Here is a 56675-nt window from a genome sequence, read left to right as displayed (position 1 = left end):
CGAATCTGGACTTTAGCGATATGAATCGGGTGGTGGAAGTGGTGGAAACCTGCAATCAGCTGCCGGTCCACCCGCGCCATCCGTGGGCAGGACGGCTGGCCTATACCGCCTTCTCCGGCTCGCACCAGGACGCGATTAAAAAAGGCTTTGATGCCCGCAGGCCAGGCGATCGCTGGGAGATGCCTTACCTGCCTGTCGATCCCCAGGATATTGGCTGCACCTACGAAGCGGTGATCCGCGTAAACAGCCAGTCAGGAAAAAGCGGCAGCGCGTGGCTGATTGAGCAAAACCATGGTCTGAAACTGCCCCGCGCCCTGCAGCAGGATTTCAGCCAGCACGTGCAGCAGGAAACCGATCGTCACGGAAAAGAGATGACGCAAAATGCACTGTGGCAGCTGTTCCGCACCCGCTACGGACTGGTGGCAACGCCACACTATGCGCTGCAATCCTACCGCAGCGATAGCCAGCAGGACGGCCAGCTGCGTTTGACGGCCAGCGTCGTCACACAGGGAGGAACGCGCCAGCTGGAAGGTCAGGGAAACGGTCTGCTCTCCGCCGCCGCTCACGGCCTGAGCCGCTGGGTCAACGCCCCGTTCGTGATAAAGGATTATCACGAGCATACGTTAGGCGAACGCAGCGACAGCCGCTCGGTGGCCTACATCCGCTGCCTGTTCCAGGACGGCAGCAGCCGCTGGGGCGTGGGCATTGATAGCGACGTGGCACGCGCGTCGCTTCAGGCGCTCTTTAACGCCGTCAGTCGTTCTTAAAGTAATCGCTGGGGGAGACGCCCATCACCCGACGGAACATGGCCGTAAAGGCGCTGTGACTGCCGTACCCCAGATCCAGCGCCACGCGTAATACCGGCTGGCCCTGCGCCAGCCGCACTAAGGCTTCCAGCAGGCGCGCCCTTCTCAACCACTCTCCGTAGCTTAATCCCGTCTGCTGCTGAAAATGGCGGTTCAGCGTGCGCTCGCTCATGTTCATCATGCTCGCAGCCTGCGCGCTGCTCCAGCTTTCACCCGGGTGTTGCCGGGTTTGCAGACACAGGCGACGTAGCGCCTCACTTTCCGGCTCCGGCAGGTGAAACGGCAGCACCGGCATAGTGCGGATTTCATCGAGAATGAGCTCATAGACGCGCTCATCCCGGCTTCCGGGTGAGTACGATTCAGGTAAAGCAAGGCAGACGAGGATCAGCTCGCGCAGCAGCGGCGTGATCTGCACGATCTGGCAGGTGGCCGGGAGATCGGCCCGCGCCAGCGGATCGATAAACAGCGTTCGCGCCGCCACGTTGCCGGTAATGCGCAAGGAATGCTGCGTGCCCGCAGGCAGCCAGACGCCGCGACCGGGAGGAACAACCCAACATCCTGATGCGGTATCCACCCGTACCACGCCGCTCAGGGTGTGCAGCAGCTGCGCGCAGTCGTGCTTGTGCCAGGGTTCGCTGTCACCATGAACGTAATCATGGGCAAACGGAACGAGGGGACGGTGGGTAAAGGAGAAGGTTAAGGTTGTGGTCAAAGGAGGCACCAACACAATGTAGGCCCGGTAAGCGAAGCGCCACCGGGCATCCACAGGCACAATACTAGATGTGCAGTTCCTGCAGTTTTTCTTTCGGCAGGGCCAGCTCTTCGTTGCTGTTCACGCGAACGTCGCGTTCGATGATGTGGCGCGCGATCTCCTGCGCTTCTTCCAGAGAGTGCATCTGGTAGGTACCGCACTGGTAAACGTTCAGCTCAGGGATCTGGTTCTGCTCTTTCACCTTCAGCACGTCCTGCATGGCCGCTTTCCAGGCATCTGCCACACGTTTCTCTTCAGGCTGACCAATCAGGCTCATGTAGAAACCGGTACGGCAGCCCATCGGAGAGATATCGATGATCTCAACGCCGTTGCCGTTCAGGTGGTCACGCATGAAGCCAGCGAACAGGTGTTCCAGCGTATGAATGCCTTTCTCCGGCATCACTTCTTTGTTTGGCACGCAGAAACGCAGATCGAAGACGGTGATCGTGTCGCCGTGCGGGGTGTGCATGGTCTTCGCCACGCGGACTGCAGGTGCTTCCATACGGGTATGGTCGACAGTAAAGCTATCTAATAACGGCATACGTCACCTCCGATAGTGATTTTTTTTAAAATAAACTGAACTCTTCTACAGAATGCGCGTCTGAGTATATGAAAGACGCGCATTTGTTATCATCATCCCTGAATTCAGAGATGTATATTTTGGCCACAGCGATGTGGCCTTTTTCTTTTCTGCTTAAGCCTCCTTCGCCAGAAACGCCTCAAACGACTCGGTATCCGCCGCTTCAACCTCTTTCTGACGCACAACGGACGCTTCGCGTTCCGCGACAAAATCTGCTTCGCTCAGGATTTCTAACGGCTCCTGGATCAGCATCTCACGGTACTCCGCCGAGAGTGAACGCCCCGTACCACCAATGCCCTGATCAATCATAGAACGCAGAATGCGTGCTGAGAACGTCAGTTCCGGGTTATCAAAGCATTCCACCAGCTGGTCGCAAATCTGTTGATACGCATCCCCGCCGTCGATGCTGTCCATCGTCCGGGCAACACGCTTCAGATCGCGGAACAGATCTTTGCCGACTTTCGTCAGCGGGAACTGTGCCGTTTCGCAGCCGATACCCAGCGTCAGACCCGGCTTACGCCCTTCCAGAATCACGCGGTTCCAGTTTGTACGGGTACAGAGCAGTTCGTCTGAACTCATTTCCGGCGCATCCGCCAGCACGCACCAGACCATAAACAGATCCAGGAAGCGAATCTGCTGTTCATCAACGCCAATCGGTGAAAACGGGTTGATATCCAGCGAGCGCACTTCAATGTATTCGATCCCGCCGCGCTGCAGCGCATCCGACGGGGTTTCGCCGCTGCGCGTCACGCGCTTAGGACGAATAGGCGCATACAGCTCGTTTTCAATCTGCAGCACATTGCTGTTGATCTGCAGACGCTTGCCGTCTTTTTCGAGGCCGATTTTCTCGTACTCTTCCGACGGGGTTTTGATCGCCCGCTTCAATCCTGCCACATATTCGTGCAATTCGTTAAACGTAATACCGAGATTGCTTTGCGATTTATTGGTATAGCCGAGATCGCTCAGGCGCAGAGAGGTGGCGTACGGGAGATAGTACATTCCGCAGTCGGTCTTCTCGAACGGTAGCGTCGTCGGTTTTCCCTGCAGGAAGGATGAGCAAATAGCAGGCGATGCGCCGAACAGATACGGGATCACCCAGCCGAAACGGTAATAGTTTCGGATCAGGCGGAAGTAGCCTGCTGAGATGGCGTCTTTATCCGTTTCACCGCATTTTGCTTCCCAGAAAGCCATCGGCAACGAGAAGTTGTAGTGCACGCCAGAGATGGTCTGCATCAACGCGCCGTAGCGGTTTTTCAGCCCCTCACGGTAAAGCGTTTTCAGCCGGCCGATATTTGACGTGCCGTACTGTGCTAGCTCAATCTCCTGGCCCTGCTCGATATAGCACGGCATGCTGAGGGGCCACATGCGCTCGTCGCCCAGGTTGCGCGCGGTGTAGCGATGGATATCGCGCATGATCGTCAGCATATGATCAATATCACCCTCTACTGGGGTGATGAACTCCAGCAGCGCTTCAGCGAAATCGGTTGTGATCCATTTATGTGTCAGCGCCGAGCCTAACGCCTTCGGGTGACCCGTTGTCGCTAAACTGCCGTCCGCGTTAACGCGCAGCGTTTCACGCTCGAGACCACGCTGAATACCCTTCAATGCCTGAGGGTGGTTTTCCAGCCAGGCCAGCGCCTGAGATACGTCCGGGATCAAATTGACCTCCCGCCTGTCAAAGTAATGTTACTCAGCATAATTGTAATGGTTGACGATTGAAGGTCGCGTATTCATTCCACCAATTAGTGCCACCACGTCATACCCTGCAGCGTTGCCCATGCCACGAGGACATAACGCAACGCCTTGCCAAGGCACAAAAAAAAGAGCACCGGTCCCCAGGAGATGCGCATCCATCCCGCCAGCAGACACAGTAAATCGCCTATTACAGGCATCCAGCTTAATAACAGCGTGGCAGCGCCATAGCGTTTTAGCCAGCCGACTGCCTTTTCCTGCCAGCGCGATTTTTCACGCAGCGGAAAGAAACGCCCAAGAATAACGTTAGTCAGCCCCCCAAGGCTATTACCCATTGTTGCTATTACTACAAGCAGCCAGGGCTGACTCACGCCGGACAACAGCATCACCACCAGCACCACTTCCGAATTGCCCGGTAACAGCGTGGCGCTGAGAAAACTGCTGGCGAATAATGAGGCAAGTGACAGCGCGTCACTCACAGTAAGCGCACATCCACCGCATCCATTCCAGCATCACGCGCGGCCTGGATGCCGAAATCGGCATCTTCAAACACGACGCATTTTGCCGCCGGGACGCCCATTAATTCTGCGCAGAGCAGGAAGGTGTCCGGTGCGGGCTTGTGATGTTTAACATGATCGGCGGCAACCACGGCAGAGAAATAGTGGCGCAGGCCAAGATGATTGAGTAATGCCTCTGCAATCGCGCTTTCGCTGCCCGTCCCCACCGACATCGGGCGACGCCCGTGCCACTCTTTTACCACATCAATTAGCGGCAAAGGACGTACGGTATCTAAAAGCATGGCTTTTACCGCATCGGTTTTTTCGCGTGCGAGCAGGTGCGGGTCGAGATCGGCCTGATTCAATTCAATCACGGCCTGTGCAATACGCCAGGTTGGGGAGCCGTTGAGGGCGATCATCGCCTGAAGGTCGAAACGCATACCGTAGCGGCCCAGGACGTCGGTCCAGGCTTGACGATGCGTGGGTTCGGTATCCAGAAGGGTACCATCCATATCGAAAATCAAACCGTCATACTGTGCGTACATCGTGCTCTCGCTAACCGATTAACAAAGCATTACTTTATCGTAAATGGTGGTTTTTGTCGCTGACAGAGAGTGTGATTGCTGACGGAACGTCGAAGGAATAAACAAAGAAGGAGAAGATGGTGCATCCGGGAGGATTACTCGGCTTACGCCTCGCCCTGCGGGCCGTTGCTAAAGCAACGTTATCCTCCCTGGTGCTTGCGATTAACTCGCTGACCTTAAAACAACAGCATCGCTGTTATCCAGGAGAATATGGTGCATCCGGGAGGATTCGAACCTCCGACCGCTCGGTTCGTAGCCGAGTACTCTATCCAGCTGAGCTACGGATGCATCGGGAAATGCTTTTAGAAACAGTAATGGTGCATCCGGGAGGATTCGAACCTCCGACCGCTCGGTTCGTAGCCGAGTACTCTATCCAGCTGAGCTACGGATGCATCAGGGTACTGCTTTCAGAAATAGTAAATGGTGCATCCGGGAGGATTCGAACCTCCGACCGCTCGGTTCGTAGCCGAGTACTCTATCCAGCTGAGCTACGGATGCATCGGGATTTACTACTGTACTGCTCGATATTCATATCACTTCTAAAGCAATATGAAGTAATAGATGGTGCATCCGGGAGGATTCGAACCTCCGACCGCTCGGTTCGTAGCCGAGTACTCTATCCAGCTGAGCTACGGATGCAAAATGGCGGTGAGGCGGGGATTCGAACCCCGGATGCAGCTTTTGACCGCATACTCCCTTAGCAGGGGAGCGCCTTCAGCCTCTCGGCCACCTCACCACACAACGCCTCTTTCGAGTGCTTCGAGCAACTCGTTAAGAGCTTCTCGTCGCTGCGTGGCGCATATATTACTTTCTGGGACTTATAAGTCAAACAATTTTCCAAAAGCTTTTATCGTTTGCACAAATCACACGCAATTCGCATGTAAAAGCCGCAAAGAGGGTGTTTTATAAGCGGATTTTGCAGACATCTTCACAGAAAACTGATGCAGAAAGGACAGTGTTGGGACGAGATAAGGGTAGCGGAGTGGTTAAAAAGAGAGCGATTGAAATTAAACGGTAACTTTGAGCAGGAAAAATAGCGGGAGGGTTGCGTCTCGCCCGACAGCGAGACGCGACAATATCAGTAACTGGACTGCTGGGATTTTTCAGCCTGGATACGCTGGTAGATCTCTTCACGGTGGACAGATACTTCTTTAGGAGCGTTAACACCAATACGTACCTGGTTACCCTTTACCCCTAAAACTGTCACGGTGACCTCATCCCCAATCATGAGGGTCTCACCAACTCGACGAGTCAGAATCAGCATTCTTTGCTCCTTGAAAGATTAAAAGAGTCGGGTCTCTTGTATCCCGGCATTATCCATCATATAACGCCAAAAAGTAAGCGATGACAAACACGTAAAGTGTAAGCAGTCACGGCATCACATTCTGTTAAACGTAAGTTTAGCCGATATACACAAACTCAACCTGACTTTATCGTTATCGATAGCACAGTGAACAAGACGCCATAACGTTACCGCTATGGCGTCTGCTTGTGCTTTGTAGTTATTACAGTTTCGCGCTTACCCAGCTTTCAACGCTGGCTAATGCCGCAGGAAGTGCCGCCGCATCCGTACCACCGGCTTGCGCCATGTCCGGACGACCGCCACCCTTGCCGCCCACCTGCTGAGCGACCATACCAATCAGTTCCCCTGCTTTTACGCGGTCAGTCACATCCTTAGAGACGCCCGCAATCAGAGAAACCTTACCTTCTGCCACTGTCGCCAGCACGATAACGGTCGAACCAAGCTGGTTCTTGAGATCGTCGACCATAGTACGCAGCATCTTAGGCTCAACGCCCGCCAGATCGCTGACCAGCAGTTTGACGCCCTTAATGTCTACAGCCTTGCTGGAGAGGTTTGCACTCTCCTGCGCCGCAGCCTGCTCTTTCAGCTGCTGCAGCTCTTTTTCCAGCTGACGCGTGCGATCCAGCGCAACGCGCACTTTCTCGCCCAGGTTCTGGCTATCGCCTTTCAGCAGCTGCGCGATGTCGTGCAGCTGATCGCTCTGTGCATGCAGGCTGGCAATCGCACCTTCACCGGTCACCGCTTCAATACGACGCACACCTGCCGCCGTTCCCGACTCGGAAACAATGCGGAACAGGCCGATATCACCGGTGCGCGAGGCGTGCGTACCGCCGCACAGCTCGGTAGAGAAGTCGCCCATGCTCAGCACGCGAACGCGCTCGTCGTATTTCTCGCCAAACAGCGCCATCGCACCTTTTTTCTTCGCGTCCTCGAGATCCATGATATGGGTCTCGATTGGCAGGTTACGACGGATCTGCGCGTTCACCAGATCTTCCACCGCACGGATTTCAGACGGCTTCATCGCTTCAAAATGCGAGAAGTCGAAGCGCAGCACTTTGTCGTTAACCAAAGAACCTTTCTGTGCAACATGGGTACCGAGTACGTCGCGCAGGGCAGCGTGCATCAGGTGGGTTGCCGAGTGGTTCAGACGAATGCGCGCGCGGCGAGCTTCATCAACGTTAGCCTGGACGCCCTCGCCCACTTTCAGAGAACCGGAAACCAGTTTGCCCTGGTGACCAATCGCCTGACCGTATTTTTGGGTGTCGGTCACGCTGAAGCTAAAGCCATTGCCTTTCAGCTCGCCTTTATCGCCAACCTGACCGCCGGATTCGGCGTAGAACGGCGTTTTGTCCAGAATGACAACCGCATCCTGACCCGCGCTGATGCTGTCTACGGCTTTACCGTCAACAAACAGAGCGGTCACTTTGCCGGTCAGTTCCAGCGCCTCATAACCTTTGAATTCTGACGCGCTGTCAACGCGGATCATCGCGTTGTAGTCTGCACCAAAGCCGCTGGACTCACGCGCACGACGGCGCTGCGCTTCCATCGCGGCTTCGAAGCCCGCTTCGTCAACTTTGATGTTGCGCTCGCGGCAAACGTCCGCCGTCAGGTCAACCGGGAAGCCGTAGGTGTCGTACAGACGGAAAGCGGTTTCGCCATCCAGGGTGTCGCCCTTAAGCTTCGCCAGCTCTTCGTCCAGCAGCGCCAGACCGCGCTCCAGCGTACGGGCAAACTGCTCTTCTTCGGTTTTCAGAACCTGCTCTACCTGCGCCTGCTGGCGTTTCAGCTCGTCACCGGCTGACCCCATCACGCCAATCAGTGGCCCAACGAGTTTATAGAAGAAGGTGTCCTTCGCGCCCAGCATGTTGCCGTGACGGATAGCTCGACGAATGATACGACGCAGCACGTAGCCACGGTTTTCATTCGACGGGATAACGCCGTCGGCAATCAGGAACGCGCAGGAACGAATGTGGTCCGCGATAACGCGCAGCGATTTGTTGTTCAGATCGGTCGCGCCTGTCACTTCCGCAACGGCTTTGATCAGGGTGCTGAACAGGTCAATCTCATAGTTGGAGTTAACGTGCTGCAGTACCGCGGCAATACGCTCCAGACCCATACCGGTATCAACGGACGGCTTCGGCAGCGGCTCCATCGTACCGTCGGCCTGACGGTTAAACTGCATGAAGACGATGTTCCAGATCTCAATGTAGCGATCGCCGTCTTCTTCCGGGCTGCCCGGAGGGCCGCCCCAGATGTGGTCGCCGTGATCGTAGAAGATCTCGGTGCACGGACCGCAAGGACCGGTGTCACCCATCTGCCAGAAGTTATCGGACGCGTAAGGCGCGCCTTTGTTATCGCCGATGCGAATAATACGCTCGCGCGGGATCCCGACTTCTTTTTCCCAGATTTCGTAGGCTTCGTCATCGGTTTCATAGACGGTAACCCACAGACGCTCTTTCGGCAGGTTGAACCAGTTTTCACCGGTCAGCAGTTCCCACGCATATTGAATAGCATCGTGTTTAAAGTAGTCGCCGAAGCTGAAGTTACCCAGCATTTCGAAGAAGGTGTGGTGACGCGCGGTGTAACCGACGTTTTCCAGGTCGTTGTGTTTACCGCCCGCACGCACGCAACGCTGTGAGGTTGTGGCGCGGGAATAATTACGCTTGTCGAGACCAAGGAACACATCCTTGAACTGGTTCATCCCGGCGTTGGTAAACAGCAGAGTCGGATCGTTGTTCGGTACCAGGGAGCTGCTGGCAACAACCTGGTGTCCCTTACTATGGAAAAAATCGAGAAACGCCTGACGGATCTCAGCGGTGCTCTTGCTCATAATTATCCTGAAATCAAGCTAACGAAATGTCGTAGCCAGCCTGTATCGGTAAACCGTTGGACAGACCAGCTACTGGAAAAAGTGGGAATAAGATAAGTTTTCTTTGGTGGGAAGTAAAATCCCGCATGCGTTCAATCGGCAAAATTACGCCAGATATCCTGAATATCTTCCATCAGGAAGCCGCGGTAGAGCAAAAAGCGCTGGATTTTGACTTTTTCTGAAAATTCACGCGGCAGCGGTTCGCCGTACTTACGAATAGCCTGCTCTTTTGCCAGCTCGCACCAGTCAATGTCGCATTCGCGCATCGCTTTTTCGATGGACTCCCGGGCCACCCCTTTCTGGTTTAGCTCCTGCCGGATGCGCGCGGGCCCGTACCCCTTGCGGCCACGGCTGGCGAGAAATCGCGAGGCAAAACGCTCGTCATCAAGATAGCGATGCTCATAGCACCATGCGATGACGCGGTCATAATCTTCCGCGGTGGCATCAATCTCTTCCGGGCCATTTTTACTCATCACCGGTGCCGACAGTTTTCGCCGCAGCTCCTGTTCACTGTGGTCACGAACGGCCAGGATGCGCACCGCGCGATCCAGTAGGCGTGCATACGCGGGTCGACGTGTTGTCGGTTCACTCATAAAAAAACCTGCTGATTCAGAAATGCAAAAAGGGCCGCATCAGCAGCCCTTCATTGTTAAACGAAAGAATTAAAAGTCTTCGTTAGTTTCTTCAGCATCCGCGCTATCAACCGCGAAATCTGGCGTGGAGTCCTGGTTGTTCAGCAGCAGCTCACGCACTTTCTTCTCGATCTCTTTCGCCGCAGCCGGGTTCTCTTTCAGCCAGGAGATGGCATTCGCTTTACCCTGACCAATCTTGTCACCGTTGTAGCTGTACCAGGCGCCCGCTTTTTCAATCAGCTTCTCTTTCACGCCCAGGTCAACCAGTTCACCGTAGAAGTTGATCCCTTCACCATAGAGGATCTGGAACTCAGCCTGTTTGAACGGCGCAGCGATTTTGTTCTTCACAACCTTGACGCGGGTTTCACTACCGACGACGTTCTCACCCTCTTTCACCGCGCCAATACGGCGGATATCCAGACGGACAGAGGCGTAGAATTTCAGGGCGTTACCCCCGGTTGTGGTTTCCGGGTTACCGAACATCACGCCGATTTTCATACGGATCTGGTTAATGAAGATCAGCAGCGTGTTGGACTGCTTCAGGTTACCCGCCAGCTTACGCATCGCCTGGCTCATCATACGTGCCGCGAGGCCCATATGAGAGTCGCCGATTTCACCTTCGATTTCCGCTTTTGGCGTCAGTGCAGCCACGGAGTCGACCACGATAACGTCAACAGCACCAGAACGCGCCAGCGCGTCACAAATTTCCAGCGCCTGCTCACCGGTGTCCGGCTGAGAACACAGCAGGTTGTCGATATCGACGCCCAGCTTACGGGCATACACAGGGTCCAGCGCGTGCTCGGCATCGATAAACGCACAGGTTTTACCTTCGCGCTGTGCTGCGGCAATGACCTGCAGCGTCAGGGTGGTTTTACCGGAGGACTCTGGCCCGTAGATCTCTACGATACGGCCCATAGGCAGACCGCCAGCGCCCAGCGCGATATCCAGAGAAAGCGAACCGGTGGAGATGGTTTCCACATCCATGGAACGGTCTTCACCCAGGCGCATGATGGAGCCTTTACCGAATTGCTTTTCGATCTGGCCCAGTGCTGCCGCCAACGCTTTCTGTTTGTTTTCGTCGATAGCCATTATTACTCCTGTCATGCCGGGAGAAGCGACTGTGCTTCACCGTGGATTTCTGTTCTGTTGGTGCAATTATACTGTATGGTCATACAGTATCAAGTGTTTTGTAGAAATTGTTGCCAGAGCGTTTTTAACGCATAAACGGTTGCCTGACGACGCACGCTTTCGCGATCGCCGCTAAAGCACTCCCGGCGGGTGATCCCTTCACCTTTCGCGGTGGCAAAACCAAACCAGACGGTACCGACAGGCTTCACGTCGCTGCCGCCATCCGGCCCCGCGATGCCGCTAATGGAAATGGCGAAATCAGCACGCGCCGCTTTGAGCGCACCAATCGCCATCTCGATGACCACCGGTTCGCTGACCGCGCCGTGCTGTTCCAGCGTGGATTCGCGCACGCCAATCATCTGTGCTTTAGCTTCGTTACTGTAGGTCACAAATCCGCGTTCAAACCAGGCGGAACTGCCGGCAATGTCGGTAATCGCTTTCGCCACCCAGCCGCCGGTGCAGGACTCAGCGGTGGTAAGGGTAGCCCCACGTTGCTTAAGCGCAAGGCCAACTATCTCGCTAAGCTGCATCAATTCATGGTCAGTCATTCTCGCTCCAGGCATCAGAAAAACGTGCTGCACAAGATAGCACTTTCTCGTCAGATGTGGGGACGCGCTTCGGGTTTTACGAGGGAGCTTCAGAAAAAAGCCGGTGCGGGCGCACCGGCCGTGGAAAAGTTATTTCATGCTGTTGGCGAGCGTATTCACATTGTGGCGAAACGCCTTAACGTAGGTGTCTGCTACCCCGCCTTTGGCCGACAGCGCTTCGGGGTAAAGCTCGCCCCCCGGCTGCGCGCCCGTCGCGGATGCAATTTGCTTCACCAGACGCGGATCGAGCTGATTTTCCATAAACCAGGTTTTTACGCCGTCGGCTTTGATCTGATTGATAATCTCAGCAACCTGCGCCGCGCTGGCCTCGCTCTCGGAGGACAGTCCCTGCGGCGCCATAAACCTCACGCCGTAGGCACGGCTGAAATAGCCGAACGCGTCATGGCTGGTCAACACGTTACGCTTCGCCTGCGGGATCTGGCTAAAGCGCGTTTTGGCCCAGCTATCCAGCTGGTTAAGCTGCGTGATATAGGGTTTACCGGAGGCTTCCAGCGCGGCTTTGTCCTGCGGATCGGCTTTCACCAGCCCGTTCAGAATATTTTGTGCATATAACGCCCCGTTCGCCGCGCTGTTCCACGCGTGTGGATCGGTCACGGTCTTTCCATCTTCCTCAAGCGTGTGGGTTTTCACCCCGGTTGAGGCAACGACCAGTTGTCCTTTGAACCCGGAGGCTTTCACCAGACGGTCAAGCCAGCCCTCCAGCCCCAGGCCGTTTACCACTACCACATCGGCCTTGCTCAGCGCCGCGCTGTCTTTCGGCGACGGCTCGAAGGTATGCGGATCGCCGTCCGGCCCCACCAGCGTCGTCACTTTCACATGGTCACCGCCCACCTCCTGAGTGATATCCCCCAGTATCGAAAAGCTGGTGACCACATTCAGCGTTTTCGCCATCACGCCGTGCGACATCATCCCCAGCGCGAGCGCCACTGCTAATCCTGTACGTTTCATCGTTTCCCCTTGCGTTAAAAATACGCCCGCAGACTGCCAGCGAGCCTGCTTCGCGTACCCAATAAAATGGAAATAAAGAACAGCGCGCTGGCAGTGAGCACGATGGATGGCCCGGCCGGAAGACTCATCGCCCAGGAGAGGCTCAGCCCCAGCCATGCGCAGAAAATACCGCTGATGCCCGCCATCAGGAGTAACGCCGGTAGCGTGCGTACCCAGCAGCGAGCTGCCACAGCCGGCAGCATCATCAGACCAACGGCCATCAGCGTGCCGAGCACCTGAAAACCGGCCACCAGGTTAAGGACCAGCAGCGCCAGAAACAGTCCGTGCAGCAGGCCGGGCAGCCAGCGGGCGTTCACCTGTAGCCAGGCGGTGTCAAACGCTTCGGTAACCAGGCCGCGATAGAACATCGCCAGCACAATAAGGGTGAACATGCACACGCCCGTGACAAACAGCGCGGCGTCGTTGTCCACGGCGAGGATGGAGCCAAACAGCAAATGCAGCAGATCGACATTCGACCCACGAAGCGACACCAGCGTAACCCCCAGGGCCAGTGAGCCAAGATAAAACCCGGCAAAGCTGGCATCTTCCTTAAGCGGCGTGCGGCGACTGACCAGACCGGCCAGCAGCGCCACGGTAATGCCCGCGATAAAACCGCCGATACTCATCGCCAGCAGCGACATGCCGCTGAGCAAGTATCCCACGGCGACGCCCGGTAAAATGGCGTGAGAAAGGGCGTCGCCCATCAGGCTCATCCGGCGCAGCTGAAGAAACACGCCAAGCGCGGTGGTGCTGACCGAGAGCGCCAGGCAAACCACCAGCGCGCGACGCATAAAGCCGTACTCGATAAACGGCTGAAAAAAGAGATGCCAGATCATGCCACCCTCACCCGCTCGGTTTTCCATTGAGGAACGTCAGCATCCAGCCGTAACGTCTGCGGGAAGTGGCGCGACACGCGCTCGCTGTCGTGCAGTACCGCGAGCAGCGTTTGCCCCTGCATATACATCTCCAGCATCACATCCATCAGCACGTTGCAGGTGGCCTCATCGACCCCGGTAAAGGGCTCATCCAGCATCACCAGCGGCGCCTGCTGCACCAGGACGCGGGCGAACAGCATGCGCTGGAACTGGCCGCCGGAGAGCTCATCGATGGTGGATAACGCCATGGATTCCAGCCCGACGCGCTCAAGCGCGCTGGCAATGCGCAGCCGCGTTTCGCGGCGAAACCCGGAAAACAGCGAAATGCCCGGCCAGCAGCCCATGCTTACCACGTCCCGAACGGTTAGCGGAAACTGCGCCTCCAGCGCGTGGCGCTGTGCCAGCCAGCCGATTACCGGACGCTTTCCCTGCCAGCGAAAACTGCCGCTTACGGGCGGGATAAACCCGGCGAGCGTTTTCAGTAAGGTAGATTTCCCGCAGCCGTTAGCGCCGACAATCGCGGTCATACTTCCACGCGCAATCGTGCCCGAGAGGGGCCGCGTCACGGGCTGGCGTTCATAACCCGCGACCAGTTCATTCATCACAATCATGGCAACGCCACCGCCCAGCGCACGGCCAGCCCGAGAACGACAATAAGCACCAGCGCCAGCAAAAGCCGAACCGGAGCAGACAGAGAAAAAAGGGACGTTGACATCTCGATACCAGTTTAAATGTTATAACATAACAATAATGAAAGGTGGTTAAGATGTAAATGGCAGGTTTGAAAAGGGAGTGTGGCGAAATGTTTCTGCAAAACGCCCTCTCCCGTGGGAGAGGGCATCAGGCCGCACCGTGTGCGCAGCCATGCCGGGTGGCGGCGTTGCCTTACCCGGCCTACCCGTCGGGGTAACTTACTGACTAAACGGTGACGCCGCCGGCACGCGGGCCTGCGATACCGCCAGCCCCAGCTGCCATACGGCCATCGCATAGTGGGTGCTGTGGTTATAGCGGGTGATGGTGTAGAAGTTCGGCAGTCCGTACCAGTACTGATAGCCTGTTCCAACATCCAGACGCAGCAGGCTCGCCTGCTGTGCATTGCCCAGCGGCTGCGTTGGCGTTAAGCCTGCCGCGGTCAGCTGCGAAATGCTGTAGTTAGTTTTGAAGCCATTTTCCAGCCCCGGCGCCTGACCGTTCGCCTGCACCGCCACCTGGCCGCCCGGCACCCAGCCGTGCGCTTTGAAGTAGTTCGCCACGCTGCCGATGGCATCCACCGGATCCCACAGGTTGATATGGCCATCTCCGTTAAAGTCGACGGCATACTGTTTATAGGACGACGGCATGAACTGGCCGTAGCCCATCGCGCCGGCAAACGACCCTTTCAGATCGAGCGGATCGTCCTGTTCGTTACGCGCCATCAGCAGGAAGGTTTCCAGCTCGGAAGAGAAATACTCCGCGCGACGCGGATAGTTAAAGGAGAGCGTCGCCAGCGCGTCCAGGATGCGGGTTTTGCCCATCACGCGGCCCCAGCGGGTTTCCACACCGATAATCCCGACGATGATTTCAGGCGGTACGCCGTACACCTGCCACGCGCGGTTGAGCGCCTCTTCATACTGATTCCAGAACGCCACGCCGTTTTGCACGTTGTCCGGGGTAATGAACTGTTTGCGATAGCGCAGCCACGCCCCGTTTGGCCCGCTCGGCACCTGGGCCGTCGGCGCCTGTCTGTCCATCAGGCGCAGCACGTAGTCCAGACGCTTGGCTTGAGACAAAATTTCGTGCAGCTGCTGTCTGTCAAAGCCGTGTTTGCTCACCATTTTATCGATGAACTGCTCGGCCGCCGGGTTATTCGCGAAGTCGCCGCCCATCTGCATCATATTGTGCTGCGGCTCCAGCAGGAATCCTCCGGAAGGCGCGCCCGCCGTTTGCTGAACGGCTTCGGTCTTAGGTTTGCTACTACAGGCAGACAGCAGAATAAGCGCAGGCAACAGCGCTGCATAACGACGCTTGAACATGAGACATCCATTTAACGGGTTCGATAAGAACCCAGTATGGTAAAGCATCCGCAACACCTCAAGGAAGCGGTACGCACCTCCCCAACGCAAATCCGTGCTTTTTTCCCCCGAAAATCATTCACCACGTCAATTAACTTTCAAAATAATACATTTTTCTTTCATTGTGAGATCTGACTAACACTTTAAAACCTTTCAAAGTGATTATTATTAGCCGCAGATAGACAAAAACAAACGCCCTACAGGAGAGAAGAATGATAGAAACCATCACCCACGGCGCCGAGTGGTTCATCGGGCTGTTTCAGAAAGGCGGAGAAGTGTTCACCGGCATGGTGACCGGGATCCTGCCCCTGCTGATCAGCCTGCTGGTTATCATGAACGCGCTGATTAACTTTATCGGGCAACAGCGTATTGAACGCTTCGCCCAGCGCTGCGCCGGAAACCCGCTGTCCCGCTACCTGATACTGCCCTTTATCGGCACCTTCGTGTTCTGCAACCCGATGACCTTAAGCCTCGGCCGCTTTATGCCAGAGAAGTACAAGCCGAGCTATTACGCCGCCGCCTCCTACAGCTGCCATTCGATGAACGGCCTGTTCCCGCACATCAACCCCGGCGAGCTGTTCGTTTATCTCGGGATCGCCAGCGGCCTTACCACGCTTGGCCTGCCGCTCGGCCCGCTGGCGGTGAGCTACCTGCTGGTCGGTCTGGTCACCAACTTCTTCCGCGGCTGGGTGACCGACCTCACCACCGCTATTTTCGAGAAAAAAATGGGCATCCAGCTTGAACAGAAGGTCCATCTTTCAGGAGCCACAGCATGAACCGGATCCGCATTGAGAAAGGCACGGGCGGCTGGGGCGGCCCGCTGGAGTTCGACGCCACCGAAGGCAAAAAGATTGTTTACATCACCGCGGGTACCCGCCCGGCGATCGTCGACAGGCTGCGCGAGTTGACGGGCTGGGAAGCGGTCGACGGCTTCAAGGAAGGAGAACCACCGGAGGCGGAAATCGGCGTGGCGGTGATCGACTGCGGCGGCACGCTGCGCTGCGGCATCTATCCGAAGCGCCGCATTCCAACGGTGAACATTCACTCCACCGGAAAATCCGGCCCGCTGGCGCAGTACATTCTTGAAGACATTTATGTCTCGGGCGTTAAGGAAGACAACATCACCCTGGTGAATGGGACTCCCGCGCCGCAAAAAGCGGCCCCGCGCGAGTACGACACCAGCAAGAAAATCACCGAGCAGAGCGATGGCCTGCTGGCGAAAGTCGGGATGGGCATGGGTTCCGCCGTGGCGGTGCTGTTCCAGTCCGGGCGCGACACCATCGACACGGTGCTGAAGACCATTCTGCCGTTTATGGCGTTCGTCTCGGCGCTGATCGGCATCATCATGGCCTCCGGCCTGGGCGACTGGATTGCCCATGGGCTCGCCCCGCTTGCCAGCCACCCGCTTGGGCTGGTGACGCTGGCGCTGATCTGCTCCTTCCCACTGCTGTCGCCGTTCCTCGGTCCGGGCGCGGTGATTGCTCAGGTCATCGGCGTGCTGATTGGCGTGCAGATTGGTCTGGGGAACATTCCCCCGCACCTCGCCCTGCCCGCCCTGTTTGCCATTAACGCCCAGGCGGCGTGCGACTTTATCCCGGTGGGGCTGTCGCTGGCCGAAGCGCGCCAGGACACCGTGCGCGTGGGCGTGCCGTCCGTGCTGGTCAGCCGCTTCCTGACGGGCGCGCCAACGGTGCTGATTGCCTGGTTTGTTTCCGGCTTTATTTATCAATAAGAGGTGCCTGCTATGACCGTGATTTACCAGACCACTATTACCCGCATCGGCCAGAGCGCCGCCGACGCGCTGAGCGACCAGATGCTGATCACCTTTCGCGAAGGGGCGCCTGCTGATATCGAAGAGTTTTGCTTCATCCACTGCCACGGCGAGCTGAACGGTGAGCTGAAGGCCGGGAGCCAGCTGGAGCTGGGCGAGGCGCGCTATGCCGTGACCGCCGTCGGCGACGTCGCTGAACAAAACCTGCGCGAACTGGGCCACATCACCCTGCGTTTCGACGGCCAGCCGCAGGCGGAGTATCCCGGCACGGTTCACGTAACGGGCCCGGTTCCGCAGGCTGTCACCCCAGGCTGCACGTTAAAATTTGTTGCGTAATTAAGGAGATAGACATGAGTCAGGTTGCCGTTGTCATTGGTGGGGGACAAACCTTAGGCGAGTTCCTCTGCCGTGGGCTTGCCGCAGAGGGTTACCGCGTGGCGGTAGTGGACATCCAGAGTGAAAAAGCCGCCCGCGTGGCGGACACCATCAACACCGAGTTTGGTGAAGGAATGGCGTACGGGTTTGGCGCCGACGCCACCAGCGAGCAGAGCGTGATGGCGCTGGCCCGCGGCGTGGACGAGATTTTTGGCCGTACCGACCTGCTGGTCTACAGCGCGGGAATTGCGAAAGCGGCCTTTATCAGCGATTTCGAGCTGGGGGATTTTGACCGCTCGCTGCAGGTCAATCTGGTGGGCTATTTCCTGTGTGCCCGCGAGTTTTCCCGTCTGATGATCCGCGACGGCATTCAGGGGCGCATCATTCAGATCAACTCTAAATCGGGGAAAGTGGGCAGCAAGCATAACTCCGGCTACAGCGCGGCGAAGTTTGGCGGCGTGGGGCTGACCCAGTCACTGGCGCTGGATCTGGCCGAATACGGCATTACGGTTCACTCGCTGATGCTGGGCAACCTGCTGAAATCGCCGATGTTCCAGTCCCTGCTGCCGCAGTACGCCACCAAGCTCGGCATCAAAGCGGAAGAAGTGGAGCAGTACTACATCGATAAAGTGCCGCTCAAGCGCGGGTGCGATTACCAGGACGTGCTGAACATGCTGCTGTTTTACGCCAGCCCGAAAGCCTCGTACTGCACCGGACAGTCGATTAACGTCACCGGCGGGCAGGTGATGTTCTGAGTTCATTCCCCGGTGGCGCTGCGCTTACCGGGGCTACAATCCACGCAGGCCGGGTAAGGCGCAGCCCCCACCCGGCCATTAAAGGAGCAGATATGGTTACCGCACTCATCACCGTCGCCGCCCTCGCCTGGCTCTGCCAGATGGCGTTCGGCGGCTGGCAAATCCACCAGTTTAACCGCGCGTTTGACGCCCTGTGTCAGAAAGGCCGCGTGGGCGTCGGACGTTCCGGCGGACGTTTTAAACCACGCGTCGTCGTGGCTATTGCGCTGGATGAAAACAATAACGTCTGCGATTCCCTCATCATGCGCGGCATGACCGTCTTTGCCCGTCCGGTGAAAATCCAGGCAATTAACGGCATTTCGTTGCAGGAATTACAGCCTGATGTGATCTTTCCCCATGATCCACTCTGTCAGAATGCACTATCATTAGCGCTTAATCTGAAACATGGATAATTTCGTTGTGAAAGCTCTAGACTTGCGAAATTATCATTTCGCAACCTAAGGAACGAAGCGCCTATGAAACCTCGTCAGCGCCAGGCGGCCATTCTTGAGCATCTGCAAAAGCAGGGAAAATGCTCGGTAGAGGATCTGGCCCACTACTTTGACACCACCGGCACAACGATACGCAAGGACCTCGTATTGCTCGAAAACTCTGGCGCCGTCATTCGAACCTACGGCGGCGTGGTGCTCAATAAAGACGAAGCCGATCCGCCTATCGACCACAAAACGCTGATCAATACCCACCAGAAAGCGCTGATTGCCGAAGCCGCCGTAAAATTTATCCACGATGGCGACTCCATCATTCTGGATGCCGGCAGTACCGTCCTGCAGATGATCCCGCTGCTCAGCCGCTTTAACAACATCACGGTGATGACCAACAGCCTGCACATCGTCAACGCCCTGTCGGAGTTCGACAGCGAGCAGACCATCCTGATGCCCGGCGGCACCTTCCGCAAAAAATCGGCGTCGTTTCACGGACAGCTGGCGGAGAACGCCTTCGACCACTTCAGCTTTGATAAACTGTTTATGGGCACCGACGGCATCGATCTGAACGCGGGCGTCACGACGTTCAACGAAGTGTTCAGCGTGAGTAAAGCCATGTGCAACGCCGCGCGGGAAGTGATTTTGATGGCAGACTCGTCGAAGTTTGGCCGTAAAAGCCCCAACATTGTCTGTAGCCTGGAAAGCGTCGACAAGCTGATTACCGACGCGGGTATCGATCCGGCGTTCAGGAAAGCGCTGGAAGAGAAAGGCATCGACGTGATTGTAACCGGAGAGAGAGATGAGTGATTTTCTGTTAGAAACGGGCCGCCAGACGCTGATGCTGGAGCTGCAGGAAGCCAGCCGCCTGCCGGAACGTCTGGGCGAGGATTTTGTCCGCGCCGCCAACACCATTATCCACTGCGAAGGCAAAGTGATCGTGGCGGGCATCGGTAAATCCGGCCACATCGGCAAAAAGATTGCCGCGACGCTGGCCAGCACCGGCACCCCGGCCTTCTTCGTGCATCCTGCAGAGGCGCTGCACGGCGATCTGGGAATGATTGAGAGCCGCGACGTGATGCTGTTTATCTCCTACTCCGGTTCGGCAAAAGAGCTGGATCTCATCATTCCGCGTCTGCAGGAAAAATCGGTCGCCCTGCTGGCGATGACCGGGAAATCCCGCTCGCCCCTGGCGCTGGCCGCCAAAGCGACGCTGGATATTTCCGTTGAGCGTGAAGCCTGTCCGATGCACCTCGCCCCCACCTCCAGCACCGTGAATACCCTGATGATGGGCGACGCGCTGGCGATGGCGGTAATGCAGGCGCGCGGGTTTAACGAAGAAGATTTCGCCCGCTCGCATCCGGCGGGGGCGCTCGGGGCACGCCTGCTCAACAAGGTTCACCACCTGATGCGCACTGACGATGCGATTCCGCAGGTCAAACTCAATACCAGCGTCATGGACGCGATGCTGGAGCTCAGCCGCACCGGTCTGGGGCTGGTGGCGGTGTGCGATGACGACGGGTACGTCAAAGGCGTGTTCACCGACGGCGACCTGCGCCGCTGGCTGGTGGGCGGCGGCAAGCTGGAAACCAAAGTGTCGGACGCCATGACCCAGGGCGGGCTGACGCTGAACGCCGAGAGCCGCGCCATTGAAGCCAAAGAGGTGCTAATGAAACGCAAAATCACCGCCGCACCGGTGGTGGATGACACCGGCAGGCTGTGCGGCGCCATCAACCTGCAGGATTTCTATCAGGCCGGGATTATCTAACCCTTCAGCCCGAGACGCTTCGCCAGCCGGTGCAGGTTGGCGACGTCCATCCCCAGCGCCCGGGCGCACGCCGCCCAGTTGCGGTTGTTCTGATCCAGCGCGCGGATAATCATCTGACGCTGAAACGCCTCTGTCGCGTCACGCAGGTTTTCACTCGTTATCTCCGGAGCTGCATGGGCAATCGTGGGTGCGGTTTCATCATGCTGCGCAAAATGCCGGGCATGTATAACCACTTCATCACCCGAACGCGTTGCTCGCGCCAGCACCACCGCACGATGAATCGCGTGTTCCAGCTCGCGCACGTTGCCCGGCCAGCCGTAGCTCAGCAGATGCGCCCTCGCCCCAGGGCTTAACACCACGCGGGAAAGCCCCATCCTGAGACGGCACTGTTCGCAGAAATAGCCCGCCAGCAGCACCACGTCGTCCCCGCGCTCGCGCAGCGGCGGCACGGTAAGCGGGAACACGCTCAGGCGGTGGAACAGGTCGGCGCGGAACTGCCCGGCCAGCACCGCCTCACGCAGGTCGCGGTTGGTCGCCGCCAGCACGCGCACATCCACTCTTAAGCTGCGGTCATCCCCCACGCGCTGGATATCGCCGTACTGCAATACGCGAAGAAGTTTGGCCTGTAGCGACAGGGAAAGCTCGCCTATTTCATCCAGAAACAGCGTACCGTTATCGGCCATTTCGAACTTGCCGCTGCGGTTGCTGATGGCGCCGGTAAACGCTCCTTTGACATGACCAAACAATTCGCTTTCCGCCACGCTTTCCGGCAGCGCGGCGCAGTTGAGGTACACCAGCGGATTAACCGCGCGCGGCGACGCTTCATGAATCGACTTCGCCACCAGTTCCTTGCCGGTGCCGGTCTCCCCGAAGATCAGCACGTTCAAATCGGACGCGGCAACAATCTCAATCTCTTTTTTGAGCTGCGCCATGCCCGGCGAGAGGCCAATCATCTCCGTGTGCGTGACCTGCTCAAACGCCGCCGGGCTGCCGGGAAGGATATTCTGGCTCTCCAGCTGTTCAATCAGCAGCGCGTTGTTAAGCGCCCCGGCGGCCAGCGCGGCAATGAGGCGCAGCTCTTCATCGCTGAAAGTATCGAACTGATCCGGCGACATGCCGTCGAGGGTCAGCGCCCCAATCAGGTTTTGCCCGGCAAACAGCGGCAGGCCAATACAGGCGTGCACCTTCAGGCTCTCCTGTCCGGGAATCAGCCCGTCATACGGGTCGGGCAAGTCGCTGTCCGCCGGGAAACGCACCACGTCACCCGCGCGGGCAATGGTCTCCAGACGTGGATGGCCTTCAAGGGTAAAGCGCCGCCCGAGCACGTCCTTCGCCAGGCCGTCGATCGCCAGGGGAATAAACTGCCGCCCTTCGTAGCGCAGCAGCGCCGAAGCGTCGCACGCCAGCACGTGGCGCAGCGTGGAGATCAGCCGCTGAAAGCGGTCCTGATGGCCGATACCGGTTTGCAGCTCAATGGCGATCTTCGCCAGCACGTCTACGGAAAAGCTCATTTCTGCCTCGCTGTCATTTTGACAATGCATATTGTCATAGTGACACTGCTTTTGATAGTCAAAATGACTACCCATTACGGATCATTAAAATATAAATATATAAAAATCAATAAATTAAAAGTTGGCACGCAGCTTGATATAAGTAAACCATCCTATTTTGAAAAACGCGATATTACGCTGAGGTTTGCTATGTCTATTCTGGTTAAAAATAACATTCATTGGGTGGGTCAACGTGACTGGGAAGTGCGCGATTTCCACGGGACGGAATATAAAACGCTGCGCGGCAGCAGCTACAACAGCTATCTCATCCGCGAAGGAAAAAACGTGCTGATCGATACCGTCGATCACAAGTTCAGCCGCGAGTTCGTGCAGAACCTGCGCGGTGAAATCGACCTGAACGCCATCGACTACATCATCATCAACCATGCGGAGGAGGATCATGCCGGTGCCCTGACCGAGCTGATGTCGTATATTCCGGACACTCCGATCTACTGCACCACCAACGCCATCGACTCGATCAACGGTCACCACCACCATCCGGAGTGGAACTTCCATACCGTGAAAACGGGCGACGCGCTGGATATCGGCAACGGCAAACAGCTGATCTTCGTGGAAACGCCCATGCTGCACTGGCCGGACAGCATGATGACCTACATGACCGGCGACGCGGTGCTGTTCAGCAACGACGCCTTCGGCCAGCACTACTGCGACGAACGCCTGTTTAATGACGAAGTGGATCAGACCGAGCTTTTCGAGCAGTGCCAGCGATACTACGCCAACATCCTCACCCCGTTCAGCCGCCTGGTGACGCCAAAAATCACCGAGATCCTCGGCTTTAACCTGCCGGTGGAGATGATTGCCACCTCTCACGGCGTGGTGTGGCGTGAAAACCCCACCCAGATCGTCGAGCTGTACCTGAAATGGGCGGCAGATTATCAGGAAGATCGCATCACGATCTTCTACGACACCATGTCCAACAATACCCGCATGATGGCGGACGCTATTGCTCAGGGCATCAACGAAGTGGACCCGAACGTGGCGGTGAAAATCTTCAACGTGGCGCGCAGTGATAAAAACGAGATCCTCACCAACGTCTTCCGCTCAAAAGGGGTGCTGGTGGGTACGTCCACCATGAACAACGTGATGATGCCGAAGATTGCCGGTCTGGTCGAAGAGATGACCGGCCTGCGTTTTCGCAACAAGCGCGCCAGCGCCTTTGGCTCCCACGGCTGGAGCGGCGGCGCGGTAGACCGTCTCTCCACCCGCTTACAGGATGCGGGCTTTGAGATGTCCATGAGCCTGAAAGCGAAATGGCGGCCGGATATCGACGCTCTGGAAATCTGCCGCCAGCACGGCCGCGACATTGCCCGTCAGTGGGCGCTCTCACCGCTGCCGGAAACCGCCCCCGCCGCGGCGGTTGCGCCGGAAGCCATAGCTGAAGCCGCCGCTGCCGACCTCGGTCCATGCATGCAGTGCAGCGTATGCCAGTGGATTTACGACCCGGAACGGGGCGAGCCGCTGCAGGATGTCGCCCCGGGCACGCCGTGGAGTGAGGTGCCGGACAACTTCCTCTGCCCGGAATGTTCCCTCGGGAAAGACGTTTTTGATGAACTGGCAACGGAGGTAAAATGAGCCACGGCATCGTCATTATCGGCTCGGGTTTTGCCGCCCGCCAGCTGGTAAAAAATATCCGCAAACAGGACGCTAACGTGCCGTTGACGCTGATCGCCGCCGACAGCATGGACGAGTACAACAAGCCTGATTTAAGCCACGTCATTAGCCAGAACCAGCGCGCCGAAGATCTCACCCGCCAGACGGCGGGGGCGTTCGCAGAACAGTTTAACCTGCGTCTGTTTCCGTACACCTGGGTCACCGATATCGACGCCGACGCCCGTCTGGTGAAAGCGAAAGATAAAACCTGGCAGTACGACAAGCTGGTGCTGGCCACGGGTGCCTCTGCGTTTGTGCCGCCGGTTGAGGGCCGCGAGCTAATGGTCACGCTCAACAGCCAGCAGGCGTATCAGGCCAGCGAAACGGAGCTTCGCGACGCCACGCGGGTGATGATTGTCGGCGGCGGGCTGATCGGCACCGAACTGGCGATGGATTTCTGCCGTGCGGGTAAATCCGTCACCCTGGTCGACCACGCGGCGAGCATTCTGTCAGCGCTGATGCCCGCTGAAGTGAGCAGCCGCTTACAGCATCGTCTGACCGACATGGGCGTCCATCTGCTGCTGAAATCGCAGCTGCAGAGCCTGAGCAAAACCGGCACCGGCATACGTGCAACGCTCGATCGCAACCGCAGCGTGGAAGTGGATGTGGTGATTGCGGCGACAGGGTTGCGCCCGGAAACGGCGCTGGCGCACCGCGCAGGCGCCGAAATCAACCGCGGCGTGAAGGTAGACTGCTACCTGCAAACCACTCAGCCGGACATTTATGCCCTGGGCGACTGCGCGGAAATTAACGGCCAGGTGCTGCCCTTTTTACAGCCGATTCAATTAAGCGCGCTGTCTCTGGCGAAAAACCTGCTCGGCGGCACTATGCCGGTGAAATTACCCGCCATGCAGGTCAAAGTGAAAACGCCGGAATTACCGCTGCATCTCGCAGGCGAAACGCAGCGTCAGGAGCTGGACTGGCAGATTGCCCTTTCGCCGCAGGGCATGGTGGCGCGCGGCATCGATGCTGACGGTCAGATGCGCGCCTTTGTCGTCAGTGAAGACAGGATGAAAGAGGCCTTCGCCCTGCTGAAATCGCTCCCTGCTTAACCCTCGTAATGCCGGGTGGCGCTCCGCTTACCCGGCCTACATGCAGACCCGTGCAAGCGTAGCGCCGCCGGGCTGGGTCGTTCAGGAACGTACCACCAGCGCGTCGTAGCCGCGCCAGCGATAATTCGCCATGGAAATCAGCCAGCAGGCGACAAACAGACCCACCACGACAAACCCGGCGTTGCCCAGATTGTCGTTCACCGTGCCAATCAGATCCCAGAGGCCGCCGCTGAGGGCAAATTTATCCATCAGCAGACCCAGCGCTTCCAGCCCGCCGATAAACAGCGCCACCACCACGGAGGTGCAGGTGATGGTCATGTTGTAGTAGAGCTTGCGCTGCGGCTTGTTAAACGCCCAGCCGTAGGCGCCGACCATCAGCAGGTTATCGAGGGTATCCACCAGCGCCATGCCGCTGGCGAAGAGTGCCGGAAAGATCATGATTGACCACACCGACATCCCGCTGGACGCGCTGGCGGCAGAGATCCCCAGCACGCCGATTTCGGTGGCCGTATCAAAGCCGAGACCAAACAGGAAGCCAACCAGGTACATCTGCCAGCTTTTATTGACGAGGCGGAAGGTCTTGCCAAACAGCCAGTTCATTACCCCGCCCTGAGCAGGTAGCGTGATGTCGTCCTGCATGGGCCTGCCGTGTTTCAGCGCCTGAAAACTGCGCCAGACGCCGCGCAGGATCACCATATTCACCAGCGCCATCGCCAGCAGGAAGGTCGCGGAAACGGCGGTACCAATCAGGCTGCCGGTTTCGTGGAACCACGCCATGTTCTTCTGAAACGCCGTGGCGGTAGCGGCGATGGCAATGGAGGCCAGCACCACGATGGTGGAGTGGCCCAGCGAGAACCACGCTCCCACGCCGGACGGGCGTTTGCCCTGCTGCATCATCTTACGCGTCACGGTATCTATGGCTGCAATGTGGTCAGCGTCCACCGCATGACGCAGTCCGTAGCACCACGCCAGCAGGCTTGCCGCCATCAGCGCCGTGCTGCCGCTAAAGGTGTGCCATGCCCATCCCCAGGCCAGCAGGTTTGCCATTACCAGAGCCAGCAGCAGAAGCGCGGCGCGAGGTTCATTGCGTAACAGTCGTAACATTTTTAGTCCTTTGTAAACATGACCGGGCAGCGGCGACCACCGCCTGCCCGAAGGAGATCGCTCCGTCACCTGCGGGCAGGCGCGAAGGAAAAAGAAGCGTAAAGTCAGAAAGATAATGACGCAGACGCGCGCGCAGCAGACGGTTGTGTAATACCCCGCCGCTGAGACAGATTGTCGACAGCGACTGGCGCCGGGCATGAAACGCGGCGAGCTCCGCCAGCCCTTTTGCCAGCGCATCGTGAAACGCCCAGGCGCGCGCGCAGGGTTCCGCCTGCCAGCTCAGCCACTGCTGCCAGAAAAGCGCGAGGTTATCCACTTCCAGCGTCACCGGATGGTCGACACCCGCGCACTTCGATGCCAGGGCTTCCAGCCGGCAGGCCGCTTCCCCTTCGTAACGCTGCGTGTCGATGCCGAGCGCACAGGCAACCGCGTCAAACAGGCGACCACAGGAAGAAGCTCGCGGCGCGTTGATGCCACGCTGGATCGCCGTCGCCAGCAACGGCCAGTTCTGGCGCTGAACCGCATGGGTTTCCGGGTACTGCTGCCAGTCGGGTACAAACGCCAGACAGTGGGCGAGCAGATTACGCCACGGCTGCATGGCCGCCAGATCGCCGCCCGGCAGCGCAACGGCAGGCAGACCACCCAAATGCGCATAGTCGAGATAGCTGACCCGCAGGCACTCTCCGCCCCACAGCGCGCCGTTTTCCCCCATACCGATCCCGTCCAGCGTCAGGGCGATAACGTCTCCGCCATCGCGCGGCCAGCCGTTTTCGGCCAGGCACGCCGCGGCGTGAGCGTGATGGTGATGTACCTCTTCAAGGGGCAACGCCTGCGCCTGCGCCCACTGACGAGCGCGGTACCCCGGATGGGCATCGCACACCACGCGCGCCGGCTGGAAGGCGTAAATGTCCTGCATCACCGACAGCGCGGAACGCCACTGCGCTTCCACCCCCTCGTCACCGAGATCGCCAAAATGCTGGCTCAGCACCGCCTGATTCCCACGCACCAGGCAGAAGGTGTTTTTCATCTCCGCCCCGGTGCACAGCATGGCGGGGATATTGTCGAACCCGGCAGGCAGCGTGATGGCATCGGGCACAAAACCGCGCGCGCGGCGCAGCATCGCACCGTCCCAATCCATCACCGAATCGTCCATCCGCTGCAGAATGTCACGGTTATGCAGCAGGAAACCGTCCGCGATGCCGCTGAGCTCATCCAGCGCCTGCCGGTTGGTGATGGCAGGTGGTCTGCCGCTGAGGTTGCCGGAGGTCATCACCAGCGGGCGCTGGCAGTCCATCATCAGAAGGTGCTGCAGCGGGTTCGCAGGAAGCATGATGCCCACGGAATCCAGACCGGGTGCGATACCTTCCGGGAACGCGGGCAGCCAGGCTTTTGGCGTGAGCACAATGGGTGCGGCGGGTGAGCGTAGCAGCGTCTGAACCGTCTCCGGCAGGTCATCCGCATGCGGGATCATCACCGCCAGCGGCTTCGCGGGCCGCTGCTTGCGTGACCGAAGCATCGCGATCGCCTGCGGGTTACGCGCGTCGCAGACGAGGTGAAAGCCCCCCAGCCCTTTGACGGCGACAATACCGCCGCTTTTCAGCATCGCCACCGCCGCGCGCAGCGCAGCTTCACGCTCAGCAGTCATGTCGCCCGCACGCCACATAAGCGCGGGCCCGCAGTCCGGGCAGGCGACCGGCTGGGCGTGAAAACGGCGGTCGGCAGGATTGCGGTACTCGGCTTCACACGGCCCGCAGAGCGGGAACGGCGCCATTGCCGTGGCCGGGCGGTCGTAGGGCATGGCGCGGATAATGGTAAACCGCGGCCCGCAGTGGGTGCAGTTGATAAATGGATAGCGATAACGGCGTTCGCCTGGGTCGCCCATCTCAGCCAGACACGCCGGGCAGGTCGCCGCATCGGGGACAATCTGGGTGTCCATCGTCCCGGCCGCGCTGTGGCGGATGGTAAAGTCCTCCGGCACGCGCGACCAGGTAAACGGCTGCGCTTCCACGCGGTCAATGCGTGCCAGCGGCGGGCAGTCCTGATGCAGCCTCGCGGTAAAGGCCCCCCCATTACCCGCGAGGCGCACCAGCACGCCCTCTCCGTCATTGCAGACGTCACCGGTCAACTGAAGCGCCTGCGCCAGCTGCCAGACGAAGGGACGAAACCCGACGCCCTGCACTTTGCCGCGCACCCGCAGCTGAACGCCGTTGCTGCTCATACGGCTCAGAACAGCAGTGATGACGAGGTGTCGAACGCCGCGCGACGGCGCTTTTCGGCGCTCATCTGCTCAAGCTTGTCGCGATCCACGCAGACCAGCGCGTGCGTCGGGCAGGCTTCCATACAGGCCGGGCCGGCCTCACGGTCGTAGCACAGGTCACATTTGTTGGCTTCGGCTTTGTCCGCGCGCACACTCAGCCCCATACCGCTGTTACGCACTACCGGACGGACCACCACCTCCATCGCGCCATACGGGCAGGCGACCACGCAGGTTTTGCAGCCAATGCAGCGCTCCTGCATCACGTGCACAAAGCCTTTCTCGCGTTTAATCGCCCCGTTCGGGCAGACGTTCGCGCACGGTGCGTCTTCGCACTGGCGACAGATGGCGGCGGTGGAAATATTCACGCCTTTGATGACGTGGATGCGCGGCAGGAAGGTGTCAGGGGTAAGCGACGCGCAGTCCTGCTCCGCCTGATGGGAAACCACGCACGCCACTTCACAGGTACGGCAACCAATACACTTACTGGCATCGGCCATAATAAAACGGTTCATCTGCTTCTCCAGCATTACAGTTATGCGCGGAGATATTCATAAACCGTGCCAATAATTAACTTATTGATTTTATTTCATTTTAAAAATTAAAGCGGTGCCGTCATCGTCACTTATGACGATGACAGCTGTCGACATCAGCGGTGCGGGCCGTCAATAACCGAGTCGCGCAGGACAAGCTCGCCGGAGAAAATTTGCTGATATTTAAACTCACCGCCGTCGAGCATAAAGATCAGGCGGCTGATGGTCTCTTTGATCATCTCCGTTACCGGGATGCGGACGCTGGAGAGCGATGGCACAATGTAAGGCGCGATGGCCACATCGTCGAAACCGATCACCGACACCGCGTCCGGCGTGGCCACGCCGCTGTCGTGCAGCTGCTTCATGGCACCGATGGCCATATCGTCATTGCTCGCCACCAGCGCCGTAAAGCGCTCACCCCGAGCAAGCAGCTCGGACACCGCCGCCGCGCCGCTGGCGGGGTTCCACTTCCCCTGCGCAATCAGCCCCTCGCGCAGCGGAATACCGTGCTGCGCCAGCGCGTCCTTATAGCCGGAGAGACGCTCAACCCCGGTGGGAGAATCCAGCGAGCCGGTGATAAAGGCGATCTCACGATGCCCTTTCGCAATCAGCTGTGACACCGCGTCCTGGCTGGAGGCTTTATGATCGGACCACACGCTGTGGCTGCTGTTTTTTCGCAGGCGACGGTTGAGCACCATAATGGGCTGCTCGCACTTCTCGACGATCTCATCCATCTCTTCCACGCTCAGAAAACGCGGATAGATGATCACCGCGTCGCAGCGCATATCGAGCAGATACTGGATCGCCTCGCGCTCTTCATCGGCGCTGTGCTTGCCGTCCGCGAGGATCAGCTGCCGCCCTTTCTCCTCCGTCATGCGCGCGGCGTGAAACAGCAGCTCGCTAAAGTAGACGCCGTGATACAAGGTGTTGGTCACCACCAGGCCCAGCGTCTGGGTACGTTTGGTCGCCAGGTTGCGCGCCAGCAAATTTGGGCGATAGCCGCTCTCTTCAATGGCCTGAAACACCCGATCTTTGGTCTCCTGGCTGACATAGCCATTGCCCGACAGCACCCGGGATACCGTCGCTTTCGAAACGCCTGCCCGCTTCGCCACTTCAAGCATCGTGGTCATGTTGTTATTCCGTCTGAATCTGATGGAGCGCAGTGTACTGCACTGCAGAAAAATTGTCGCAGCGGCGACATCACGCTTTGGGTTCCTGCTGGTGATCGGCGTCACGAAATAAAAAAATGGTTAAAAAGCGATCTTGTTTCATTCATAAAAACTCATGATGATTATGTGGAACCGGTTTCCTACATTTCACACAACGATAACAGGATCACATCCGATGGCCAAAAATTACGCTGCGCTGGCGAACGACGTTATCAGCGCGCTGGGCGGCAAAGAGAACATCGTCGCCGTCACCCACTGCATGACGCGACTGCGTTTCGTTCTGAAAGACGAAACCCTCACCGACGCCGCCCGCCTGAAAAGCATCAGCGGCGTGCTCGGCGTGGTGCGCAACGACAACCAGTGCCAGGTGATTATTGGCAATACCGTCTCCCAGGCGTACCGCGAGGTGGTAAGCCTGCTGCCCGCTGACCTGCAGCCCGCGGTGCCGGAAGGCCCGCAAAAGCTGACGCTGCGCCGCATTGGCGCCGGGATCCTCGACGCGCTGATCGGCACCATGTCCCCGCTGATCCCGGCGATCATCGGCGGCTCGATGGTCAAGCTGCTGGCGATGATCCTTGAGATGACCGGCGTGCTGCCCAAAGGCGCGCCGACGCTCACCATTTTGACCGTCATCGGCGACGGCGCGTTCTTCTTCCTGCCGCTGATGGTGGCGGCCTCGGCGGCGGTGAAATTCAAAACCAACATGTCGCTGGCGATAGCCATTGCGGGCGTGCTGGTGCACCCGAGCTTTATCGAGCTGATGGCGAAAGCCGCGCAGGGCGAGCACGTTGAGTTCGCGTTTATCCCGGTGACGGCGGTGAAATACACCTACACCGTCATCCCCGCGCTGGTGATGACCTGGTGCCTGTCGTACATCGAGCGCTGGGTGGATCGCATTACCCCGGCGGTGACGAAAAACTTCCTCAAGCCGATGCTGATCGTGCTGATTGCCGCCCCGCTCGCCATCGTGCTGATTGGACCGCTGGGCATCTGGATCGGTAGTGCAATTTCCGCGCTGGTCTACACCATTCACGGCTATCTGGGCTGGCTCTCCGTGGCCATCATGGGCGCGCTGTGGCCGCTGCTGGTCATGACCGGCATGCACCGCGTGTTTACGCCAACCATCATTCAGACCATTGCCGAAACGGGCAAGGAAGGGATGGTGATGCCGTCGGAAATTGGCGCCAACCTGTCGCTCGGCGGTTCGTCGCTGGCGGTGGCGTGGAAAACCAAAAACCCGGAGCTGCGCCAGACGGCGCTGGCGGCGGCGGCCTCCGCCATCATGGCGGGGATCTCTGAACCGGCCCTGTACGGCGTCGCAATACGTCTGAAACGCCCGCTGATTGCAAGCCTGATCAGCGGCTTTATCTGCGGCGCGGTTGCCGGTATCGCGGGTCTTGCCAGCCACTCGATGGCGGCACCGGGGCTGTTTACCAGCGTACAGTTCTTCGACCCGGCGAACCCGATGACCATCGTCTGGGTGTTTGGCGTAATGGGTCTGGCAGTGGTGCTGTCGTTTGTTCTGACCCTGATACTGGGCTTTGAGGATATTCCGGTCGAAGACGACGCCGAAAAAGCGCGCGCCCTGCAGACCGCACCGGTACAGAACAACGCAGCAAAAGCATAAATTGAAAGCGAGGTAAGAATGTCTGTTTTTCCACAAGGATTTTTATGGGGCGGCGCGCTTGCCGCCAACCAGAGTGAAGGCGCTTACCGTGAGGGCGGCAAAGGGCTGACAACGGTCGATATGATCCCCCACGGCGCGAACCGCCTGGCGGTGAAGCTCGGTAAGGAAAAGCGTTTTTCGCTGCGTGACGACGAATTCTACCCGAGCCACGAGGCGATTGATTTTTACCATCGCTATAAAGAGGACATCGCCCTGATGGCGGAGATGGGCTTTACGGTGTTCCGCACCTCGATCGCCTGGAGCCGCCTCTATCCGAACGGCGACGAACCGCTGCCGAACAAAGAGGGTATTGCCTTTTACCGCGCGGTGTTCGAGGAGTGCAAAAAATACAACATCGAGCCGCTGGTGACCCTCTGCCACTTCGACGTGCCGATGCACCTGGTGACGGAGTACGGCTCCTGGCGCAACCGCAAAATGGTGGATTTCTTTGCCCGCTACGCCCGCACCTGCTTCGAGGAGTTTAACGGGCTGGTGAAATACTGGCTGACCTTCAACGAAATCAACATCATGCTGCACAGCCCGTTCTCCGGCGCGGGGCTGGTGTTTGAGGAAGGCGAAAACGAAGACCAGGTGAAATACCAGGCCGCGCACCACGAGCTGGTGGCGAGCGCGCTGGCGACTAAAATTGCTCACGAGGTGAACCCGGAAAACCAGGTCGGCTGCATGCTGGCGGGCGGTAACTTCTACCCCTATTCCTGCAAGCCGGAAGACGTGTGGATGGCGCTGGAGAAAGACCGCGAGAACCTGTTCTTTATCGACGTGCAGGCGCGCGGCAGCTATCCGGCCTATTCTGCCCGCGTGTTCCGCGAGAAAGGCGTCGTGATTGTTAAAGATCCGGGCGATGACGAACTGCTGAAAAATACCGTCGATTTTGTCTCGTTCAGCTATTACGCCTCGCGCTGCGCCTCGGCGGATATGAACGCGAACAACACCAATGCGGCGAACATCGTCAAATCTCTGCGCAACCCGCACATTCAGGTGAGCGAATGGGGCTGGGGCATCGACCCGCTCGGCCTGCGCATCACCATGAACATGATGTACGACCGCTACCAGAAGCCGCTGTTCCTGGTGGAAAACGGCCTGGGGGCGAAAGATGTCGTTGATGAAAACGGCGAGATTAACGACGACTACCGCATCAGCTATCTGCGCGAGCATATCCGCGCGATGGGCGATGCGATTGAGGATGGCGTGCCGCTGATGGGTTACACCACCTGGGGCTGCATTGACCTGGTCTCGGCCTCAACCGGTGAGATGAGCAAGCGTTACGGGTTTGTGTACGTCGACCGCGACGACGCCGGGAACGGCACGCTGGAGCGGAAACGCAAGAAATCGTTCGGATGGTATAAGAAGGTGATTGCGAGTAACGGGGCGGATCTCGAGTAGCCTGTTGCCCTCACCCCAGCCCTCTCCCACAGGGAGAGGGAGATGGGTTTGGTAGGCCGGGTAAGGCGAAGCCGCCACCCGGCACTGCTCAGAGCTGAGAAAACCCTCCGTTCCCAACCCATCCCGCTAGCCGTGAATACACCACGTCCACCGCCTCCTTCACCGGCGGCGTCATCGGGTAATAAAACCCTACGATGTCCGGCTGAATCCCCAAAAAGAGCACCTCGCCCACGTCACCTTTGATCTGATCCACCAGGTAGTTCAGCGGCATATTGTGGGTGGTCATCATAAACATCTCGGCGATGTCGTCCGGGTCAATCAGGCGGATCTCGCCGGAGTTGAGTCCCATATCGGTGGCATCGACGATTAACAGCCTGTCCGGACGCAGCTCGCGAATGGCCACCACGTCGTTTTCCGGCGCGCTGCCGCCGTCAATCACCACCCAGTTGCCCTGCGGGTTCGCGGCGCACATCTCCGCCAGCAGCGGACCCGCGCCGTCGTCACCCATCATGCTGTTGCCGACACACAGTAAAACGTCAGTCACGTAATCTCCTCACCATCAGGTAGATGGCGCTCTCCTGATGAATATCATGCAGCATACCGAGCAGCGTTTTGCTCCACGCCTGCTGCTCCGGGGTTTGTCTGCCGAGCGCCGCGTCAAAGGCGTTGGCGAGCATGGCAATGTGGTTCGCATCGATCACGATCTCACCGTACTTCGGCACGCCTTCCATTTTGCGCCGCGCCGTACTGCCCTCCTCCAGCGTGGCAATCCACGCCAGGTATTCCGGCCACGGACAGCTCAGTGCGGCCTCCAGGCAGTCAATCACCCCGAGGTGATGCCCAATCGCCAGGCTGTAATAGACCACCTGCTGCGCCGCATCCGGCGTGGCATCGTTCTCATCAATAAACTTACGGCTCAGCTGGCTGAACACCACCGTTTCACTCATCGGATACGCGCCTCATCGACGATACTGTTCAGGTTCGCCACAATCTCATTGAGGCGCGGATCGTTTTCCGCCTCCAGCCAGCGTGCGACCTGATGCTCGCCCTGGCTCAGCAGGCGCAGATAGTCGTCGGCAATCTGACGGCCGTAGCGATAGCCCGCCAGCCTGCGCGCCGCGCGATCCACCTTCACCCGCAGCGGCTGCACCATATCCGGGTGCAGAATGGCCGCTGGCTGGTTGTCGAGCTCGCCCGGCTCGCGGGCGTGGATTTTCTGCTCCAGCAGGCCGAGCGCCATCGCGAAGCCGTACAGCGTGGCGGCAGGCGTCGGCGGGCAGCCCGGAATGTAGACGTCCACCGGCACGATTTTGTCGGTGCCGCCCCAGACGCAGTAGAGGTCATGGAAGATGCCGCCGCTGTTGCCGCAGGCGCCGTACGAGATGCAGATTTTCGGATCAGGGGCGGACTGCCAGGCGCGCAGCGCGGGCGAGCGCATGGCGCGGGTGACGGCCCCGGTGAACAGCAGGATGTCCGCATGACGCGGGGACGGCACCACTTTGATGCCGAAGCGCTCGGCGTCAAACAGCGGCGACAGCGTAGCGAAGATCTCAATCTCGCAGCCGTTGCAGCCCCCGCAATCCACGCGGTAGACGTAGGCCGAGCGTTTGATTTTTTTCAGCAGCGACGCCTTCATGCTGGCGATGGATTCGTCCACCGTCATCGGCACCGGAATGCCGTTAGCGTCGCGTGGGCCAAGTAAATTTTCCATCAGCTGGCCTCTCTCATGTGGCGGGTGATATCAATGCGGTCGGACGGCAGCAGGCACTTCTGTCGCTTGCACGCCGGACAGGTTTCAAAGCTTTCACGGTGATGCTCCGCGCGGGCGTCGCCGTTGTGCTGCAGCAGCGCGATGGCGTAGTCGATCTCTTTTTGCACGGCGAACGGGCGCTGGCAGACGCGGCAGTGGCACAGGTCAAAGCGCGACTGCTGCAGGAAATCCTCTTTCTTCCACACCGCCAGCTCGTACTCCTGCGACAAGCGAATGGCGACCGTCGGGCAAACCTCTTCGCAGCGGCCGCAGAAGATGCAGCGCCCGAGGTTAAACTGCCAGGCCAGCTCGCCGGTTTTGAGATCCGTTTCCACCGTTAAGGCGTTCGACGGACAGGCGTTGACGCAGGCCGCGCAGCCGATGCACTGCTGCGGGTTGTGTTCCGGCTTGCCGCGAAAGTTTTTGTCGACCGGCATCGGCTCCAGCGGATAGCGGCTGGTCTGCGTGCCGGTTTTGATCACTTTTTTGATAAAGGTAAACATGACGAATCCTTATTTCAGCGGCGAGTTCTTACGCTCGATGCTGTAGCGCTCAAGCTCTTTGTACGGCACCACCTGGCTTTTCTTCTTGCGCACGTCCACGACGGTCATGCGGTCGGTGCAGGAGTAGCACGGGTCGAGGCTGCCGATGATCAGCGGCGCATCAGACACGGTGTTACCGCGCAGCATGTAGCGCAGGGTTGGCCAGTTGGCGTAGGTCGCCGCACGGCAGCGCCAGCGGTAGAGCTTCTGGTTGTCGCCGGTCATGCTCCAGTGAATGTCGTCCCCGCGCGGCGCTTCGGCAAAGCCGAGGGCAAAGCGGTTTGGAATGTAGGTGAAGCCCTCCACCATCAGCGGGCCGCCCGGCAGGTTGTCCAGACCAAAGTCGATCATATTCAGCGCGGTGAACACCTCGTTGATGCGCACCTTCAGGCGGGAGATGACGTCGCAGCCCTGCTCGCTGTGCACGGTCATCGGCAGCAGGCCGTAGCCGACGAACGGGTGATCGGCACGCGTGTCGCGGGCGTGCCCGCTGGCGCGCACCATCGGGCCGACGTTGCTGAAGTCACGGGCGATCTCCGGATCGAGGCGGCCAATGCCGACGGTGCGCTGCTCGATGTTGGGCGTGCTGAGCAGCATGTCCACCAGCTCCTGCACGTCGCGGCGCATCTGCTGCGCCAGCTGGCGGGTCTGGATCATGTCATCTTTCAGCAGGTCGCGGCGGATCCCGCCGATCAGGTTCAGACCGTAGGTTTTGCGCGCCCCGGTGAGGATCTCCGCCATCTTCATCGACGCCTCGCGCACGCGGAAGAACTGCATAAACCCGGAGTCAAAGCCGACGAAGTGGCAGGCCAGGCCGAGGTTCAGCAGGTGCGAGTGCAGGCGCTCCACCTCCAGCAGGATGGCGCGGATCATCTGCGCGCGTTCCGGCACCACGATCCCCATGCCGTTCTCTACCGAGGTGGTGTAGGCGGTGCTGTGGGCGAAGCCGCAGATGCCGCACACGCGGTCAGAGAGGAACGTGACTTCGTTGTAGCCCATGCGGGTTTCCGCCAGCTTTTCCATGCCGCGGTGGACGTAGAACAGGCGGTAGTCGGCGTCGATAATGTTTTCGCCGTCGACGAACAGGCGGAAGTGGCCCGGCTCGTCGGAAGTGACGTGCAGCGGGCCGATCGGCACCACGTTATTCTTCTTGCTGCCCAGCTCGTTGATGAATTCGTAGGTTTCACTGTCGGTGGTCGGGGCCGGACGCTGGCGGTAGTCCATGCTGTCTTTGCGCAGCGGATAGAGTTCGTCCGGCCAGTCGTCCGGCAGCACCAGACGGCGTTCATCCGGCAGGCCAACCGGCACCAGACCATACATGTCGCGCACTTCACGCTCGCCCCAGACGGCAGCGGGCACGCGCGGCGTGACGGACGGGTATTCCGGTTTATTCGGGTCGACCTCGACGCGCACGGTGATCCAGCACTTCTCGCCCTGCTCCATCGACATCACGTAGTAGACCGCGTAATTGCCGCACAGCTGGCGCTCGTCGTTACCGAACAGCACCGACAGCCAGCCGCCCTGCCGGTAGTAGAGAAACTCCACCACTTCTGGCAGATAGTTCACCTTTACGGTGACGGTGATCTGGTCTTTGGTTTGCCAGGATTCCTCCAGCACCACGCCGGGGAAAGCCTGATGCAATGCGGCGAGATACTGCTGACCTTTCTTTTCTTCAGACATAAACACTCTCTTTAATCACGCCACCAGCAAGGAGACGAACGCTAAAAATGCAAAACCAAAACCGGCCCAGGTAATGCGTGACGTTTCCACAAAACGCAGACGCGCCATGCTGTTTTCGAACAGGGCAATGACCAGCACGCCGACCAGCAGCTTGAGGACGGCAACCACGACGGCCAGCAGCAGACCGCCCGCGGAGAAGTGCGTCATCTGCCCCCACGGGAAGAAGACGCCGACAAACATCTGCAGCACCACCAGCTGTTTAAGGCTGATGCCCCACTTCAGCACCGCAAAGCCGTAGCCGCTGTATTCGGTGAGCGGTCCTTCCTGCAGTTCCTGCTCGGCTTCGGCCAGATCGAACGGCAGCTTGCCCATCTCGATAAAGGTGGCGAACGCGCAGGCGCACAGCGCCAGCACCAGCGGAAGGGAGCGGGCAACCGGCCAGTGGTACACGGCGTGGGTGATAAAGCTGATATGGGTTGAGCCCGCAACCTGCGCGGCAACCCACAGCCCCAGCAGCAGGATCGGCTCAACCAGCACGCCGAGCATCGCCTCGCGACTGGCACCGATGCCTGTAAACGGGCTCCCGGTGTCGAGACCCGCAATCGCAAAGAAGAAGCGGGCGATGGCAAACAGGTAAATCAGCGTAATCAGATCCCCGAGCGCCGGCAGCGGCGATCCCACCGTCACTACCGGCAGCGCGGTGGCGATGGTGAGCATCACGCCCACCATCACGAACGGCGTCAGGCGGAAGACCCAGCCTGCGGCATCCGGGGCGACGCTCTGACGCGAGAGCAGTTTGAAGAGATCGCGGTACTCCTGAAGCACGCCAGGCCCGCGACGGTTGTGCATCCGGGCGCGCGCCACGCGCGTGATGCCCGACAGCAGCGGCGCGGCGGCAAACAGCACCAGCGCCTGAAGAATTGCCAGTAACAGACTCATGTCAGGCTCCTCGTGAAATCACAACGATCACCAGCACCGCCAGCTCGATAACCGCCAGACGGCGGAACAGCGCGGGTGCGGCAGCGCTCTGCCAGCCGGGTACCCAGCGCACCGGGTTCAGCCAGTGGCGCAGCTTCAGCACGGCGGCAAAGTTCTCTTTCACCGGCATAGCGAAACCGTGGGCGGTGATGACCATCGACTGTTCGTGTTCGTAGCCGCAGGCCCATGCTGCACCGCGCGAGCGGGAGGTGAGCCGGTCGCGTTTGAAGAACAGCATCAGAACCAGCGGCAGCAGCGGTGCGCCGATCAGCAGCAGCGCGATCATGGGCTGGGAAACGGTGGTATTCGCCGCGGTCAGCGGCAGCGGAATGGCATTGCCCAGCAGCGGCAGCAGCCACGGTGCGGCGACGCCGCCCGCGATGCAGCACAGCGCCAGCGCGACCACGCTTACGCCCATCAGTAGCGGTGCGCAGCAGGCATTCTCAGCCTCACGCGTACGCGGTGCGCCGAGGAAGGTCACGCCATAAACTTTCGCCATGCACATCACCGCCAGCGCCCCGGTAATCGCCAGCCCGACCGCCAGCAGCGGCCCCAGCAGACGGGCGATAAACGCCTCGCTCTGACCGAGGGCGAAGAAGGACTGATAGATCACCCACTCCCCGGCAAAGCCGTTCAGCGGCGGCAGCGCGGCCATCGCCATCAGCCCGACCAGCATCGCCAGTGAAATCACCGGCATCTTTTTGCCAATCCCACCGAGCTTTTCGATATCCCGATGGCCGGTGCGGAACCAGACGCTGCCCGCCCCGAGGAACAGGGTGCTTTTAAACAGGCTGTGGTTGATCAGGTGATAAAGACCGCCGATAAAACCGGCCGCAATCAGCGCCGGTTGATTCAGCGCCAGCCCGGTCACGCCCGCGCCAATGCCGAGCAGAATGATGCCGATATTCTCCAGCGAGTGGTACGCCAGAAGACGCTGGATATTGTGCTCCATCAGCGCGTACAGGCCGCCGACGAAGGCGGTGATCATGCCCGCAATCAACAGCACCACGCCCCACCACAGCGGCGGTTGTCCGCCGGTCAGCGTAATCGCCAGGATCCCAAACAGACCGACCTTCATTACCACCACCGAAAACAGCGCGGCGGCGGGCGCGGAAGCATTCGCATGCGCCTGCGGCACCCAGCCGTGCAGCGGGATGATTCCGGCGAGCAGGCCAAAGCCGAGCACGCCCAGCAGCCAGACGTCATTCCCCAGCGGATGCCCGTTAAGCGCAGCGAAGTCCAGCGTGCCGAAGCGCTGCCACACCAGCCAGCAGGCCAGCGCCAGCAGCAGCGTCCCGAGGCGTCCCAGCGCAAACCACAATTTTCCGGAGGCGCTACAGCCCGTCAGGAACACGCCGCAGAGCGCCATGATTTCCGCCATCACCACCAGCGCGCCGAGGTTGCTGGCGGTAACGGTACAGACCGCCGTCGCCATCAGCAGGTTCACCAGCAGGCCGTTGGCTTTAGCGTGCGGGTGGCGATGCCACTCGATATTGAACAGGCTGATAAACAGCCCGCACAGGCCAAACGTCACCAGCCAGAGGGCGTTCAGCGGCGTAATCTCAACGGTGTGGCGAACCAGCGGTATGAGGGTGTCAACGGATTGTCCGCCGAGCAGAACAACGCCGCCTGCCGCCAGCGTCAACAGGCTACCTGCCGCCCCGCCGATCCCGGCAATTCCGCCGCTCAGGGTTTTATGGAAGGAGAAGATCGGCGCCAGAATAGCTGCGGCAATAAAACAGGCTACCGCGCCGGTAATCATCATGGCCGCGTTCATTTCGCCCCCTCGTTAAGCGCCTGTAGCAGAGAAAGGTCGCCAAAATCACTGTTGATGGTCAGCTCGCGCTTGCGCTTGCTGGTACGGGCGATGTCGCGAATGTTAACCAGAATCAGCGCTTTCGTCGGACAGGTCCGTACGCAGGCCGGGCCCTGTTCATCGAAGCTGCACAGGTCGCACTTCACCGCCACGGCACGGATGCCGGGCACCCAGTCCAGCAGTGTGCTGACGCGTGCAGGCGCCGGCGGCGCGGGCGGGGCTTTAGGCGAGTTGGCATTGGCCGGAATATGCAGCGGGCGGCTGCCGGAAAATTCAATCGCGCCGAACGGGCAGGCAATGCCGCACAGCTTGCAGCTTACGCACAGGCTTTCGTTCAGCTGGACTGCGCCATCCACGCGGGTGATGGCATTTACAGGACAGACGCCCGCGCACGGGGCATCTTCACAGTGATGGCAGAGCTGCGGGGCAGACTCTTTTTCATTACGCATGACGTGCAGGCGCGGCATGGACTGCAGCCCATGCAGGCGATGCGTTTCCGAACACGCCGCCTCACAGGTTCGACAGCCAATGCAGACCGTCGAGTCAGCAATTACAAAACGGTTCACCGGGTTATCCTCTGGTGATAGTCATTTTTGTCGAAAAGCTGTCTTGTCGACACTTCTCGACACGCATGGGTCAGGCCACGTTCGCTGAGGCATTTCCATCCATCAGCTGCTTCAGGTTGACCGGAAGATCGTGCTCAACGGCGGCGTACAGGCCGTTATAAACCGGCGCGATTTTTTCCAGATAGTGCTCCAGCACCTGCTGGCGATCGCGGTTGCTGACGTGGCCGTCCACCATGCCGTCGGCCATCAGCTGCGCCTTCGCAATACACTGTTTTTCGCCGTCTTTTGTCTCGAGGTAGTACTCAATGGTGTGGCTGTTGAAGTTATCCGCCAGGGTCACGTTGATGGTGAAATGGCCGAAGAGGACAAAGCGCATATCCCCCTGCGCCGCGCAGCTCATCGCGTGGTGAAGACGCGCTTTCGACAAGGTAATGCCCTGAACCAGCGAGTTGCAGTAAAGGTGCCACTGGTCCTGTAACTGTTGATGACGCTGCGCGATGTAATCTGCTTTTTCGCTGATTTCCCAAATAGTCATAGAAGGTATCCGTTTAATGGAGATAGCGGCTGTTAAGCAGATTCCATGCCAGTTTTTATTTTGCTGATTTTAAAGGGATTAAACTGAAAAACCGCTGTCATCACCGCGGTGTCGACGTGTCATTTCGACAGCGTTGACATCGTCACGCCTTAACAAAAACCAAGCTGGCACTGTTATTGCATTACCGGGGCAATTCATTGAGGAGGCGTCATGCACGAAATCACCCTCTGCCAGCGGGCTCTGGAACTTATCGAACAGCAGGCAGTGCAAAACCACGCGAAGCGCGTCACCGGCGTCTGGCTGAAGGTCGGAGCGTTTTCCTGCGTCGAGACCAGCGCCCTGACCTTCTGTTTTGAGCTGGTCTGCCGCGGCACGCTGGCGGAAGGCTGCGAACTGCATATTGAAGAACAGCAGGCGGAGTGCTGGTGCGAGCAGTGTCAGCAGTACGTCACCCTGCTGTCATCGAAGGTACAGCGCTGCCCGCAGTGTCAGAGCGGCGGTCTGCGCATCGTGGCGGATGACGGCATGCAGATCCAACGCCTCGAAATCGAGAAGGAGTAAAGTATGTGTAGTACCTGCGGTTGCGCCGAAGGCAACCTGTATATAGAAGGGGATGAACACCGCCCCCACTCCGCGTTTCGCTCCGCGCCCTTTTCACCCGCCCCACGCCCTGCGGCAGCCCTGACCGGCATTACCTTTGCGCCGCAACGCTCCGATGCGGGCGACCTGCATTACGGCCACGGCGAAGCAGGCACCCACGCGCCGGGCATGAGCCAGCGCCAGATGCTGGAGGTGGAAATCAACGTGCTGGACAAAAATAACCAGCTCGCCGCCCGCAACCGCGCCCGCTTTGCCACCCGCAAACAGCTGGCGCTGAACCTGGTCTCCAGCCCAGGTTCCGGTAAAACCACGCTGCTGACCGAAACGCTCAAGCGCCTGAACGGGCGCGTCTCCTGCGCGGTGATCGAAGGCGACCAGCAAACCGTTAACGACGCGGCGCGCATTCGCGAAACCGGCACCCCGGCGATTCAGGTCAACACAGGCAAAGGCTGCCACCTGGATGCGCAGATGATTGCCGACGCCGCCCCGCGCCTGCCGCTGGCAGATAACGGCATCCTGTTTATTGAAAACGTTGGCAACCTCGTCTGCCCGGCGAGCTTCGACCTCGGCGAACGACACAAGGTGGCGGTGCTTTCAGTGACCGAAGGCGAAGACAAGCCGCTGAAGTACCCGCACATGTTTGCCGCCGCGTCCGTCATGCTGCTGAACAAAGTCGACCTGCTGCCGTACCTGAATTTCGACGTGGATAAGTGCCTGGCGTATGCCCGCGAGGTGAACCCGGAGATTGAGATCCTGCTGGTCTCCGCCACGCGCGGCGACGGCATGGACGGCTGGTTACGCTGGCTGGAGAACGAACGATGTGCATAGGCGTACCGGGACAAATCCATTCCCTCAACGGTAATCAGGCCAAAGTCGAGGTTTGCGGCATCCTGCGCGACGTCGACCTGACGCTGGTGGGCAGCACCGATGAAACGGGCGCGTCGCGTCTCGGCCAGTGGGTGCTGGTCCACGTGGGGTTTGCCATGAGCGTGATTAACGAAGCGGAAGCCCGCGACACGCTGGATGCGTTGCAAAACATGTTCGACGTGGAGCCGGACGTCGGCGCGCTGCTGTACGGCGAGGAGCGGTAATCATGCGTTACGTTGATGAATACCGCGCGCCGGAGCAGGTGCTACAGCTTATCGGCCACCTGAAAACGCGCGCAGCGCGGCTGGACTACACGAAAGAAAGGCCGCTGCGGATCATGGAGGTGTGCGGCGGGCACACGCACGCGATCTTCAAATTTGGCCTCGACCAGCTGCTGCCGGAAAACATTGAGTTTATCCACGGCCCCGGCTGCCCGGTCTGCGTGCTGCCGATGGGGCGCATCGACAGCTGTATTGAAATTGCCAGCCAGCCCGACGTCATTTTCTGCACCTTTGGCGACGCGATGCGCGTGCCGGGGAAAAATGGTTCGCTGCTACAGGCGAAAGCGCGCGGCGCAGACATCCGGATTGTCTATTCGCCGATGGATGCCCTGACGCTGGCAGCGGATAACCCCGGGCGCAAGGTGGTGTTCTTTGGCCTGGGGTTTGAAACCACCATGCCCGCCACCGCCATCACGCTGCAGCAGGCGAAAGCGCGCGGCGTCGATAACTTTTTCTTCTTCTGCCAGCACATTACGCTCATCCCCACCCTGCGCAGCCTGCTGGAAGAGCCAGGCAACGGCATTGACGCCTTTCTGGCACCGGGCCACGTCAGCATGGTGATTGGCACAGACGCCTACGGTTTTATCGCTGAACAGTACAATCGTCCGTTAGTGGTGGCTGGTTTCGAACCACTTGATCTACTGCAAGGTGTCACCATGCTGGTTGAGCAGAAAATAGCGGCCCTGAGTACCGTGGAAAATCAGTACCGCCGCGTGGTGCCGGATGCGGGAAATGAACGAGCGCAGCAGGCGATAGCCGACGTGTTTAGCGTTGAGGGCGACAGCGAATGGCGCGGCCTGGGACTGATTGCTGAATCCGGCGTGTGCCTGATGCCAGCCTATCGCGCGTTCGACGCCGAAGCGCATTTCCGCCCGCAGCCGCAGCAGGTTTGCGACGATCCCCGGGCCCGCTGTGGCGAGGTGCTCACTGGCAAATGCAAACCGCATCAGTGCCCGTTATTTGGCAATACCTGTAACCCGCAAACGGCGTTTGGCGCGCTGATGGTCTCCTCCGAAGGGGCATGCGCCGCGTGGTATCAATATCGCAACCAGGAGTGTGAAGCATGAACACGGTGGAAATGGCGCACGGAAGCGGTGGACAGGCGATGCAGCAGCTGATTAACCGGCTGTTCATGGAGGCCTTTAACAACCCCTGGCTCGCCGAGCAGGAAGACCAGGCGCGCATTGACCTCGCCACCCTCACCGCCCAGGGCGACCGACTGGCCTTCTCCACCGACAGCTATGTCATCGATCCGCTGTTCTTCCCGGGCGGCGATATCGGCAAGCTCGCCGTCTGCGGCACGGCGAACGACGTCGCCGTCAGCGGCGCCCTCCCGCGCTACCTCTCCTGCGGGTTTATCCTTGAAGAGGGATTACCGATGGAGACGCTCACGGCCGTGGTCAACAGCATGGCACACACCGCGCGCGAGGCGGGTATCGCTATCGTCACCGGGGACACCAAAGTGGTCCAGCGCGGTGCGGCCGATAAGCTGTTTATCAACACCGCCGGAATGGGGGCTATCCCCGCCAACATTCACTGGGGCGCACAGCGGCTTAGCGCAGGCGACGTGCTGCTGGTAACCGGCACGTTGGGCTGCCACGGAGCGACTATCCTTAACCTGCGCGAAGGCTTAGGGCTGGACGGTGAACTGCGCAGCGACTGCGCGGTGCTCACCCCGCTGATTCAGACGCTGTGTGCTATTCCCGGCGTGAAGGCCTTGCGTGATGCCACCCGTGGCGGGGTGAATGCGGTGGTTCACGAATTCGCCGCAAGCAGCGGGTGCGGAATTGAACTGACCGAGCGTGGCCTGCCTGTAAAAGCTGCCGTGCGCGGGCTGTGCGAACTATTGGGACTTGACCCACTGAACTTTGCTAACGAAGGCAAGCTGGTGATCGGCGTGGAACGCACGGCGGCGGAAGCCGTTCTTGCAGAGCTGCGCGCGCATCCATTAGGGAAAGAGGCCGCCATCATCGGCGAAGTGGTTGAGCGCAAGGGGGTGCGCCTGACCGGACTTTACGGCGTGAAGCGCACGCTGGACCTGCCGCACGCGGAACCGTTACCCCGAATTTGCTAGAGCCGCGCCATAAGCGGTCAGCACTGAATGTCTCTTTTTTGCCAGTTTCTATTGGAAAGCAATAATGCCGTATACACCGATGAGCGATCTTGGACAGCAGGGCCTGTTTGATATCACGCGCACACTTTTACAGCAGCCCGATCTCGGCGCGCTGAGCGATGCCCTGACGCGGCTGGTCAGGCAGTCGGCGCTGGCCGACAGCGCCGCGATTGTACTGTGGCATAGCGGAACGCACCGCGCGAGCTACTACTCAACGCGTGACAATGGCAAAACGTTTGAATACGAAGACGAAACGTATCTCGCGCATGGCCCGGTGCGCCGCATTCTCTCCCGACCTGAAGTGCTGCACTGTAACTTTGAGGAGTTCCGGCAGGCGTGGCCGCGGCTCGCGGAGAGTAACCTCTATCAGCCGTTCGGGCATTACTGCATGCTGCCGCTGGCAGCAGAGGGTCAGATTTTTGGCGGCTGCGAGTTTATCCGCACGACCGACCAGCCCTGGAGCGAGGCGGAATACGAACGCCTGCACACCTTTACCCAGATTGTGGCCGTCGTTGCGGAGCAGATCCAAAGCCGCGTGACCAATAATGTGGATTACGACCTGCTGAGCCGCGAACGCGACAACTTCCGCATTCTGGTCGCCATCACCAACGCCGTACTGTCACGGCTCGATATGGACGAACTGGTCAGCGAAGTGTCGAAAGAGATCCATCACTATTTCAAAATCGATGCCATCAGCATCGCGCTTCGCGGCCATCGCAAGGGCAAGCTGAACATCTACTCTACGCATTATCTCGATGAAGCCAACCCGGCACACGAGCAGAGCGAAGTGGATGAAGCGGGGACCCTTTCGGAGCGGGTCTTCAAAAGCAAAGAGATCCTCCTGATCAACCTCAACGAACAGGATCCGGTGGCACCGTACGAGCGGATGCTGTTTAACACCTGGGGTAACAAAATTCAGACCCTGTGCCTGCTGCCGCTGATGTCCGGCAACACCATGCTGGGCGTGCTTAAGCTGGCGCAGTGCGAGGAAGGCGTCTTTACCACCGCCAACCTGAAGCTGCTGCGTCAGATCGCCGAGCGTATTTCCATCGCCCTGGATAACGCCCTCGCCTATCAGGAAATTCATCGTCTGAAGGAGCGGCTGGTGGATGAGAACCTGGCCCTGACCGAACAGCTCAACAACGTGGACAGCGAGTTTGGTGAAATCATCGGACGTAGCGACGCCATGTACAACGTGCTCAAGCAGGTTGAGATGGTGGCGCAAAGCGACAGCACGGTACTGATTCTGGGCGAAACCGGTACGGGTAAAGAGCTGATTGCCCGCGCCATCCACAACCTGAGCAACCGCAACAGCCGTCGGATGGTGAAGATGAACTGCGCCGCGATGCCCGCAGGGCTGCTGGAAAGCGACCTGTTCGGCCACGAACGAGGTGCCTTTACCGGGGCAAGCAGCCAGCGGCTGGGCCGGTTTGAGCTGGCGGACAAAAGCTCGCTGTTCCTCGACGAAGTGGGCGATATGCCGCTGGAGCTACAGCCGAAACTGCTGCGCGTCCTGCAGGAGCAGGAGTTTGAACGTCTTGGCAGCAACAAGCTTATCCAGACTGACGTGCGGCTGATTGCCGCGACCAACCGCGACCTGAAAAAGATGGTCGCCGACCGCGAGTTTCGCAGTGATCTCTACTATCGCCTGAACGTGTTCCCGATCTTCCTGCCGCCGTTGCGCGAGCGCCCGGAAGATATTCCCCTGCTGGTCAAAGCGTTTACCGCCAAGATCGCGCGACGGATGGGGCGAAATATCGACAGCATTCCTGCCGAGACGTTACGTACCCTTTCATCGATGGAGTGGCCCGGCAACGTGCGCGAGCTGGAAAACGTCATCGAGCGTGCGGTGCTGCTGACGCGCGGGAATGTCCTGCAGCTCTCACTGCCTGAAGTGACGCTGCCTGACGTGACCGTGCCCGCCGCCGAGACAGCGAAAGAGGGAGAAGATGAATATCAGCTCATTATGCGCGTACTCAAAGAGACCAACGGCGTGGTCGCCGGGCCAAAAGGTGCCGCCCAGCGTTTAGGATTAAAACGCACTACCCTGCTGTCGCGCATGAAGCGTCTCGGGATCGATAAAGAGAGCCTGGTTTAAGCCCCCCAATCCGGCGGTGTTGCTCTGACACCGCCTTTCGTTACCCTGCGCAATTGTCCCTCATTGACACAAAATCGTTTCCTCTGTATAAAATTCCGCCTTAATAATGAGTTTCATTTGCATCAATAATAATATTAATCAAGGGTAGCGTTTCATGAAGAAGGTCATCTGCGCGTTAGGCCTGGCGGTTGCGTCGGTCAGTTCTGCTCTGGCAACCACATATCCTCTGACCATTGAAAACTGTGGCTATAAAGAGACATTCACCAAAGCGCCGGAACGCGTCGTGGCCCTGGGCCAGAATACCGTCGAAATCTTGCTCCTGCTGGGGCTGGAAGATAAGGTGAAGGCCAGCGCCTTCTGGCCGACGAAAGTGTTGCCGCAGCTCGCGGAACAGAACGCAAAAATCAAAACCCTGACGGTTGAAATCCCTACCCTTGAATCCGTGCTTGCGCAAAATCCCGACTTTGTCCCCGCCCAAACGCCGCTGTTGCTGGGGCCGGAAAGCAAGGTCGCAAAACGCGACGATCTGATGACCCTGGGCGTGAACAGCTACGTGTCCCCGGGCATGTGCGCGACCAAAAAAGCCACGGGCGATATGTACGGCAGCCGCCAGAAACTGTGGGATATGACGTATCTCTATCAGGAGATTGAGGATTTCGCCAAAATCTTTAACGTTGAAGACCGCGGTCAGGCCGTGATTGCCGATTTCAAAAAACGTGAGGCCGACCTGCGTAAGGAATTCGGCAAGAACAAAAAAGACCTCTCGTTTGTCTTCTGGTTCTCCAGCTCATCCCCCTCTGCGGACGCCTACGTAGGCGGTAAAAATAGCCCCTCCGGGTTTATTGCGAGCCTGATGGGCGGGCATAACGCCATCACTTCCGAGACCGAATGGCCAACCGTGGGTTGGGAGAGCATTATTGCCGCCAATCCGGATGTGATTGTGGTCTCCAGCCTGGACCGCAACCGCTGGGCGCTGGATAACGCGGAAGAAAAAATCAAATTCCTGAAGAGCGATCCGGCCGTCAGCCAGCTGGACGCGGTGAAAAAAGGCCACATCGTGGTGATGGACGGTCAGGCCATGAACCCGACGATTCGCACGATTTACGGGGCTGAGCAGGTCGGCGAACAGCTCAGAAAGCTGGGGCTGAACTGATGACAATCGCCGTTCTTCAGGCCCGGCAGAGCCTGGTTCTGACGACCTCGGCTTTGCTCGCCCTGGTACTGCTATTTCTGGTGATCGCCCTGAGCGTCAGCGTCGGCGAGCTGTCCATCCCGCTGGATAACGTGTTTTACGCCATCAGCAATAAAATGGGGCTCACCGAGGTTCCGCTCACTCGCATCTATGAAAGCGTCATCTGGGACTTTCGCCTGAGCCGCGCGCTGGTGGCGGCCTGCTGCGGCGCGGGGCTGGCCATCTGCGGTGCCGTATTGCAGAGCTTGCTGAAGAACGCGCTGGCGGAACCCTACGTGCTCGGCGTGTCCGCGGGCGCGTCGACCGGGGCGGTTTCTGTTGTCGTATTGGGGATCGGCACCGGTGCGGTCTCCCTTTCTGCCGGTGCCTTCGCCGGGGCATTCGCCGCGTTTGCATTTGTCGCGTTTCTGACGAACGGCGCGCGCGGCGGGAATGAACGTACTATTCTGGCAGGCGTCGCCGCCTCGCAGCTTTTCAACGCCATTACCGCCTACACCATCAGCACCTCCGCCAGCGCCCAGCAGGCGCGCGACGTGATGTTCTGGCTGCTGGGCAGCTTCAGCGGCGTACGCTGGCCTGAATTCCAGCTGGCACTGGTCGTGGTGCTGATTGGGTTAGCCATTTGCCTCTACTATTCCCGGGCGCTGGATGCCTTTACGTTCGGTGACGACGCCGCCGCGTCGCTGGGCATTGCCGTTCCCTGGGTGCGCCTGGCGCTCTTTACCACCACCGCGCTGATTACCGCAACCATCGTCAGCATGGCGGGGTCAATCGGCTTTGTCGGGCTGGTGGTGCCGCACGTGATGCGTTTCCTGTTCGGGCCGCTGCACCGCACGCTGCTGATTGCCAGCGCGCTGGCAGGCGCGATCCTGATGGTGCTGGCAGACATTGCCTCACGCATGCTGATAGCACCGCAAAGCCTGCCCGTCGGCGTGGTCACCGCGCTGGTTGGCGTCCCCTTCTTTGCCGTGATTATTTACCGTTCAAGGAATAAGTGATGAGCATCTGCGCGGAAAATATTACCTGGAAGGTCGGCAAAAAAGTCATCGTTAATGACGTCTCGCTGAAGGTGTCACGGGGCGAAACGGTAGGACTGCTTGGCCCTAACGGCTGCGGTAAATCGTCTCTTTTACGTATCCTCGCGGGGCTGCGTCGCCCGGATGCCGGCTGCGTCACCCTGGACGGACGGGACATTACCCGCATCGCCAAAAAACAACTTGCCCGCCGGGTCGCCTTCGTGGAGCAGCACGGCATGACTGACGCCAACATGCGCGTGCGCGACGTGGTGAAACTTGGACGTATTCCGCACCACTCCGCCTTTTCCAACTGGAGCACGCACGATGACGAGACCGTCACCGCCGCTCTGCAGCGCGTGGATATGCTGGATAAAAGTGAGCAGGGCTGGCTGAGCCTCTCCGGCGGCGAGCGACAGCGCGTCCACATTGCCCGCGCGCTGGCCCAGACCCCGACGGAAATCCTGCTGGATGAACCGACCAACCACCTGGACATTCATCATCAGATGCAGCTGATGCAGTTGATCAGCGAATTACCGGTCACCAGCGTTGTCGCCATCCACGATCTCAACCACGCTTCGATGTTCTGCGACTCGCTGATTGTGATGCAGAAAGGGCACATTGTGGCGACGGGAACACCGCAGGACATCCTGTCCGAGTCGCTGCTCTGGGACGTCTTCCGGGTCAAAACCAAAATTGAGATCTCACCGTTCCATGGCAAAAAGCACATTCACTTTATCGTTTAGGGGCGAGTGAACAACGATGCCCCTTCGCCCTGCCACCACGCTCTGGCCGCCCGTCTTACTGGGTAGCCAGTTTGTTTTTAACATCGGCTTTTACGCCGTTGTTCCCTTCCTGGCGATATTCCTGCGCGACGACATGCTGCTCTCCGGCGGGCTGATCGGGCTGATCCTCGGCCTGCGCACCTTCTCTCAGCAGGGGATGTTTATCGTCGGCGGTGCGCTCTCGGACAGGTTTGGCGCGAAAGTCGTTATCCTGAGCGGCTGTATTGTTCGCGTTGCGGGGTATCTGCTGCTGGCGTTCGGAGGATCGCTGTGGCCGATTATTCTGGGCGCGTGTCTGACAGGCGTGGGCGGCGCGCTGTTTTCTCCGTCGATTGAAGCATTGCTGGCGAAAGCGGGCACGCACAGCGAGGCGAAAGGTAAACGAAGCCGGGCGGAGTGGTTCGCGCTCTTTGCGGTCTGCGGGGAACTCGGTGCGGTACTGGGCCCGGTTGCCGGCGCCCTGCTCACCGGCCTGGGCTTTCGCCAGGTGGCGCTGGCGGGCGCAGGGGTCTTTATCGTTGCGCTGGTGGTGCTCTACTTTTGCCTGCCCGCGTCACGCCACGCCTCGCGGACGCTGAAGCTCGTTCCCTGGTGGACGACGTTCCGCCAGCCCCGCTTTGTCGCCTTTATCATTGCCTATAGCTCGTGGCTTTTGAGCTATAACCAGCTCTATCTGGCGCTGCCGGTAGAGATCCAGCGTTCCGGCGGTAACGAGAAAGATCTCGGTCCGCTTTTTATGCTGGCCTCCATTCTGATCATCACTTTACAACTGCCGCTGGCACGTTTCGCCCGGCGCGTGGGCGCGGTGAGGATCCTGCCGGTGGGCTTTTTGCTGCTCTCCGCCGCCTTTGCAAGCGTGGCAATGTTTGCGTCGACGGCACCGCCAGAGGGCTGGCTGCGCCTGCTGCCGTCGGTCTGTTTCGTGACGCTGTTGACGCTGGGGCAGATGCTGCTGGTACCCTCGGCAAAGGATCTGATCCCAAGGTTTGCCGAAGAGTCCACGCTGGGGGCGCACTATGGCGCACTCGCCACCGCTGGCGGAGTCGCGGTCCTGACGGGGAATTTGCTGTTTGGCAGTCTGTTGGATCGCGCCCTGGTGCCCTCCACGCAGGCGATGCTCCCCTGGCTGCTGCTGGCCCTCTTCCCGCTCTGCAGCGCGCTGGCCATGAACGTGATTTGCCGCCCGCTCAGAAGCTGAACCGGTCACTTTTTCGGACGATACTTTTCCGGCAGTTCCGGTACGGGACGACGATCATCCATCAGATGACGGACGGTCAGAATGGGGTGACGCCAGAGCATTCGCGGGCCTGCCCAGCGCATAATTTGCTTCATCTCTTCGCGTTTGGCAGGCTGGTAGCAGTGGACCGGACACTGTTTACAGGCAGGCTTTTCCTCCCCGAAAACGCATTTATCCAGGCGCTTATCGGCATAGGCATTTAGCGCCTGATAGTGCCCCTCTTCCACAGAGGCCTGAGGACATTGCTTCTGATACAGCGCGATCATTTTCGCGATGGTCTCTTTTTCGCGTGAAATTCGTTTACCGGACATAGCGACTTACCGAACAATAAAGTGCAAAAATAATACACCTTTCAATGCAGAATTTCAGTTTTTGCATGCGGTTTTCTGAAGCCTGATTCCAGTTTTAGCCCTGCACCGCCCGACAATTACTGGTATTTTATACAGGCATCAGTAATGACTTTTATCCGTGTTATCGGGAGACCCTATGCAAGAACTTGCTATCAACAAACCCTATCGCCATTTAACAGTGGGATATTTCAGAAAGCGCCATGAAGACCGCAATACCAAGATACCGAAGCGCTACAGCGTGCATGCAGCGCTGAGCTTAAAAGGAGACTGGCTTGAACAGGCTGGGTTTACCACCCACTCCCGGGTTCGCGTGGGCGTTGAGCATGGAAAAATAGTCATTGAGTTAATGTCGGAAGATGCCTCGTAAAGCGACGACATTTTTCTGCGCCGTACCTTTTTTTCATGCGACAATAGAAGGAACAAACGGCCACTGAGCCGCTCAAAACGGTTTATATTCAAAGAAATGGACATCATAACTCCATGAGCACACTCGACAATTTCGACGCACATACGCCGATGATGCAGCAGTACCATTTTTCAATGGTCAAATTGTTGAAATTGAGGCAGAAAGCGATTGCGAAGTAGGTTCTTGCTTACTGATGGCATACATTCTGGGTGGTATGGCTGTGATTTGATAGAAGCAGATGACAAACTCCTCTTAGAGCAAAAAACTAAGCATTGGTTGTTTACTCACCACCATTCAATAGATACACTATTTATAGGGATTTACGACTGCATATGGGAAACAACACATGTCTATTCCCGGTAATATGTAGTTCTATGACGAAGGTAGAACATTAATTACGATGGTTTAAAGCACGAAAGTAGGATGTAGATAGAACTCGAAGCTTGTAACCGTAAAAATGTTTGCCTAATCAGCCGAAGTTGCAAAGTGGCTTTTTGAATGATAAACAACAGAGTTATATTTTATAAAATAGGAAAAACATGAAAGCTTACACACTTAAAGAAAATAAAGATTCCGGAGAACTTCACCTTTTTGAAGGGGATATGTATCCAAAAGATTCAGAATATAAATGTAATTCAAAGGCAAAATCCATATGTAAAAAAATGGACAAATCAGATAGTAAAGAAAATCGTTTCACATGTGCTACTGAACAAGAAGCAAGGGAGAAAATCGCTAAAATTGGGCGAAAAGTTTGTGGGACATGTGTAAGCCATTTATATGAATCCTACTAAGATTTATAAGTCGAATTTGTATTTATTTCATTATAAAATGGTTATTTAAATTAAACCAATGGAAAATTATCCTTCGGATGTTATTAATATATGAAAACAATAGCTAAAATAATTATTGCCATACACATCACTTTAGTTATTGGGATTTTAACTGGCCTTATTATCGACAACAGCTTAATTTCAAAGCACCCCGAAGGGTATCTTTTTACTTCCATTTGTATTATTTCATTCGGCATTTATTTATTGCAAAAACACAGGGCATCATACAAAATTCTGAATGATTTAATTCTCGCTCTATCAGCCGGAATTATTGCCTCTGAATATTTATTTTTCGGCAATAAACAATTTGATATTATCCCTGTTTTAGGCTTGAAAGACAGCGATCCACAAACATATTATTTAATGATATCTAAGTTTATAGTAGTAACCTGTTGCCTTACAGCAAAAATTTTTATTACCATAAACGAATTTTTAAGTCTCAGAAAAAATGAAAAATTATCTGGAAAATATCCAAGTGCGATAAGAAAGCTTTTCTCATTTATCAGAAAGATTTTTCCTGAGAAAATCAAAAACAAAGTCCAAAACAAACACCACGACACATAATGTTATAAATATATCGCTGATTAAAACAGCGACATTAAACAAAGCAACATAATTTTCAGTGCTATTCCAGTTATTGAAGGCTAAAACATTAATTATTATAAAAAGGATGATACAGATGCAAACTTTAATAGATTTCATATACCCTCACATGTTTTATAATTACTAATGAACAACTTTAAATTAATTTTTTTAAATGTCAATACCATTATCCACACAATAAAAAAGGGTAGATTTAGTTTGCATTTATTAAATACCTATTATTTTAATCATTTTTAAAAGGATTATAGAATGCGCAATGAGAATTTATACTTAATAGATACAATAAAAAGAAGAATATATGATTTCGATAGCTTTAAAAATGAATTCAATAAGAAAAAATCTCTTATTTCATTAGATAGCAACTGTTGCACTGATTTGTTATGTAACTATTGGTCAAGTCGGTTTGCAAAATTGTATGGTTATGAAATGTGTGCAAACTACTCGGCCTTAGAAGGTAATTCGTCTTCTTTTGATGATGAAACCAAAAAATACATACGATATTGTTATATAACAAAAGCAAAACTTGAGAGTTATGGATATAATTTTCAACGACAAGAGTTTACAAAGAGTTTCCTTGATGCTTTTAACCATCCATCAACGGATATCCATAATAGTGGAATTCAATTTCTTAGAAGAGTTTATGAAATAGAGGATTTAAATTTAAAAGTTATCATCGATAATTTCCTAAGTTTTGGTCCTGTCACCAAATCCAAACAACATTTAATTAATCCATTCTTGGTTCATACTGCATTGTTTTATTCATACAGAAACAAAGCGAATATAAAAGATACCCCCGCGACTTTTTTGAAGAAACAGCAATATGACAATCCCAAAAAGAAAACAAAGGATCAAATAGCTTATAATGTATATATGGACTGCTATATTCTCTTCCACACATTTCACTTACCTGTTCAAATGAGTAAAGTTATTAGAACCACACCTATGCGATTAGAACCTTATATGTCGTTACCTATTGCAACATTTGACAAAGGAATGATGTTATTCGCAAAAGCTTTTTTTACTCTTTACAATATATTTGACAAGAATTATTTTGAAGTAAGAAACAACTTAGAACCAATTTTTATTAAAAAAGATATTATAAATAAGTTATCAGAAGAAGATATATCAGCATTACGAAGTGAATGCTATCCTTCTGCTGACGACGAATGCATAAAAGAAATAGTATATGAATTATTAATAAACCGATTAGTGTTTTAACCTTTATTTATCTGCAAGGTATGACTAAGAGAAGCTCCGCTTCTCTTGTCCCTTGCTTTTTTCGCCGTTCCGTTGAAAAAAGAAGTCTATAAAAACACATTAATTAATTTTTGGGCTACTGCTTTTTTTTCTTCAGGAAGAATCGATAACCATTTATCAAAAGCTTCATAGATTGAGTCATTATGGTTAATCTCCCATTTATTCCAATAGGTCATTAACTCCCATAAAGTTGGTTCTCTCTCGAATAGAGATAAAAGTTGATTTGCTACAATTCCATTTTTATCTCTATCGTATCTTTCAAGTTCTAAATACTCAATGTTTTCATCAAGCCATTTTTTGAATAGTTGTTGTTTGGAAAGATTTTTCTTGGGGTTATTTATAACTTTTTGTATATATTTCTCTATGACATAGCCATAATTATTTTTGGCATTTGGTAAAATCTTTGATTTTTTCCAAACAGATGCCATTTTTTTAACTCCGAACATAGAAGCTAATTCACATAAAGACTCTTCAAACCAACTATATTTAGTATCTATAGTCAAATAGTTAGTTCTGATATGGCAATACTCATGGAAGAATTGGTAATATAATTGAGAATAATAGCTTCCTTGAGTGGTCAAATTCACATAATATTGCCCTGACAATCCTCTGTTGTGATATACCATTGGAGAATTAATATTCGGATTGTTACTAATTTCGATATCATAACGAATTGGCTTACCATAAAATGAGTCCATTAAATCTATTGCGGAATTAATTAGACACTGGATATCACTTGTTGAGATATCCCCCCAGTCACTATCTATAATTATAATGCTCATCATAATCTCCTTTTGTTTTCAAGAGATTATATTATATGAAATAAACAATGCAAACATTGACATAAAAAATATTTAATTTATAAATATAGAAGGTATGCAAAGGAATTGCTCACCATAAAGCGAATACACATATGAAAAGGAGTTTCTATGAGTAATACAATAACCTTATCCTATACAAATGATTTTAAACCAATCAACAATCATATCCCCCCTGCTCAATCGTTACGAATACACTGTGTCAGTGTTCGATTCAATCAAACCGAATTAGAGCTTCTGAATGCTAATCGTGGAAACAAAAGTAAAGGAGAATGGCTCAGATTAACCTCTCTTGATAGGCTTCCTCCTGTTGTTCCTGCCATCAATGTTGAAGCATGGAAATCACTTTCTGACATATCCCAAAAGCTAAACAAACTAATAAATCATCTTGACGCCAAAAGCAGCAATAGTGAGTTAACCAAAACAGAGATCTTCGCAGTCAAGAAACAGATCAAAGAGCTTCGTTCGTGTCTGATAGCTTCTATTGAGTAGATATCCCTATGAAAGGAATGCAACGGATCAAAAGGCACAAGAGCTTCGTTAATGTCGTAAAGTATGTGTTGAAGCCTGGGTCTCACCATAAAAGAGATCCTGTGGTTATTGGTGGAAACATGACAGGTGATTGTCCAAATGAACTTATAACAGAGTTCAATACTGCCAGTGAACGACGAACTGACATCGCAAAACCAGCATGGCACAACTCCCTTAGACTTCCTAAGAATGATGAACTTACAAATGCTCAATGGATAAAGATCGCTGACGATTACATGAATCAAATGGGGTTTAGTGATACTCACCTTCGTTGTTATGTATTACACGATGACAGTGTGGGCCAGCATATACACATCATTGCTAACCGAATAGGTTCAGTGGACGGTAAAGTTCATCTTGGTAAGCACGAGAGTTTGGTTAGTGGTCGAATAATTCAGGAGCTTGAAATCAAGTACGATCTCACTATCACCAAAGGTCTTGAACCACTAAAACCAACTGATATTGGAAAAGAAGCAAACAAAGCTATCCCCCAAAAAGCAAAAAAGATTTCCCGGAATGAAGAAATGTATGAAGAAAGAACTGGGAATACCTGCAATAAGAAGCAATTACAGATTATTCTTGACAAAAGTTTGGCAGATACACCTGACCTTTTAACTTTTATCAAGAGGCTGGAAGAAGCAGAAGTAGGCTGGACGGCGAATGTCGCAAGCACAGGTAAAATGAACGGGTTCTCTTTCGAATACACAGGAATAGCTTTCAAAGCTTCCCAGTTAGGCAAGAGCTATTCATGGGCGAATCTTCAAAAGCAGCTTAACTACAACCCGGATCACTTAGAAGCTCTGCGAAAGGGTATACAGACCAAGGAAGTTCCTGCTCCTGCTCCTGCTCCTGCTCCTGCTCCTGCTCCTGCTCCTGCTCCTGCTCCTGCTCCTGCTCCTGCTCCTGCTCCTGC

The 56675-nt window shown here is 56.8% G+C and carries 58 protein-coding genes and 5 tRNA genes (1 of these 63 running past the window's edge); 28 read left to right on the top strand and 35 right to left on the bottom strand.

Features of this window, described 5'->3' with window-relative positions:
• Nucleotides 1–767: the final stretch of a 2-isopropylmalate synthase gene (leuA, locus tag BFG58_RS19155; protein WP_069720354.1), read on the top strand. 889 nt of this gene lie to the left of the window's left edge; 767 of the gene's 1656 nt are visible here — the last part of the coding sequence; the start codon falls outside the window, past its left edge; the stop codon is at nucleotides 765–767.
• Here the strand turns inward: leuA and BFG58_RS19150 are convergent.
• The 19 genes from BFG58_RS19150 to mltB all read right to left on the bottom strand — a co-directional run bounded on the left by BFG58_RS19150 (nucleotide 754) and on the right by mltB (nucleotide 15324).
• Nucleotides 754–1518 (bottom strand): helix-turn-helix domain-containing protein, encoded by a 765-nt coding sequence (locus BFG58_RS19150; RefSeq protein WP_069720413.1) that lies wholly within the window; start codon nucleotides 1516–1518, stop codon nucleotides 754–756. The two genes, leuA and BFG58_RS19150, sit on opposite strands and share 14 nt — an antisense overlap.
• Nucleotides 1519–1582: 64 nt before the next feature.
• Nucleotides 1583–2098 (bottom strand): S-ribosylhomocysteine lyase, encoded by a 516-nt coding sequence (gene luxS, locus BFG58_RS19145; protein ID WP_014833019.1) that lies wholly within the window; start codon nucleotides 2096–2098, stop codon nucleotides 1583–1585.
• Between the two features lie 153 nt (nucleotides 2099–2251).
• On the bottom strand, nucleotides 2252–3796 hold the full coding sequence (gene gshA / locus BFG58_RS19140; RefSeq protein WP_069720353.1) for a glutamate--cysteine ligase: 1545 nt from the start codon (nucleotides 3794–3796) through the stop codon (nucleotides 2252–2254).
• A gap of 83 nt (nucleotides 3797–3879) precedes the next feature.
• Complete coding sequence (locus BFG58_RS19135; RefSeq protein ID WP_069720352.1) at nucleotides 3880–4308, bottom strand: YqaA family protein; 429 nt, start codon at nucleotides 4306–4308, stop codon at nucleotides 3880–3882.
• Nucleotides 4305–4871 carry a fructose-1-phosphate/6-phosphogluconate phosphatase gene (gene yqaB, locus BFG58_RS19130; protein WP_032648006.1) on the bottom strand — a complete coding sequence of 189 codons (567 nt, stop codon included), beginning with the start codon at nucleotides 4869–4871 and terminating at the stop codon, nucleotides 4305–4307. Before yqaB ends, BFG58_RS19135 begins: the two co-directional genes overlap by 4 nt.
• A 250-nt stretch (nucleotides 4872–5121) precedes the next feature.
• Nucleotides 5122–5198 (bottom strand) — tRNA-Arg (locus BFG58_RS19125).
• Between the two features lie 27 nt (nucleotides 5199–5225).
• Nucleotides 5226–5302: transfer RNA gene (locus BFG58_RS19120), tRNA-Arg, on the bottom strand.
• A 29-nt stretch (nucleotides 5303–5331) separates the two neighbouring features.
• Nucleotides 5332–5408: transfer RNA gene (locus tag BFG58_RS19115), tRNA-Arg, on the bottom strand.
• 64 nt (nucleotides 5409–5472) lie between these two features.
• Nucleotides 5473–5549: transfer RNA gene (locus BFG58_RS19110), tRNA-Arg, on the bottom strand.
• Between the two features lie 4 nt (nucleotides 5550–5553).
• Nucleotides 5554–5646 (bottom strand) — tRNA-Ser (locus tag BFG58_RS19105).
• A 342-nt stretch (nucleotides 5647–5988) separates the two neighbouring features.
• Complete coding sequence (gene csrA / locus BFG58_RS19100) at nucleotides 5989–6174, bottom strand: carbon storage regulator CsrA (RefSeq protein WP_000906486.1); 186 nt, start codon at nucleotides 6172–6174, stop codon at nucleotides 5989–5991.
• Between the two features lie 241 nt (nucleotides 6175–6415).
• Nucleotides 6416–9043: an alanine--tRNA ligase gene (alaS, locus tag BFG58_RS19095; RefSeq protein ID WP_069720351.1), complete on the bottom strand. Its 2628-nt coding sequence runs from the start codon at nucleotides 9041–9043 to the stop codon at nucleotides 6416–6418.
• A gap of 131 nt (nucleotides 9044–9174) precedes the next feature.
• Nucleotides 9175–9675, bottom strand: a complete 501-nt coding sequence (gene recX / locus BFG58_RS19090) for a recombination regulator RecX (protein ID WP_032640869.1) — start codon at nucleotides 9673–9675, stop codon at nucleotides 9175–9177.
• 69 nt (nucleotides 9676–9744) lie between these two features.
• Nucleotides 9745–10803: a recombinase RecA gene (recA, locus tag BFG58_RS19085; protein ID WP_048224541.1), complete on the bottom strand. Its 1059-nt coding sequence runs from the start codon at nucleotides 10801–10803 to the stop codon at nucleotides 9745–9747.
• A gap of 89 nt (nucleotides 10804–10892) precedes the next feature.
• Entirely contained in the window at nucleotides 10893–11390 is a 498-nt protein-coding gene (gene pncC / locus BFG58_RS19080; RefSeq protein ID WP_045908520.1) for a nicotinamide-nucleotide amidase, read from the bottom strand.
• Between the two features lie 129 nt (nucleotides 11391–11519).
• A complete protein-coding gene (locus BFG58_RS19075) occupies nucleotides 11520–12398 on the bottom strand; it encodes a metal ABC transporter substrate-binding protein (protein ID WP_048029245.1) in 879 nt (292 codons plus the stop codon).
• A 14-nt stretch (nucleotides 12399–12412) separates the two neighbouring features.
• Nucleotides 12413–13273 carry a metal ABC transporter permease gene (locus BFG58_RS19070; protein ID WP_024907701.1) on the bottom strand — a complete coding sequence of 287 codons (861 nt, stop codon included), beginning with the start codon at nucleotides 13271–13273 and terminating at the stop codon, nucleotides 12413–12415.
• Entirely contained in the window at nucleotides 13270–13923 is a 654-nt protein-coding gene (locus BFG58_RS19065) for a metal ABC transporter ATP-binding protein (RefSeq protein ID WP_045908518.1), read from the bottom strand. The genes BFG58_RS19070 and BFG58_RS19065 overlap by 4 nt, the downstream gene beginning before the upstream one ends.
• A gap of 300 nt (nucleotides 13924–14223) precedes the next feature.
• Complete coding sequence (mltB, locus tag BFG58_RS19060; protein WP_045908517.1) at nucleotides 14224–15324, bottom strand: lytic murein transglycosylase B; 1101 nt, start codon at nucleotides 15322–15324, stop codon at nucleotides 14224–14226.
• 251 nt (nucleotides 15325–15575) lie between these two features.
• Between mltB and srlA the strand changes: the two genes are divergently transcribed.
• From srlA to gutQ, 7 genes are all read left to right on the top strand, one after another.
• Nucleotides 15576–16139: a PTS glucitol/sorbitol transporter subunit IIC gene (gene srlA / locus BFG58_RS19055; protein ID WP_003862164.1), complete on the top strand. Its 564-nt coding sequence runs from the start codon at nucleotides 15576–15578 to the stop codon at nucleotides 16137–16139.
• Nucleotides 16136–17095, top strand: coding sequence for a PTS glucitol/sorbitol transporter subunit IIB (locus BFG58_RS19050; protein WP_063144185.1), 960 nt, complete (start codon nucleotides 16136–16138; stop codon nucleotides 17093–17095). The genes srlA and BFG58_RS19050 overlap by 4 nt, the downstream gene beginning before the upstream one ends.
• A gap of 12 nt (nucleotides 17096–17107) precedes the next feature.
• A complete protein-coding gene (gene srlB / locus BFG58_RS19045; RefSeq protein ID WP_045908516.1) occupies nucleotides 17108–17470 on the top strand; it encodes a PTS glucitol/sorbitol transporter subunit IIA in 363 nt (120 codons plus the stop codon).
• Between the two features lie 14 nt (nucleotides 17471–17484).
• On the top strand, nucleotides 17485–18264 hold the full coding sequence (gene srlD / locus BFG58_RS19040) for a sorbitol-6-phosphate dehydrogenase (protein WP_023294411.1): 780 nt from the start codon (nucleotides 17485–17487) through the stop codon (nucleotides 18262–18264).
• A 92-nt stretch (nucleotides 18265–18356) separates the two neighbouring features.
• Complete coding sequence (gutM, locus tag BFG58_RS19035; RefSeq protein ID WP_045908515.1) at nucleotides 18357–18716, top strand: transcriptional regulator GutM; 360 nt, start codon at nucleotides 18357–18359, stop codon at nucleotides 18714–18716.
• 63 nt (nucleotides 18717–18779) lie between these two features.
• Entirely contained in the window at nucleotides 18780–19553 is a 774-nt protein-coding gene (locus BFG58_RS19030) for a DNA-binding transcriptional repressor (RefSeq protein ID WP_021241949.1), read from the top strand.
• A complete protein-coding gene (gene gutQ, locus BFG58_RS19025; protein ID WP_069720350.1) occupies nucleotides 19546–20511 on the top strand; it encodes an arabinose-5-phosphate isomerase GutQ in 966 nt (321 codons plus the stop codon). Before BFG58_RS19030 ends, gutQ begins: the two co-directional genes overlap by 8 nt.
• Here the strand turns inward: gutQ and norR are convergent.
• Nucleotides 20508–22022 carry a nitric oxide reductase transcriptional regulator NorR gene (gene norR, locus BFG58_RS19020; RefSeq protein WP_069720412.1) on the bottom strand — a complete coding sequence of 505 codons (1515 nt, stop codon included), beginning with the start codon at nucleotides 22020–22022 and terminating at the stop codon, nucleotides 20508–20510. The two genes, gutQ and norR, sit on opposite strands and share 4 nt — an antisense overlap.
• Before the next feature lie 189 nt (nucleotides 22023–22211).
• Here norR and norV point away from each other — a divergent pair, with 189 nt between their 5' ends.
• Together norV and norW are read left to right on the top strand one after the other, a co-directional pair.
• Entirely contained in the window at nucleotides 22212–23654 is a 1443-nt protein-coding gene (gene norV / locus BFG58_RS19015; protein ID WP_069720411.1) for an anaerobic nitric oxide reductase flavorubredoxin, read from the top strand.
• Complete coding sequence (gene norW, locus BFG58_RS19010; protein ID WP_069720349.1) at nucleotides 23651–24784, top strand: NADH:flavorubredoxin reductase NorW; 1134 nt, start codon at nucleotides 23651–23653, stop codon at nucleotides 24782–24784. The genes norV and norW overlap by 4 nt, the downstream gene beginning before the upstream one ends.
• Nucleotides 24785–24865: 81 nt before the next feature.
• Here the strand turns inward: norW and BFG58_RS19005 are convergent, their stop codons facing one another.
• The 4 genes from BFG58_RS19005 to BFG58_RS18990 form a co-directional block, all read right to left on the bottom strand.
• Nucleotides 24866–25888: a HoxN/HupN/NixA family nickel/cobalt transporter gene (locus tag BFG58_RS19005; RefSeq protein ID WP_069720348.1), complete on the bottom strand. Its 1023-nt coding sequence runs from the start codon at nucleotides 25886–25888 to the stop codon at nucleotides 24866–24868.
• A complete protein-coding gene (gene hypF, locus BFG58_RS19000; RefSeq protein WP_069720347.1) occupies nucleotides 25866–28106 on the bottom strand; it encodes a carbamoyltransferase HypF in 2241 nt (746 codons plus the stop codon). The genes BFG58_RS19005 and hypF overlap by 23 nt, the downstream gene beginning before the upstream one ends.
• Nucleotides 28107–28111: 5 nt before the next feature.
• Nucleotides 28112–28657 carry an electron transport protein HydN gene (gene hydN / locus BFG58_RS18995; RefSeq protein ID WP_069720346.1) on the bottom strand — a complete coding sequence of 182 codons (546 nt, stop codon included), beginning with the start codon at nucleotides 28655–28657 and terminating at the stop codon, nucleotides 28112–28114.
• Between the two features lie 134 nt (nucleotides 28658–28791).
• Nucleotides 28792–29805 (bottom strand): LacI family DNA-binding transcriptional regulator, encoded by a 1014-nt coding sequence (locus BFG58_RS18990; RefSeq protein ID WP_069720345.1) that lies wholly within the window; start codon nucleotides 29803–29805, stop codon nucleotides 28792–28794.
• A 214-nt stretch (nucleotides 29806–30019) separates the two neighbouring features.
• Between BFG58_RS18990 and ascF the strand changes: the two genes are divergently transcribed.
• Nucleotides 30020–31471, top strand: coding sequence for a PTS cellobiose/arbutin/salicin transporter subunit IIBC (gene ascF / locus BFG58_RS18985; RefSeq protein WP_024907719.1), 1452 nt, complete (start codon nucleotides 30020–30022; stop codon nucleotides 31469–31471).
• Nucleotides 31472–31489: 18 nt separating this feature from the next.
• Nucleotides 31490–32914: a 6-phospho-beta-glucosidase gene (locus BFG58_RS18980; protein ID WP_023618131.1), complete on the top strand. Its 1425-nt coding sequence runs from the start codon at nucleotides 31490–31492 to the stop codon at nucleotides 32912–32914.
• 88 nt (nucleotides 32915–33002) lie between these two features.
• On the opposite strand, the gene hycI is transcribed toward BFG58_RS18980, so the two are convergent.
• The 9 genes from hycI to hycA form a co-directional block, all read right to left on the bottom strand.
• Nucleotides 33003–33458 (bottom strand): hydrogenase maturation peptidase HycI, encoded by a 456-nt coding sequence (hycI, locus tag BFG58_RS18975; RefSeq protein WP_069720344.1) that lies wholly within the window; start codon nucleotides 33456–33458, stop codon nucleotides 33003–33005.
• Nucleotides 33451–33861, bottom strand: a complete 411-nt coding sequence (locus BFG58_RS18970; protein WP_023294422.1) for a formate hydrogenlyase maturation HycH family protein — start codon at nucleotides 33859–33861, stop codon at nucleotides 33451–33453. Before BFG58_RS18970 ends, hycI begins: the two co-directional genes overlap by 8 nt.
• Nucleotides 33858–34625, bottom strand: a complete 768-nt coding sequence (gene hycG / locus BFG58_RS18965; protein WP_069720343.1) for a formate hydrogenlyase subunit HycG — start codon at nucleotides 34623–34625, stop codon at nucleotides 33858–33860. The genes BFG58_RS18970 and hycG overlap by 4 nt, the downstream gene beginning before the upstream one ends.
• Nucleotides 34625–35167: a formate hydrogenlyase complex iron-sulfur subunit gene (locus BFG58_RS18960; RefSeq protein ID WP_008499573.1), complete on the bottom strand. Its 543-nt coding sequence runs from the start codon at nucleotides 35165–35167 to the stop codon at nucleotides 34625–34627. Before BFG58_RS18960 ends, hycG begins: the two co-directional genes overlap by 1 nt.
• A gap of 9 nt (nucleotides 35168–35176) precedes the next feature.
• Complete coding sequence (hycE, locus tag BFG58_RS18955) at nucleotides 35177–36886, bottom strand: formate hydrogenlyase subunit HycE (RefSeq protein ID WP_045908505.1); 1710 nt, start codon at nucleotides 36884–36886, stop codon at nucleotides 35177–35179.
• A 15-nt stretch (nucleotides 36887–36901) separates the two neighbouring features.
• Nucleotides 36902–37825: a respiratory chain complex I subunit 1 family protein gene (locus BFG58_RS18950; RefSeq protein WP_069720342.1), complete on the bottom strand. Its 924-nt coding sequence runs from the start codon at nucleotides 37823–37825 to the stop codon at nucleotides 36902–36904.
• 1 nt (nucleotide 37826) lies between these two features.
• Nucleotides 37827–39641, bottom strand: a complete 1815-nt coding sequence (gene hycC / locus BFG58_RS18945; protein ID WP_069720341.1) for a formate hydrogenlyase subunit 3 — start codon at nucleotides 39639–39641, stop codon at nucleotides 37827–37829.
• Nucleotides 39638–40246 (bottom strand): 4Fe-4S dicluster domain-containing protein, encoded by a 609-nt coding sequence (locus BFG58_RS18940; RefSeq protein WP_023308971.1) that lies wholly within the window; start codon nucleotides 40244–40246, stop codon nucleotides 39638–39640. Before BFG58_RS18940 ends, hycC begins: the two co-directional genes overlap by 4 nt.
• A 70-nt stretch (nucleotides 40247–40316) precedes the next feature.
• The gene (gene hycA / locus BFG58_RS18935) at nucleotides 40317–40781 is read right to left on the bottom strand and encodes a formate hydrogenlyase regulator HycA (RefSeq protein ID WP_032653166.1); all 465 of its coding nucleotides are present in this window, start codon (nucleotides 40779–40781) and stop codon (nucleotides 40317–40319) included.
• 210 nt (nucleotides 40782–40991) lie between these two features.
• On the opposite strand from hycA, the gene hypA reads away from it, so the two are divergent.
• The 10 genes from hypA to BFG58_RS18885 all read left to right on the top strand — a co-directional run bounded on the left by hypA (nucleotide 40992) and on the right by BFG58_RS18885 (nucleotide 50928).
• Nucleotides 40992–41342, top strand: a complete 351-nt coding sequence (gene hypA / locus BFG58_RS18930; protein ID WP_039265546.1) for a hydrogenase maturation nickel metallochaperone HypA — start codon at nucleotides 40992–40994, stop codon at nucleotides 41340–41342.
• Between the two features lie 3 nt (nucleotides 41343–41345).
• Nucleotides 41346–42209: a hydrogenase nickel incorporation protein HypB gene (hypB, locus tag BFG58_RS18925; protein ID WP_069720340.1), complete on the top strand. Its 864-nt coding sequence runs from the start codon at nucleotides 41346–41348 to the stop codon at nucleotides 42207–42209.
• A complete protein-coding gene (locus tag BFG58_RS18920; RefSeq protein WP_008499582.1) occupies nucleotides 42200–42472 on the top strand; it encodes a HypC/HybG/HupF family hydrogenase formation chaperone in 273 nt (90 codons plus the stop codon). The genes hypB and BFG58_RS18920 overlap by 10 nt, the downstream gene beginning before the upstream one ends.
• Nucleotides 42473–42474: 2 nt before the next feature.
• Nucleotides 42475–43596, top strand: coding sequence for a hydrogenase formation protein HypD (hypD, locus tag BFG58_RS18915; protein WP_048029229.1), 1122 nt, complete (start codon nucleotides 42475–42477; stop codon nucleotides 43594–43596).
• The gene (gene hypE, locus BFG58_RS18910) at nucleotides 43593–44603 is read left to right on the top strand and encodes a hydrogenase expression/formation protein HypE (RefSeq protein ID WP_069720339.1); all 1011 of its coding nucleotides are present in this window, start codon (nucleotides 43593–43595) and stop codon (nucleotides 44601–44603) included. The genes hypD and hypE overlap by 4 nt, the downstream gene beginning before the upstream one ends.
• A gap of 64 nt (nucleotides 44604–44667) precedes the next feature.
• Nucleotides 44668–46740, top strand: a complete 2073-nt coding sequence (gene flhA, locus BFG58_RS18905) for a formate hydrogenlyase transcriptional activator FlhA (protein ID WP_063622356.1) — start codon at nucleotides 44668–44670, stop codon at nucleotides 46738–46740.
• Nucleotides 46741–46894: 154 nt separating this feature from the next.
• A complete protein-coding gene (locus BFG58_RS18900; protein WP_048029226.1) occupies nucleotides 46895–47893 on the top strand; it encodes an ABC transporter substrate-binding protein in 999 nt (332 codons plus the stop codon).
• Nucleotides 47893–48930: an iron ABC transporter permease gene (locus BFG58_RS18895; protein WP_045908496.1), complete on the top strand. Its 1038-nt coding sequence runs from the start codon at nucleotides 47893–47895 to the stop codon at nucleotides 48928–48930. The genes BFG58_RS18900 and BFG58_RS18895 overlap by 1 nt, the downstream gene beginning before the upstream one ends.
• Nucleotides 48930–49691, top strand: coding sequence for an ABC transporter ATP-binding protein (locus tag BFG58_RS18890; protein ID WP_069720338.1), 762 nt, complete (start codon nucleotides 48930–48932; stop codon nucleotides 49689–49691). The genes BFG58_RS18895 and BFG58_RS18890 overlap by 1 nt, the downstream gene beginning before the upstream one ends.
• A 16-nt stretch (nucleotides 49692–49707) precedes the next feature.
• Nucleotides 49708–50928 (top strand): MFS transporter, encoded by a 1221-nt coding sequence (locus BFG58_RS18885; protein WP_048029224.1) that lies wholly within the window; start codon nucleotides 49708–49710, stop codon nucleotides 50926–50928.
• Between the two features lie 5 nt (nucleotides 50929–50933).
• On the opposite strand, the gene BFG58_RS18880 is transcribed toward BFG58_RS18885, so the two are convergent.
• Nucleotides 50934–51278 carry a nitrous oxide-stimulated promoter family protein gene (locus tag BFG58_RS18880; protein WP_008499590.1) on the bottom strand — a complete coding sequence of 115 codons (345 nt, stop codon included), beginning with the start codon at nucleotides 51276–51278 and terminating at the stop codon, nucleotides 50934–50936.
• A 175-nt stretch (nucleotides 51279–51453) separates the two neighbouring features.
• Here BFG58_RS18880 and BFG58_RS18875 point away from each other — a divergent pair, with 175 nt between their 5' ends.
• From BFG58_RS18875 to BFG58_RS18865, 4 genes are all read left to right on the top strand, one after another.
• Complete coding sequence (locus tag BFG58_RS18875; protein ID WP_045908493.1) at nucleotides 51454–51684, top strand: SymE family type I addiction module toxin; 231 nt, start codon at nucleotides 51454–51456, stop codon at nucleotides 51682–51684.
• A 578-nt stretch (nucleotides 51685–52262) separates the two neighbouring features.
• Nucleotides 52263–52514, top strand: a complete 252-nt coding sequence (locus BFG58_RS23550) for a hypothetical protein (RefSeq protein WP_072025488.1) — start codon at nucleotides 52263–52265, stop codon at nucleotides 52512–52514.
• 90 nt (nucleotides 52515–52604) lie between these two features.
• Nucleotides 52605–53117 (top strand): hypothetical protein, encoded by a 513-nt coding sequence (locus tag BFG58_RS18870; RefSeq protein ID WP_069720337.1) that lies wholly within the window; start codon nucleotides 52605–52607, stop codon nucleotides 53115–53117.
• Between the two features lie 288 nt (nucleotides 53118–53405).
• Nucleotides 53406–54374 carry a hypothetical protein gene (locus BFG58_RS18865; RefSeq protein ID WP_069720336.1) on the top strand — a complete coding sequence of 323 codons (969 nt, stop codon included), beginning with the start codon at nucleotides 53406–53408 and terminating at the stop codon, nucleotides 54372–54374.
• Between the two features lie 86 nt (nucleotides 54375–54460).
• Here the strand turns inward: BFG58_RS18865 and BFG58_RS18860 are convergent, their stop codons facing one another.
• On the bottom strand, nucleotides 54461–55198 hold the full coding sequence (locus tag BFG58_RS18860; RefSeq protein WP_139125329.1) for a hypothetical protein: 738 nt from the start codon (nucleotides 55196–55198) through the stop codon (nucleotides 54461–54463).
• Nucleotides 55199–55342: 144 nt separating this feature from the next.
• Between BFG58_RS18860 and BFG58_RS18855 the strand changes: the two genes are divergently transcribed.
• Nucleotides 55343–55723, top strand: a complete 381-nt coding sequence (locus BFG58_RS18855; protein ID WP_069720334.1) for a hypothetical protein — start codon at nucleotides 55343–55345, stop codon at nucleotides 55721–55723.
• 8 nt (nucleotides 55724–55731) lie between these two features.
• Nucleotides 55732–56675, top strand: a 944-nt coding sequence (locus tag BFG58_RS23545; RefSeq protein ID WP_083261541.1) for a relaxase/mobilization nuclease domain-containing protein, incomplete at its 3' end; no start/stop codon positions are given.

Source organism: Enterobacter sp. ku-bf2 (assembly GCF_001742765.1).
Lineage (GTDB): Bacteria > Pseudomonadota > Gammaproteobacteria > Enterobacterales > Enterobacteriaceae > Enterobacter > Enterobacter quasiroggenkampii.
The sequence above is the reverse complement of the archived record's forward strand: the minus strand, read 5'-3'. Positions and strand labels throughout refer to the sequence as shown.

Coding starts and splice junctions, on each gene's coding strand:
- luxS (WP_014833019.1), bottom strand. CDS start 2,098: ATGCCGTTATTAGATAGCTTTACTGTCGACCATACCCGTATGGAAGCA.
- yqaB (WP_032648006.1), bottom strand. CDS start 4,871: ATGTACGCACAGTATGACGGTTTGATTTTCGATATGGATGGTACCCTT.
- csrA (WP_000906486.1), bottom strand. CDS start 6,174: ATGCTGATTCTGACTCGTCGAGTTGGTGAGACCCTCATGATTGGGGAT.
- alaS (WP_069720351.1), bottom strand. CDS start 9,043: ATGAGCAAGAGCACCGCTGAGATCCGTCAGGCGTTTCTCGATTTTTTC.
- recX (WP_032640869.1), bottom strand. CDS start 9,675: ATGAGTGAACCGACAACACGTCGACCCGCGTATGCACGCCTACTGGAT.
- recA (WP_048224541.1), bottom strand. CDS start 10,803: ATGGCTATCGACGAAAACAAACAGAAAGCGTTGGCGGCAGCACTGGGC.
- pncC (WP_045908520.1), bottom strand. CDS start 11,390: ATGACTGACCATGAATTGATGCAGCTTAGCGAGATAGTTGGCCTTGCG.
- BFG58_RS19075 (WP_048029245.1), bottom strand. CDS start 12,398: ATGAAACGTACAGGATTAGCAGTGGCGCTCGCGCTGGGGATGATGTCG.
- BFG58_RS19070 (WP_024907701.1), bottom strand. CDS start 13,273: ATGATCTGGCATCTCTTTTTTCAGCCGTTTATCGAGTACGGCTTTATG.
- BFG58_RS19065 (WP_045908518.1), bottom strand. CDS start 13,923: ATGATTGTGATGAATGAACTGGTCGCGGGTTATGAACGCCAGCCCGTG.
- mltB (WP_045908517.1), bottom strand. CDS start 15,324: ATGTTCAAGCGTCGTTATGCAGCGCTGTTGCCTGCGCTTATTCTGCTG.
- srlA (WP_003862164.1), top strand. CDS start 15,576: ATGATAGAAACCATCACCCACGGCGCCGAGTGGTTCATCGGGCTGTTT.
- BFG58_RS19050 (WP_063144185.1), top strand. CDS start 16,136: ATGAACCGGATCCGCATTGAGAAAGGCACGGGCGGCTGGGGCGGCCCG.
- srlB (WP_045908516.1), top strand. CDS start 17,108: ATGACCGTGATTTACCAGACCACTATTACCCGCATCGGCCAGAGCGCC.
- srlD (WP_023294411.1), top strand. CDS start 17,485: ATGAGTCAGGTTGCCGTTGTCATTGGTGGGGGACAAACCTTAGGCGAG.
- gutM (WP_045908515.1), top strand. CDS start 18,357: ATGGTTACCGCACTCATCACCGTCGCCGCCCTCGCCTGGCTCTGCCAG.
- BFG58_RS19030 (WP_021241949.1), top strand. CDS start 18,780: ATGAAACCTCGTCAGCGCCAGGCGGCCATTCTTGAGCATCTGCAAAAG.
- gutQ (WP_069720350.1), top strand. CDS start 19,546: ATGAGTGATTTTCTGTTAGAAACGGGCCGCCAGACGCTGATGCTGGAG.
- norR (WP_069720412.1), bottom strand. CDS start 22,022: ATGAGCTTTTCCGTAGACGTGCTGGCGAAGATCGCCATTGAGCTGCAA.
- norV (WP_069720411.1), top strand. CDS start 22,212: ATGTCTATTCTGGTTAAAAATAACATTCATTGGGTGGGTCAACGTGAC.
- norW (WP_069720349.1), top strand. CDS start 23,651: ATGAGCCACGGCATCGTCATTATCGGCTCGGGTTTTGCCGCCCGCCAG.
- BFG58_RS19005 (WP_069720348.1), bottom strand. CDS start 25,888: ATGTTACGACTGTTACGCAATGAACCTCGCGCCGCGCTTCTGCTGCTG.
- hypF (WP_069720347.1), bottom strand. CDS start 28,106: ATGAGCAGCAACGGCGTTCAGCTGCGGGTGCGCGGCAAAGTGCAGGGC.
- hydN (WP_069720346.1), bottom strand. CDS start 28,657: ATGAACCGTTTTATTATGGCCGATGCCAGTAAGTGTATTGGTTGCCGT.
- BFG58_RS18990 (WP_069720345.1), bottom strand. CDS start 29,805: ATGACCACGATGCTTGAAGTGGCGAAGCGGGCAGGCGTTTCGAAAGCG.
- ascF (WP_024907719.1), top strand. CDS start 30,020: ATGGCCAAAAATTACGCTGCGCTGGCGAACGACGTTATCAGCGCGCTG.
- BFG58_RS18980 (WP_023618131.1), top strand. CDS start 31,490: ATGTCTGTTTTTCCACAAGGATTTTTATGGGGCGGCGCGCTTGCCGCC.
- BFG58_RS18970 (WP_023294422.1), bottom strand. CDS start 33,861: ATGAGTGAAACGGTGGTGTTCAGCCAGCTGAGCCGTAAGTTTATTGAT.
- hycG (WP_069720343.1), bottom strand. CDS start 34,625: ATGGAAAATTTACTTGGCCCACGCGACGCTAACGGCATTCCGGTGCCG.
- BFG58_RS18960 (WP_008499573.1), bottom strand. CDS start 35,167: ATGTTTACCTTTATCAAAAAAGTGATCAAAACCGGCACGCAGACCAGC.
- hycE (WP_045908505.1), bottom strand. CDS start 36,886: ATGTCTGAAGAAAAGAAAGGTCAGCAGTATCTCGCCGCATTGCATCAG.
- BFG58_RS18950 (WP_069720342.1), bottom strand. CDS start 37,825: ATGAGTCTGTTACTGGCAATTCTTCAGGCGCTGGTGCTGTTTGCCGCC.
- hycC (WP_069720341.1), bottom strand. CDS start 39,641: ATGAACGCGGCCATGATGATTACCGGCGCGGTAGCCTGTTTTATTGCC.
- hycA (WP_032653166.1), bottom strand. CDS start 40,781: ATGACTATTTGGGAAATCAGCGAAAAAGCAGATTACATCGCGCAGCGT.
- hypA (WP_039265546.1), top strand. CDS start 40,992: ATGCACGAAATCACCCTCTGCCAGCGGGCTCTGGAACTTATCGAACAG.
- hypB (WP_069720340.1), top strand. CDS start 41,346: ATGTGTAGTACCTGCGGTTGCGCCGAAGGCAACCTGTATATAGAAGGG.
- BFG58_RS18920 (WP_008499582.1), top strand. CDS start 42,200: ATGTGCATAGGCGTACCGGGACAAATCCATTCCCTCAACGGTAATCAG.
- hypD (WP_048029229.1), top strand. CDS start 42,475: ATGCGTTACGTTGATGAATACCGCGCGCCGGAGCAGGTGCTACAGCTT.
- hypE (WP_069720339.1), top strand. CDS start 43,593: ATGAACACGGTGGAAATGGCGCACGGAAGCGGTGGACAGGCGATGCAG.
- flhA (WP_063622356.1), top strand. CDS start 44,668: ATGCCGTATACACCGATGAGCGATCTTGGACAGCAGGGCCTGTTTGAT.
- BFG58_RS18900 (WP_048029226.1), top strand. CDS start 46,895: ATGAAGAAGGTCATCTGCGCGTTAGGCCTGGCGGTTGCGTCGGTCAGT.
- BFG58_RS18895 (WP_045908496.1), top strand. CDS start 47,893: ATGACAATCGCCGTTCTTCAGGCCCGGCAGAGCCTGGTTCTGACGACC.
- BFG58_RS18890 (WP_069720338.1), top strand. CDS start 48,930: ATGAGCATCTGCGCGGAAAATATTACCTGGAAGGTCGGCAAAAAAGTC.
- BFG58_RS18885 (WP_048029224.1), top strand. CDS start 49,708: ATGCCCCTTCGCCCTGCCACCACGCTCTGGCCGCCCGTCTTACTGGGT.
- BFG58_RS18880 (WP_008499590.1), bottom strand. CDS start 51,278: ATGTCCGGTAAACGAATTTCACGCGAAAAAGAGACCATCGCGAAAATG.
- BFG58_RS18875 (WP_045908493.1), top strand. CDS start 51,454: ATGCAAGAACTTGCTATCAACAAACCCTATCGCCATTTAACAGTGGGA.
- BFG58_RS23550 (WP_072025488.1), top strand. CDS start 52,263: ATGAAAGCTTACACACTTAAAGAAAATAAAGATTCCGGAGAACTTCAC.
- BFG58_RS18870 (WP_069720337.1), top strand. CDS start 52,605: ATGAAAACAATAGCTAAAATAATTATTGCCATACACATCACTTTAGTT.
- BFG58_RS18865 (WP_069720336.1), top strand. CDS start 53,406: ATGCGCAATGAGAATTTATACTTAATAGATACAATAAAAAGAAGAATA.
- BFG58_RS18860 (WP_139125329.1), bottom strand. CDS start 55,198: ATGATGAGCATTATAATTATAGATAGTGACTGGGGGGATATCTCAACA.
- BFG58_RS18855 (WP_069720334.1), top strand. CDS start 55,343: ATGAGTAATACAATAACCTTATCCTATACAAATGATTTTAAACCAATC.